Here is a 56,939-nt window from a genome sequence, read left to right as displayed (position 1 = left end):
CATACCAAAGTTACCCGTGATTTTGCCCGTAGTTTGAATGGTGATTTCACCGGTATTAACCTGTACACCACGATAGATGAACACCTGGCCAACATCTTCATAGACTTTAACCAAGGTCAGCGATTTACGGATACCACCACCAAAGCTTAACGAATTGGCCGCCCAATTATTGAAGGCCAGCACACTCAGGAATAAGTCAAAGGTACCAAGTGATAATTCAAATTCCAGCTGACCAGTCACCTCAGCTTCAGTAACAGATGCACCCTGACGGAAACGTGAATCCACAACCTCATTGCTTTGTTCTGTAGATACGTTTTCTGATAATCCATCGGATACACGGCGAACGGTGTACCAGACCGGATTTGCTGGAGTTGTACCGAGCACTGCCTCTTCACAAGCATATAATCGGATTTTTGCGCCTGAACTCATTTATTGTTCTCCAAATTTTAGGCATTAAAAAACCCGCTGTTTAGGCGGGCTATTAAAGTGATTCGTTTGTCTGCTCTTCATTGATTTCGGGAGGTTCCATTCCTGTCATGGCATCAGCCACTGCCTTAGCCAGATTGGTTGGCTGGAACTCAACTGGTGTTTCAGGAAATGGCTCATCCGGTTCCAGTTCAGGCTCAGGCAAACTATTAAGTCGAATACTAATAAACCGACTTTCTGGAATATCCATCGGATTATCCAGATCAGAAACAATAGATGCTGATTCAAAATCGAATTTTTTCTTATAGGTCTTAATGGAAATATCACCATTTTCTAAAGTCTGATATTCGACACTGACAAGAATATTTCCTTTGGCATCTTTTGGCATCTCGATGTACCAACCTTGTTCTGCAAAGCCTGTAGAACCTTGTAAAAGATAACATCCTACGTCATTCCGGAAGAACTTAATTTCTTGTTCCTCAGCCTCACCGTTTGGTTCGATTCGATCAGCATAAAGATTGACTACTGGAGAAGCGGCCTTAATAAAACCATTTGAATCTGTTTGCGTATTACTCTCATCCAGAATTTTAAAATAACGCTTAACCTTCATTGATCCAGAGTTAACCGTCATAGTCCCATGATATAAACTATGGCGTACATTCATCGGGTACATCATGGTATGTGCATTTGCCACTCCCACAGTAAAGTACTGAGCGGCAAATGTCCCTGCAGGTAAACCAATTGCATCACCTACTCCTTCGCCATGTCCCGTAGAGTCTCCACCAGTACATCGAATTACCTGGCCATTATTGTATTCAGCAATGTTGAGAGGCACCCGACCATAATCTGGAGTATTAGTACCTAAACCAAAAGCTCCAACAGCCATTAGATCACCCGAATTCACCCCGACGTTATATGATGCCGCCGAACCTAAACTGGTTGGTGAGAGTGATGTCACAGCATATCGCCAAGGTGTGTAATTACCATCTGAACCAGCTGTTCGTAATGCAAAATCAGATTCCAATCCATAGGAATAAGCTAGTTGTAACTTGCCTGCATTGGTTGTATATGTGCCCTTTGTCTCTACATAAAACAAACGGGATTTTAAACCTATAGGTCTGTTCGCCATTTCTCCATCTGATCGGGCAAGCAATAATCTGGTACCCGTGGGTGCCTCGTTAAGATCAGCAAATGGGGGTGGTGGTGGATTTGCTCCGTTCCCAGACCAGTAAATATCTACGCCATTGGAGTAAGCTGCTTTAAAAGTATCTCTGGCAACAGGAATATTATAACCATCAGCTCCAATATTTGCTTTTGCTGCTGCTCCCGCACCTTGGACTTGGGAAATATCCGGTGTCAAATTTGGAATACCTGAGGCAAAAGGCAACATAAACTGTAACTTACCAGGTGCGGAATTATAAGGATAAGGTCGATGCTCCCAATTGAACTTAAAAACAAGATTGGCCATTATGCTGTTACTCCATCAGCTACCAGAAACATCAAAGTTTCAGAATGTTGAGTTACACCACCACCCACAGCTTTAAGATCCATCTGGACTAGTCCCAGAGGCCACGCTGAAGTACTTGCCCCAGACGTCACCTTTAACCAGCCTTTCTGTGTAGCCTGATTTAATACAGTACAGGTTAAAGTTGCAACGGCAGCACCGGTATGCAGCTCTTTTACTTGAGATGTAAATACATAACCTGTCAGGTTAATCGCACGGCGGACATCATCAGGCGGGAATTGCAGAGCCTCGCTCATATCGACAAGCTGCAAATCCAAATTAAAGGTGTCACCGCGCTTAAAAACAAAATTGCTCATAAGTGATTCCTATAGACATAAAAAAACCACCGATGAGGTGGTAGTTAAAATAAAAAATCGCCCTTAGGCGACCATTCAATAAATCTTATTCTGTTTTGCTCAATTTACTTTATAGCCGATCGTTACGTTGTACTGGATAAAATCGCTATCTTTGCCTGCATTGATGGCTTGCCCCTGCAGACATTCCAAATGCTCAATATTGAAATACTCGAAATGAGACAGTAATGCATCACTGAGCTCAGTAATCGCTTTCTCTCCAGTATGCAGCCGGTCGAAGCATTGAATCATGATATTGCCGGTTCGTCGCGTACATGGCTTGTCAGCTATACCTGAAATAAAGCTTGATCCTCCCGCTATCGTTAAACGACACCACAGGCCAATTTTAGGCACTTTAAATTCTGGTGCATTCGGATACTGGATTCGCGCTTGATCGATGCCAGTGAAGGCCTGCATACGTGCAATGATGGATTGTCTTGCCTGCTCTAATGTCATTGCCATGTCAGCCACCGTACTTTTGAGTGATAAAGTTAAATGTGGTGCTATAGATGCCCTGTGGTGCCTGATCTGACCAGCCATTTTCCAGACGTCCAGCATAAGGCTGATTGTTCTGGATATAGACCAGATTTCCCAGCTTGATTTTAACTGCCTGGACTGCAGCATCCTGATTGGCATTTACCTCAGGTTCACGTACACCCATATCAGCAGATCCGATAGAAACAATGTGTGAAGCACGATATGCACCAGTGTCGACTGGACTGGAAACAACCAAGGATTGAACCGTATCCATCACAATATTTTTAATATTTTGTTCTGAATCGCTTACGATCTGCACGGCGAATTCAGTTGGCTTTTTGCCCTTCCACCCCATCCTTCACCTCACTTGCCTGATACATCTCGAAAAGGTCCTGAGCGATCGCTTGAATTGAATAAGCTTCAAATTCAGTACTAGGTTCACGCTCACCCATAAGTGTTTTAACCCGCTGCCAGACGTGCACCGCTTCATGCAGAAGCAGCCCATACACTTCAATGAGATCTCGCCCTGAAGTATCGCCAAGTTGAACGACTGCATAAGTCCCTTCCTGGTAATAATCAACTTGAGCTGCAGCGCCATCAATTGAAAGGAATTGATCAGCCTCTTGCATGTCATCAAATAACAGATCCATGTGAAGCTGATTGCGGGCCAGCGTATATTGCATGTGCTGAAATGGTGACATATACCATTCAGGTATATAGTTTGTATTTACCATGGGTTCTCCTATATTTCAGGCAATAAAAAACCCACCGAAGTGGGCAATAGTTTAAATATTTCAATGTAAAATTAGTTCTTCCAATAATTCATTTATTTCACTAGAGCAACATTCTAATTTATTTGTAAATTCGAGATATGATTCAGTTAGTCCCATTAGTGCCTTCTCATCAACTTTATAAGTCTTAATTTGACTAGAATCTGCCCTTACATAAGCTTCTTTTATTTCATTTTCTTGAAATTTATACATTCTAATCACATTTTCTAAGTCAACTGTTAAATTTATAAAGTCCTGTAGCTTATCAATTAAATTTCTCCTCACTAGCGAATAGGTCTTTAATTCCAATAAGTCATTCATCAAACTTAAACGCATATCTAGAATAGAGCCCTTAACTGGATGTTTGATGAGCTCAACGACATAAGTTTTTTTATTGATTTCAACAGCGTTTAAGAAGTGCGCCCTTGTAAAGTGAATTTTAAGATCATTTATATCTACTTTGATTTTTCTACCAATTGAATCTAAGATTTTTGCTACATGCTCTTGTCTCCAGTCAGTAAAAAGAACAAAAGCAGCGACCGGCGCCAAAAAAGAAGCCGTAATTGTTAAGCCATCTTTTAAGATTTCATAAAATCTTTTCAATTCGATTGTGTTGGTTAACCAGTTAGTTTCCAGTAGGAATCCAATAATTCCATAAATAATAAAAAAGACTACGGTACCAAAAATAGTATCCTGAATCTTATTTTCTAGAGTTTTTTTAATCATATATCCCCCTAATTTAGAAGGATATTAGATCAAGTAATCAAACCTTTCTCAACTGACATTTCCAGATTGTTTCAGCTGGATCTTGTTGAATATGCATGACTCGAAAATTGCCAAGGGATGTAAACCACTCATCATCAATTTTCGGTACCATGGTTACTTCATTCTGCAGAACAACCGCCTTTTTATCGGTGGCCAAGACACCAAGCGTCTGGATCTCGTATTGATTGTATGAACCAAACAAAACCCCACGACCAGAATAGTTCTCTTTAATCGTCTTATGCGTTTCAGTCAGAGGATCCCAATCTTTTTTAATGATCCGCTCACACGAAAAGGATAGAACGGCATCTGTCAAATCTTCATTAAATGCCCCGGTAATATCTGCCTGCAGTTCATCACGTAAGCCCATTAGATTCTCCGGATAAAGAATACTGAAGAGCGCTTGGTGAATGGCTTAATCAGATCCAGAATGTATTGCTCAGTGGCATTCAGCTTTACTGATCCATCCTGGTATTCCTTTTCTGACTCCATCGTATCGGCCTTAACCTTTTTACGTTTTAAGGCCTGCTCCTGCCCTTGGTAGAGCTCACCCTTCATAATGCCCTTAATGATCTCGTATGAGGCTGTTTTTAATGCCTTAGGCACTTGTGTCACATCATCATAAGGTTTCACGTTTCGGGCGATTAGATAGGCTTCGGCCTTTTGTAAATAATCAGCCTTATCACTGGCAGATAAAGCATCAAAGCCTTGTACATGTTGAATCGCTTCTTGTTCAGTGATAAAGCTCATGGATTATTCCTTTGGCTCTTGAGGGATAAGTGCAAGCAAATCTTCTTTACGGGTAACGCCGTCAAATGAAATGCCTTTTTCGGTCAATACAGCTTTGATTTCGTCAACCTTCAGAGATGAATAATCAACAGGCATATCCTGTTCCTGATTATTACCTGCACCGGCTTCCAGCTCAGCAATACGCGCTTTCATTGCATCAGGATCATTTTTGAATGCAATAAACTCACCTTTTACGCCTGCTAGTTGCTCTTCAAGTTCATTCACTTTTTCTTGTGTCATTTGTCGTTCCCGTGCTCGGTTAAATGATGAAAGTCCCATGTGAGGATCTCCAAATAATTATTAAAGTTGCCTTCCTGTAATTACCGAAAGGCAAAAATACTAAAGGCGGGATTACCCGCCTTTTCGTTATTTGATCTTGTGCTTGAATGCCACGATCCGGATCTGTTTAGGATCGTATACACGCTCCCAGTTTGCGCCCTGGGCGAGACCAGCATTATTCGGTGCAATACCTGTTGCACCTGCCCATTTAATGCCACGTGGATGTAATACAAAGTGACGGCGGTTAATCAGAATGTCGGTACCGGCCAAGCTATCACGATCTGTTTCCACGCCAACCGGTGCACCGATATCCTGGAAGCCGATCGCCCCTTGGCCAAATAGGAATGAGGTGAATACATCACCTTCTACTGGCATGCCATCATCAACAATGACACGGCGGTCCATAAAAGTTTTATAGAGCAATACGCCGTCAGCATCACGGACCGTTTCAATCAGTCCTTGTTTAGATAATGCAGCCATAGTGAATGAATGCATGGAGATCGCCGTTAACTTATCGACTGCATCACCAAGCTTGTATGACGCATCAACAAAAGAATGCCCATCAATGACTGCAGCTGCGCCTGCGCCCGCTGAAATGTCATGGACGTTACTTTCCATACTGTCAGCGCTAAATACACCTTTAAGTGTATTTACAGTGAAGCCTTGGAATTCTCGCGCCCAGTAATCTGCTACAAGATCACCTACAGCACCCAATGGGTCATCACCCGATAAAGCTTTAGCCAGGTCATTGGCTCCCCATGCCTTACCACGTGCATGAAGGATTGCAATATCCTGACCTGATGTGATGTTGTTTACAGAAAGTGCTTTAGAATCTGATAGCACTTCTGACTCACCACTTAAATCATTCCAGAAAGGAATATTGACAGTGGTTCCCCCTTTGGTCCCAAATGCCACCTCCACGTCAGGCACACCCACAATGCCGGATTGCCATAATGCAGATTTCTCTGCAGTTTTATTTAAAACGTATGGGGTGAATAATTCAGGGACGATTACATCAGCAATTTTTGTTTCAGCCATTTGGCCTTCTCCTTAATTAAAGTTTAATACCGTGTTTTGCAGCCAACTCTTTAGCCAGCTGCGGATTGTCATTTCGTAATTGCGCAAGTTTGGTGAGATTCACCGAGCCATCTGCTTTGAGGATGTCGACCTGACCTTTGGTATTGGTACTACCTGGTGCACCAGTTCCGTTTGCTTTTGGCCAGAAGTACGGCTTTTGCTCGCGTAGAGATTCAACCCACTCTTTTGGGGTTTGTGGTGTTTGGCCATCTTTGCCAATAATCACTTCACCGTTTTCATCAACAGCAACCGCTTTGCCGCTTTCATCTAATGCAAATTTAGTTTTAGCTAAGAACGCAATATCACCAGTTGCTTCAGGTAGTGCCTCAAGCTCTACAGCTGCTTGAATGATTTGCCCTTGAATTACTGAATCCTTAAACTTATTGGCATAAGCTTCAGCATTATTTGCTCGCGTTGTTTCGGCATTGAGCAAACGAGCATGTTCTTCACGCATCTTCTCGGTACGCTTCTGAATCACTTCGTTTACCTTACCTTCAGCAATGAGCTTGGCTTCTTCGTCTTGGTCGAGTTGAGCAAACACCTTTTTCACAATTTCCGGATCGATACCTTCAAACTGTTTCTGTAGGCGTTGTAGTTCGCGTTGGGCAGTCTTAGCAGCATCACGCTCGCTTTGTAGTGCAGACTTCAATCCCTTCGGATCTTCATAGCCTTCTAGGTCAAGGCGGAACTTCCCGTTCTCCTCAACATATAAAGCACGATGTTCTTCTTTGATCTGGTCCAGTGAATCCACAATAAATGGCAATGACATGTTCAAACCTCTCGTTTGATTAAGTTGGGCCTTATCTCAAGGCATAAAAAAAGCCCCATCATTGATAGGGCTTTTAAAGATTTGCAAAATTCAAAGAGTTAATTGTTTCAACTCTCTATTAGGTTTCGTATACATTTTCTTTTTGAGCGCTACTAGTACTGCAGAATTGAAAATTGATAATACACCGTAGTAGATAAAGGCGATCAAAATTGAAGCAAAACCTTCTTCTAATAAATAAAGAGTTGTAAACGCCAGTAGTATCCCTCCAGCTAGTCGAAAAAGAGAAATACAAGGATCTATACAACCTTCGGATATCTCTCTTAGTGATTGTTTATATCTAAAATTAAAGAAGTAATAGAGTATCCATAAAATAATTCCGATCGATGAAACAACAAGGGTCGCACTAATACCGACTCCATCATACTGATCATTTAATGAATTTATTAAATTCTCTACTCCTTTAACTCCCTTAATAGAATACGTAAATCCCATAATGATTAAGTTAATAATCATTACAATCCAGAACTCAACATGAAGGAATCCAATAAATTTTCTTGTTGAAGAAACAATGGTTTTTACAATTTGCATTTAAATATACCCTCTTTATTATTAGGTATATTTAAAGTATTACTTTTTCGAATTAAGCTGCAAGACTTTTACCCACTCAGGCTTTTTCGATCCAAATCTTGAAGCTCATCCAGAGAATACATGCGCCCTTCTGGATCAAAGAACTTGTCAAAATCAAACTTTCCCTCTTTGTAGAGCTTGTACCGTTTTGGACCTAACCATTCCTTTTGAAAGAAATCGTCTGTTTTCTTAAAAAACTCTTTGAAAGTCGTGTTCGCATCAATCTGGCCAATCAACTGATCCCGCTCGTCTTTTGGAATATCCTTAACTTTGCGTTCATCCATTACAAAAGGACGCTCACCTACTAACAGGCCATCTTTATCAACTGGCACAAGAATCGATCTACAGTTTGGATGAAGTGGCGGTACACGTCTGGCGGGGTCGTTGATCTCCCAAACTGAGCCATCCAATGAAGCGCAGAGTTTTGATGTTCTCCCATCCAATGTCGCAATAAATCTTTCGTATTTAAAACCGAGCTGGACAAAACTTTCATGGTAAGCCTGATTAGCGACGTGGCTGCGTACAGTTCTCACCGTACGCTCGATGTCAGACTTGCTGGTATTTAGAATCCCATCCTCATAATTCTGGCGTTTGGTACCACGGATCCGCTGGATGATTTCCTGATTGGTCTTGCCGCTGCTGATCCCGTCCCGAATCGCATACTCAACTTTCTGCCGAGCATTTACAGCAATATTGGAAAGTAATTCATCAACCAATGCACCGCCTACCAGTGGGGTTTTCTTGGCTGAAGAATAAAGCTTATTTCCGTTAGGCTTCTTGATCTGGCCGCCGTATAGTCTGGCAGTGTAATTCGCCTCATATACAGCCAATGCCGTAGCAGAAACAGCAAATGCTTCAGGAATGGAAGTACTTAAACTGATAAACCACTGAGATATAAGATCTCGGATCTCTTTAAGATTAGTTGTGGTGTATTGGCCGGCAGCTAAAGCTACCTTCTCTGCATCATTCAACTCATCCAGCAGATCCCGAAGCTTTGAAAGCATCGTATATGATTCTGAATTAAATAACCTGGTTAATTCATTCACCGATTGGGATGATGCTCGATATAAATAAGCTTGGTGCTGAGTGAGTACCTCAATCAGATTTTTTTGATCATTTGAAGCCATTTAGCCCTCTTACAACGGCAAACTATCCCGCTCTTCTTCAACACGAAGTAACTCATCCTGATAATCATGTGACGGCAATTTACCGGTAGCAATATATTCCCAATATGTCCTGAATGAGTTTTTACCCTGCAGTGCACCTTCATAAAGTTGCTTGGCCAGATTGATGTCGTATTGCTGAACAATGAACTCAGGCTTCACCGTAAATGCGTATTTGGAAGGATCCAGCTTTAACCACTGAGCCGCATATTTAATAGCTTGCTCGATGGCTTCAGCAGCACACATCACAATACTGTGTAAGCTGGCATGCTGATCATCCTGGCGTGCACGGCGGGCTTCACCAGATTCCTGGCTATTGGTATCAATAACCTTGGCACCGGCTTCAAGTGCTGAGTTTTTCTGGGCATCCATTTCCTTCTTGGTCATATCGATGCCATCACCCGAAATCTCTAAATAACCGCAGCTTGAATCCTTAGGTAGATCCCAAACGGCCATCACCCCAGTCACGCTGATATCGGTTCCTTCATCCAGACCGCTGATCCATGGTTGCGGATGCGCCGTGTGATGCAATGACTGGAAATAATCAGCACTTAACTGGTAGTACTTCAGCGCAGCTTTGGCCATGGTTAATAGCGGTACCGTGCCAACATCCGGTGAGTTATCCGTGGTACCGCAGAATACAAACGGCGTAAAGGAAAGCTGATTACCACCTAGATCTGGTGTTTTATCTTCAGGTAAGGCCCCATCAAATAACCGAACCGTTAAAGCACCATCTTGCATAGATAAAACACGGTGCACGGTTTTGGTATCGTGGCCAAACTCATCTTCGCTATTATCAAACTGCTCCTCGAGCACCAACAGCTTGAGATCCTTACGTCCACCAATACTGTTTTCTTTCCAGTTGATAATGGAAAGCGCGTCATACATGGCAAAGTAAGGTATACCGTCCCCATCTACGTCCACCAGCAAACCACAGCGACCACACTCCAGCAGTTCAACACATACACGGATAAATAGCTGCTTTAACCCAAAACCGTCATTGGTCGCATTATTGATCAGCCCCTTAAGCAAAGAACTCTCAATCACGATATCAGGCTCAAGTTTCGAGACCAGACCGATCATGGTCCGTAATGAATCCTGAACCCATAATGGATACTGAGCACGGTTCACATATGCCTTATAGATCTCGCCTGTAGTATCTCCCTGCTTCTCTGCTTCGATCATGCCTGCAGATTTGGAGAGATACTTCGTTGTGGCTTGCTTAATCTGCTCTTCGCCAGCAACAGCATCACGCATCATCTGCCAGCTTTTTTGTGCAGCAATATACTGCGGATGTTGATCAGTAACTGCCATAAAAACACCATAAAAAAAGCACCTGTTTAAGGTGCGTTGATTAATAAGACATACCGCCAATACGACGCCGTTTAAATATTTTCTGGATAATGATCGGAAATCGCTTCGCCAGCGGGTATCCACCTGCATCACCTACGTGATCCAGACCCGCGCTTTTATCCGGCATTCCGAATGAGTCGTAAATCTGCTGCTCTAAAGTCGCGGTGAAGTTTGGACATTTATTGGTATTTACTTTTAAAGTACGTTCACCCTCTGCATTCAGGATCTGGGCATTCACCGCATTGATTCGGTCTTTAATACCAGGGTTAACGCCGTTCACTTCCACCTTAAAACCATTCTTCTTCAGGATTGCATGATCTGACTCACTAAAGCCTTTTGAAGAAGTCGCTTGACCTGAGGCATCTGGTATCACCGTAATGTCATGCTCTGGAAAACGCTCCTTGATCAGATAACACATGGTCGGTGTGTCTCTCACTCCCACCAGTTCATCTAATGCACGAGGATGACCTTCTCTAATGACATAAACCACGGCGGCCATCTTCAGTACGTTAAAGTCCATCCCGATCAGTAAAGGTTCATTCGGATTAATTTCCTCGTCCGTATGATTTAGAACCCGATCAAAGTCTGGATATACAGCACCACTGGTTAAGTTAACGAATTGTCCTTTCAGATAAGCTGAAATCAATTGCGGTGGATAAGACTCGTACAACGATGAAATATAGTCATCTGGCAGATTGGCTTCATTGTCATAGGTTGAAGCCTGGATCATTCCATACAGTGCCCGTTTAGCTGGTGTTGAATTAGCTTCTTTTACAAATTGCTCATAAGTGAACTTAAAGCCTTCAGGTGTGGTAGCAACATCAATACCATTCAGCAAACCTGCTTGTTTATATCGCATACGTGCAATGATCTTACGCCACGACTGCTGTGCCTTCAGCATCGCCATTACATCGAGCTCATCAATCAGCGCATGGCCAATCTTGAAGCCGACAATGGTTGCCGGCTTTTCCATAGATCGGCATATGATTGTGGTCCGATATTGGCGACCATAATAAATATCCACTTCCTTGTTGGTTTCATAAACCTTGGTTTTAAGTCCCCAGTCGAAAGCAACCTCATCAATTGTGGGAAAGAAGATATCTCGGATCTGAGGATATGTCGGTGCAAAGTAACCTAAAGGAACCTTAGGAAACTCCCAGGCTTTATTACATAAGCTTGAGCAGCCCACCCAGGTCTTCCCCGATCCAAACCCAGCGACAAAAGCCCGGAATTTCTTTTCCATCTGTAAAAAATTAGCCTGAGGTACATTCAGTGTCGGATTGATATTCGGCATCTTTTTTACTCGCATCTACAACCTGGATGGTTACTTTTACTGGTGTTGGATCGTCAGCACCTTCGCCGTCACCATTCCTGATTTTTTCGATCTCAAGCTGTTTCAATTCTAGATCCAGCAAGTGCGCTGAATGGCCATGCATTTCATCCTTAACTTGTTTAATGATGTTCTGCTTAGTGACCTTGTTCTTGGTTGTGTCATACATTTTTTGCAGTTCATTAATACGAAATGACTTATTGGCCAGTGGAATATCAAAAACATTGTTCCTGAAATCTTCACGTGTTTTTTCAAATAAGGCTTTCAGTTTCTTACTTAGATTTTTTCCTGTGGCCTTTGTTGGATCGTAGAGAGCTACCTGTTGTCGCTCAATTTCAATATTAAATTCTTGCTTTACAGCATCCGCTACCTGTTGAGGTGTTTCCATGCAAGCAAGCGACTGAACTATAAAGATTTTAACAGGCTCTTTAAGTGCAGCCATACCTACCTCTTCGTAAAGCTACGTAAAGCAAAATAGATAAAAAAAATGAGCCAAACGGCTCAACTGATAATGCAAGTACCACAGCACCTGGAAATATTTACATCATTTACAAACGGCGCTTGCTTCGCTACTTCAACGAGTCGCTTCACGTCTTCGCTTGCTCCCCAGCGTTTTACAACACCCACAAACTCTTCAATATCATGGCCAGCAAGATAATGTTTCGGAAGCCCAGTCATATCGCTATAGATCGGCTCACCGTCTTCCGGATCTCGCTCAACTCCAATGTGATACAGCTCATGCTCGATCAATGCACAAAAGTCACGATCCGTAGCTTGTTCGCAAAAACTGGCATCAATGGTGATGAGATAAACCGGCACATAACCAAACCAGTCTCGCATCTGTTGCTCTTGTCGGGCTTTACGCCATCCGCCCTGGTTAAACATCACCTTTTCGCATTGGCCGAGCACCATGCGCTTTTTAGCTACACATGCTGATGATGCCCAGGCAAACGCCAAAAATTCTTCACTGTCATGGATGAGCTCAGCAATATGGTCATGGTCGGGATTGTGTAGTGGTCCACCAATCGTTAAGAAATTATCAACTACCCACTGCATAAGATCTGGTGCAGGTGCAAGGCGTATTGCTTCCTCGTTGTCTGCCTGGTCGATCAAGTCAGTCGGTGGAAATGGTCTGATCTGGCTCATGCTCTAAACTCTCCAATTCGCTTTTAATCCAGTGGATGACATAACCCGATAAAATTGAATCCGGATGAAACCGCTCAATCTTGTATCCCATCTCTTCAACCTGGTAATACCGGTCTATACTCCAAGCTTTAAATGCCAATTTGCCAAGGCGACCGCCGGACCATGGCCCACCCTCAATTTCGATAAGTAATCGCAATTTCACAATATGGAAATCGAAACGCCAGTGCTTTGTGCTGATCGGCTGGAATTTACTTTCAAAACCTATTGCATGATCTTTTAATTCTTCAAGTAGAGTTGCCTCTGCCTCTAAGTAGGCTTGTTTTGCTTTCGGCAGCGGCCTAATTTTAGGTTTGGTTTTGGGTGGATGCTTTCTGGTGAGTTGGAAATATTTTTGGTTATCCATAAATTTTGCTCATAAAAAAAGAGCACCTAGGTGCTCTCTTACTCTTACTGATTTTTGTATAAGGCAAAATTTATTGCCCTTTCATATGCTTCTTCTTTCAGTTCTGTGTATACAAAGAAATACTGCTCTTGTTTGGTAGCAGGATTACTAAGCCTCATTGGTTCATAACTATGAGTATCTAAATCATCAGGATCAACATCAAATGCATCCTTCTGCTGATCGCGCCATTCTCCACTTAAAACACCACCTACACACAACCATTTAGTTGAGTTGTCAGACATATATCCCTCTTGCAATTAGTGGATACAATCTTATACCACAGAAAATCAAAAGCCCTGCTAACACATATTATTAACAGGGCTGCTTGGGACGACATACGCTCGGCTAGTTGATAGGCATTAACGCCGTACAATTAAGAAGACTATCTTTTGATAAGTTAAGTTTGATTAACTACGAAGATGACTTTCAACTTTAAATGTTAAAGAAATTTTCAATTCTTTATCCAAATAAATAATTCTATTTACTTTCATCCTTTTTTTAAGTCTCTCTAAGGCGGCATCAACTTTAGCGGTAATCAATGTCTCTTCTTCCTGATCAAGATCTGGAATATATTTAATCACTTATTTAGTCCCTTAACGCATATGCTCATTGGCATTGATAAAGCATATTTATAAAATATACAAGTTTATTAAGGTTTTTTTAACAATGTATGAATTCATGAAAAAAAAACCGCCGAAGCGGTTCTTTTCATTTTATATAGTAGCTACTACCATCTGAGCTATTAAAAACCCAATCTAATGTCGGGTAAATAATTTCACCTTTTATCAAAATATATTCAATTTTTGAACTTTGGACCCGTTTTCTTGAAAGTGTAATTTCAGTATTTTCCTCTAGATAGCATGCCTGTGCTCTTCTTTCGCTACCCTGATAATCAACAACTGTAATGTCTTTTAGCATCAATATGCTCCAGTTTAATCAATCATAGTATGCCTAGAAGTACATTTATACAAACTATAATTTTCTAACTATCAATTTTTATTATTTTGCAGAATTTTTAAAAGAATTCCTGAACAAAAATATATATGTGTGCTTTATGTACACCTAGTTGAAATTTATAGAGCATGTATCCGGCCTTTAACTGATAAGACTCAAGCAGTTATATATAATTGATTTTATTTGTGAAATATTTCATCGAGATAAATCTTATCTGTAGCACATATCAACACATATAGATCTTAAAACTACCGTAGTGTAACGACTTTTAAAGCGTAGTATAGGCTCTCCACAGTGAAGTAAAGAAGATTAAAATGTCTGATTTTAAAGATTTTTCTAAAAAAGCTACAAAAGATAATGAAGCAAACCAGCAAGTTCAAGCAAATGAACATACCGAAGTTACCACCCCTAACAAACCACAACCAGATACAACTGCCACCCCCGCTTCCGATCAAAACGATAAAGGGGTGCAACCTAATCACAATACATCTACACCGAGCTAAAAATCTAACTTAAAAATAAAGCCTTACAGTATTTTGTAAGGCTTTTTATTGTTATTTTATAAATTAATTTTTTAAAAACACCTTCATCATAACTTGCAAGTTCGTCTACACCAAAATCTTGGCAAATCCAAAACTATCTTAATACTCTCATAATGCGCTAATCATGTTATTACTATGAAAATAGAGCCAAATATATTTTTACAATACAAAAGACTTAGCGGATTATGATTCCAATCAAACTAACAACCTTACTTATCATGTAGATATTTTTCAATTCGCTCATATACATACTTTCGATCCAGGCTCTCAGGTATCCAAAAAATATGTTTAAGATGATGCTTCTCAAATACATTTCGGATATATTCTGTAGATTCCAACGTATCTATATTGGTAATTGTAAAACTATCCGATTTGTATTCTTCTATCGGTAGAATTTGGCCATCCAAAACACCAGAAATAAAAATATTCATTCTGTTGCACTCTGACAAAAAATCACTATAGCATGTAAAAAACCAAATATTTCATATCTAGATTTTACTTACATTTCAAATAATGTGATGTCTATGAAGATGTGCGATTTTCTATCTTTCAAATTTATAAATTTAATTTTTTAATTACTTAAAGTATAACAATTGGATCGTATGAATTTCATTTCTAAAGAGTTATAAAAAAAATCTAAAAAATATCATTTTTTCGAAAATCCACTTTTTTTTTCGCTGATTATTTTTAAGTTTTTTGGTATTTGCTATAGCTGCTCTCTGCCTTTTTTTCATCTTTTCTAAAGCAGATTCGGTTATGGCGATCATCAAGGATTGAAATTCTTGGTCTTCATTTGGAATATATTCAACCATACAACTCCTCCTTAAGATAAAAGCAACCTATCTATAAAGAAAAATATTTCTGCTTAAGAAAAATCACACCTTATTCAATTTTATCAATAATATACTGCCTACCTATAAATCTTTTAAGCTGTTGTTGATTTAAAATATCATGAAACTCTATATCAACATCAATTTGAGTATCTTCATATAACCACCTAATCTTATGTATTATTTGATTATTTCCTTCCTTAATAGCATTAATAATAGGTTCAATGATTGACTGAACACGGAATTTCTCACCTGTTTCAATGTTTTTTAATGTGATAATTGTCATTTTTATCTCCTTATGGAGACTCTTTATACTATATATTTGAGTAAATGTTAGTAAAGTTATTAAAGATTGGTGCAGTTAATATAGTTATTGGGTAATCACACCCTCTTAAAAATCTATGAATTAAATTTTAATATCCTTAATAATTATAGCTTTGCTTTATACTGAAATACTCTCTGTTAGTGGACTGGCCTCGCCCTAGTGGGATTAAGGGTTAAAATAAAAAAAGCCCACCAATGGTAGGGGCTAAATTTAAATTAGTAATTCAAATTACATAAATATCTGTTTCCACTTGATCCCACAATGCCAATATCTGATCACGATGAACAATTGGTTCTTCTGTCTCAAGTATATAAAATGATTTTACTGTTCCTTGGAAGCTTATTTGCCTACGGGCATAGACACAAACAGGCCTAGCTATTCCAGTGTATGGGCTATAAGGTTTAAGTATTTGAGCTTTATCCATTTCCTCTGTTTCAACTAAGGAACCAGACATATGACCACCAATGTAAAAAGTCATAACGACACCCTTCATTGATTAAATATAGATCAATTTTATTATAAATTAAATAAAAGCAAAGGAAGTATATTTAATATAAACAATTATTTTCAATGAACATAAATCTAAAAAAACCAGCTAGTTGCGGCACAAAAAAGGAAACCTCCCGAAGAAGGTTTTTTTAGAGTTAGTCTGATTTAATCGAAGTATGTCTCAATATTAAAATACTTTTTAATGTATGCATTTGCCTTTAAAGCTTCATCAAACTTAATCGCGATTGACTCTTTATTAAGGCTGTTATGAGGCTTAAAATTTATATTGACGACATAAGCCTCTGATTGTTTTGAAAAAGCCGCACTTAGGACTTCACTAGCATTAATACAAGATCCATTTTTTAAATCTATAAACATTCTTCCCTCCTCTTTTTTCCTTTGTTTGTGAGTGATGATTAATTATGTTGATCTCTATAATCCTGACTATTAAAGTAAGTAGCGATATCTTCAGTAGACTTGGATTTAGAATAACTCCAAAGCAATTTCCTGAGCTTTGAATCAAAATCGATATCAGATCCTATATCAACAAAATACCTTGGTTTTCTTTTAATCTTACTTTCAGTGACATTTTCAACCAAACTTGCCAACCAAAGCTTATACTCATCTTTATGTTTATGGTGAGGTATTATGCTGATATCTAGATTTATTTTTCTGTCAGTACAGATCTTAAAAGAGTCTTCAACATCCACGTCATGACACCGAAGCTTCAGTCCTGTATCTTTAAGTTCTTTCCTAAGCTGTAAAAATATCAAATCCAATAATTCTTGTGGGTCTGTTGAAAATTTGTTTTCCACTTCAAGTTTTGAATATATTTTTTCAGCAATTTTTAAGTATTGAGGCATTTCCTCGCCCTCTAGAATAATTGTTGATGTAACAACAACCCATCTAAAGTAAACCTAACACCAGTCAAAAAGTGTAATTTTTAAACACTAACTTGTAATATCTACAATACATTTGTATCAAAAATAAAAAAAGCTCGCTAAATGCGAGCTTTCAATATTGGCCTTAAGTAGAACTTTGCCAACGTGACATAAATATGCCATAACTTGTGTACACAAGCAAGTACCTACCCTACCTGAAACTTGCATCAGGATTTTGGTTATAAAAAATTGCCGTCATCTCATGAGTCAAATAATCTAAGAAAGCAAACTTTTCAGTTGGTTCCGGTGTTTCTACAAGCCAAAGTGAGTACTTCACGTCATTAAGCCAGTAAATTACGGTTTGATTCTTATGAAGAATTCTACCTTCTTCCATCTTTAATTCATTTATTACCTTTAAGCACTCAACCAAAAACTTTGCTTTTTCTAATGGCTGATCTATTTGGTAAAAATTACTTCTAGAAATCTTATATACAGCATTACTAAAATCATAAATAGCTTGATCCGGAGTGGATTTCATAATGGTCACAGCAGAACCTAAGTCAGTTAAGCGAGTCTATAGAACTTTCAATTTTTTAGTATCTTTTATTGCAGTAAATCCGATTTTAAATTTGGATATCTACCTGAGATGAATGCCAACCCACATTTCATGTCTTGGCGAATCTGAATAGTAGAAGTCTCAAAAATTTCTGCTGCTTTCCTTAACTTTGTGTTATTGACACAGACACACCAGAGAACATCTAACCACTCTTGCAGAACCTCGCTTTCATGCTGTCTTAAGTCTAAAATTATGCGCTGAAATGCTCTCGCTTCATTATCAGTGATCTGACAAGTAACCCCTTTATGATAGCTAGGCTCCTTAAAACTTTCATCACTCATATATTGTGCAAATAGCTCATCTCGCTGCTTTTTGCTTAATTTCTTTTTAGGTAGGCATTTATAAAATTTCTGTCTATTTTCACTGTCTCCATTAATCCATGCTCCAAATTGACGAAACCAGTCCTCAGTACTGTATTTTGTCCAATCTGTTGTTTGCATGATTGTTAATTTTGCGTTCATATTTTAAACCTCACGTACATCAATATTTAGAACCGTTTTCATCAAATGCTTTTTATTTCTATAGCTGTCTTTCTTTCTGGTAGCAGCTGACTTCACATCTTCAACGACATACTCACCAACAGTGTTGTAATAGGTGAAATCAGCAAAATAACGCAATGCCGGCTTGGCTCGTTTTTCCCCTTCAAGTTTGATTTTTGGTGCCAGCTCAAACTGAGTATGGTGTTGTAACCCAGTAATCTCACCCCGCTGTTGCATCGCTTTGAGCTCGATATACCGCTTGTGCTCTTTTTTGCTATCGAAGGTCATACCATCGCATTCGACCTTACTGGCATTGAACTTGTTGCGCTTAGCAGCCTTAGGTTGATGAGACAGCTTAAGGATTTCTTCACGGTACTGGGTGAGGCTCATGCTACTCATCAGGCTGCATCCCCCTTATGCTCATTGCTGATGTTGATCAGGTACTCAGCCCACTTCTTGAGGTTACTAGGATCTTTGAGCATTGATTCCAAACGTTTCGCCAATTGCTCATAGCTTTCGTTACCATGTGAATATTTAGCGAACTCAGGTAAACGGGATAACTTGCTTGCAAAAAAATATCTCTGTTTTTCAGTCAAGGTATCCTTGGATTTTGCTGGTTGCTTCTGGTTTGGATGAGAAGAGTTTTTCAAACGGTCCTGTTTTGCTTTCGCTTCAAGTAACCAGTTTGCAAAGTGGTAAATCATGAGTTCATCACACAGGTTCTTTTCCGCATTGAATAATTCAAATGCTCTTAGCTCACGGTTGAACCAGGTTGATGAGATGATTTCGTTTGTATCGATCTCAGGATTTGCTTGAGCAATTTCCAAACTCAATTTTTTTGAACAAAGCCAGTGGTTTTTATTTTTAGATTCTACTGATAGATTCTTTGATAGATTCCGTGTACCAATATTGGTACTGTTTAATGGAAATGTTGGTACTCTTTCATGGAAATGTTGGAACTGTTCCAATGTTGGTACTGTTTCAAAATCCGAGCCTTGGCTATCAAGGCTTTCATCATCTAAGTGTTCCAACGTTGGTACTGTTTGTTCACGACCCTGTACACCAATTAATCGGTACACAATTACCTGCTTGGTTCTACCTTTTCTCTCACCGGTATCAAAAATAACACCTTCTTCAATCAGCTCTTCCAATATCTTAAAAAGTGTCTTTTTATTGATTTGGCAGTCCTCAGCTAATCGACCTGTACTCGGATAACAGCAATGTTGCTCATCCGCTCGATCAGCCATGGATAGCAAGACTAATTTCTTCAACGCTGGGGATGATCCACCTTTCACTTGGGTGAATTGCTTTTTCCAAGCCCAGACAGTTGCATCTAAACTCATAATTCATTCACCTTAGGTCTTAAATATCCGCCCATGTATTCAATCTTTTGGGCTTTATACAAACTCGTTTCAATTTCTCCGGCCAAATGCAATGTAATACGACCACGGCGTGCGAGTTGTTGTCTAAACTCTTCACGGGTTATTGCAGCATTCTCTTCGTTGTAGCCGCGCTTACGGAGATTGGCTTTGTTACGCTCAAGCAAGTCATTCAAAAGTTTCAATGCAGGTTCATACCAGGATTGGATCGCCTGAAGTTGTTTGTAATCTGGAAGTTTTGTATTCATGAAACCTCCGCTAGCACTTGCTCAATTGCAGTTAATCGACGTCTGGCATTCAACTCAGCAATTGAGGCATGGCGCAGTTCAGATTCTGCAGCTGTAACACGTTGGCCATTCACCAAAATGGTGACTCCACTACTTTGGAGCCCGCAAATATCCTGAACTGTAAAAAGCTCATCTGAGTCAAAAGTTCTGTTGATGAACTCAAGTGGTGTTTTAATTACAACTGTATCCCCCGCAATGAAATCACTGTTGTGGGTTGATACTTCGTTTGATATATTGATCATGTTCTAAATCTCTCCAGATGGATGAACGTGACCGCTAAACCTGTTCGAGCAGGAAAGCGGTTTTTTTATTGGTCCTGAATGCAGGCATTAATTTGTTGCTCCAGCGTGGCAAGCAGTACATGCATGTCGTGTATGACCTTGGCCATGTCGATTGCCTCGCCTTTTGTTATTCGCCCATCAGCAAGCATTTCTCTAAACTGCTTGCTTACGTTGCCTTTCTTGATACCGATGTTGAGAAAGGTATCCATCAGGCAACTGTCTCTATGGCTTTCAGGTATATCTGGCAAGTCGATGGCTGCTTTGCCATGTTCTGCACAGATCGCCTGAAGTATTCGGAAATCCCCTGTTATGCCCATCAGCTTTGTCGCTTCGAGCAAAGTCAGGTGATGTGTTTCCGTGTTTGGGTTGACCTTGCTGTTGAGCACCGCCGGGCTTTTGATGCCCATGCGTGATGCAAGCGCATTTGCCCCGCCTTTAAAGTCGTGAACCGTGTGGTAAGCCGCATCTAATATGTTCATTGCGAGTCCTTTTGAACGTGTTTATTAGATGGCTACTTCATTACCATTTTGGTTTGGTACTGGTTGAACTGGATATAACCCAAAATGTTGCAAGACTTCCTGTTCCGAGACTTGCCCATTACTTGCATCAACTAATGCTGTACGGAGCTTTCTACGTGGTTCTTTATATCCATATAAAAGATGTGTCTTTAGATAACCACTTGTTGTACCAGCAGCTTTTGCATACTTTTCCAATTGCTCAGGAGTCATTTTTAAAATGAAGTCTCTAAATCGCATAGATTGATCCTCTCTAACCAATCCAAATATTACCTTTTAGGTAATACAAATACAACCTTTTTTCTTGTTTACCTTTTTGGTGATAAAACTACAATTGACATATGTGACTAGTCACAGAGCATTTAGGATAAATATGGACAGCAAATCAATTAGATACAAAAATACTCGTTTACTTGTTGATCAAGTTGGTGGTGTATCCAGTTTTGCTGACAAAATTGGGAAAGGACAATCGCAAGCGAGCCAATTTGCTGGAACTAATCCAATTAAAGGAATTGGTAATAAGGTTGCTCGTGAAATCGAGAGCGCTTTTGATAAACCTCATGGATGGTTGGACCTACCCCATGATGATGAATTTAAGCCTTCAGATTTCAATGTTTCTATACCAATACCTTTGACTGGCAAATTGATCCCTGTAATTTCTTGGGTACAAGCTGGTACATGGACTTCAACAGAAGCCATACCATCAGGAACACAATTTGAAGAGTGGTTACCTCCTAATCCTAAATGTGGTAAACACGGCTATGGCTTAGAGGTTGTTGGTGAATCCATGCTTCCAGACTTTCGCCCTGGTGATAAAATATATGTAAATCCTGACTTTCAAATAAGTGATTTAAAAACAGGTGATTTGGTTATCGTTGCATGCGACGGGGAAACAGAAGCAACGTTCAAGAAATTGATCGTAGAAAGCAACGGTATGTATTTAGAACCCTTAAATCCAAAATGGCTAGAAAAAATCATGGAGCTTCGAGAAGGATGCAAATTGGTTGGTAAAGTTGTTGGTTTATATAGGGATGTATAACTTTTAATTCATGGAGTCAATGTGTCTATTAAACTTCAGTCACTTAAAATTGGTGACAATAAATTTAGAAAATTGCGAAAACTTGAAATTCAGTTCTCTGACAGAATAACGGTTATTGGTGGTCTAAATGGAATTGGAAAATCTACTATATTAGGCTTAATAGCAAATTCTAGTGGAATTCGGGCAGCTTCGTACAAAAGTTATTTTGACAGTGTTTTCCAATCAAATTTCCAAGAGTTATTTCATTTAGATGAGAATGATGACTACCAGAATGATACGGATAGCAAATCATATGTTGACATTACGTATGCAATTAACGATAGCGTACTTACTAAACGTTGTAGTGTTTCTCGCCATAATGAATCACATGAAGATGGAACAACTAGTACAAGACTAAAAATAGTTCCAAGAACCCTAGAAAGAGAATTAGGGGCTGAATTAAATGTAGGCGATTCAGCTAAGATACAACTTCCTACTCTTTATTTAGGCATGAGTAGAATGACACCAATCGGTGAGTATGAAAAAGATCGAGTCAAACAAACAAAGATTAGGTCTGTTGAATCGATAGATAAAGAATATATAATTCAACTTTTTAGATCCGTAGTTAATTTTGACATCAGCTCTCAAGCGGCTGTTGATCCAATAATTGATCATGATTTTAAGGGTTCTAAAAAGAGATCAAAACTACCTAGTTTAAAACATAATACACTGTCCATTTCTCTTGGACAGGATTCTTTGAGTAGTATATTTACAGCACTCGCATCATTTAAAAAAATTAAAAGAGAAATGGGAGTTGACTATCCTGGTGGATTATTAATTATTGATGAACTTGATGCGGGTTTACATCATGTTGCACAAATAAAATTAATAGAACTATTGAAAAGAGAAGCACGTGCTTTAAATCTACAAATTGTTTTCACAACTCACTCATTAACTATATTCAAGAATATTTTAAATATTCCAGAAAGACAAAGAACAGAAGGTGAAATCTTAGATACAGTTATCTATTTACACAATACTCCAGCACCAAAAGTCACATCAAACCCGACTTATGCATGGATAAAAAACAACCAACTCTCACAAGTATCACTTCCAACAAATGCTCCAGAAGTTCAAATAATCAAAGTTTATCTAGAAGATGAAGAAGCTCTGTTCTTTCTTAATAAAATACTAAGTTATAAAAACATAACCGACACTTCTCAAACTTTCGGTGTTAACCTGCAGTTAATTCCTCTTAAAGTCAGTTGTAATGGCTTAATCAATTTATTCTTAGCAGACGATTATTTCAAAAAAGTGGTAATTGTTCCTGATAATGATATTCTTTCTGAAGAATCAAATAGAACAATAGTCAATGAGAACCGACAATTTTCACCGTTACCTAGTGATAGGTCCTTTACTCCTAATACACCAAGTACTGACAGAAATCCCGAAAAAATTGTTTATAATTTTATTAAAGATAAAATTGTAAATTATGACGCAGATGATACATTCTGGGAAAATATCTTGAGTATCAATTATGGATCTTATGACTATGATTATATTCAAAATACTGTTTTACCTATATCGCCAAGAGATGAAAATGGACATCAGTTCAGAAAAGAGCGAGATAAGATGAAATATTGGTTTAAACAGCATAAAAGTTTCTTAGAAAATGGTAAAATCATTGAACTTTGGTGCGCTGACAATGATGAAACCGTTTCGCAGTTTGTTGAAGCTTTTGGACAAAGTGTGGCTTTTGTTAGCCAAAATTAACCACTAATTGAAAAGGTAATTTTGTGCCAAATTTTTTTACTCCTCTACGTTATCCTGGTGGTAAAGGGAAATTTGCTAAATTCGTAAAAAATTTATTTGAAGCAAATAACCTTTCTGGAGATTATCTCGAACCTTATGCTGGAGGAGCTGGAGTTGCTTTAGACCTTTTGTTTAGTAATTCATGTAACAACATTCACATAAATGATTTTGATATCGCCGTATACAACTTCTGGAAAATAGTTACAGAAGATACTGAAAATTTCCTCAAACTTTTGTGTGATATAGAAGTTACAATTGATGAATGGCATAGGCAAAAATATATTCTTTCCACACCAGAACTGCATACGCAACTTGAGCATGGCTTTGCTACCTTCTTTTTGAATCGAACTAACCGATCAGGAATATTGAAAGGAGGAGTTATAGGTGGAAAGAATCAAGATGGAAACTATAAGTTAGATGCTCGTTTTCATAAAGAAAATTTATCTAAACGAATTGAAAAAATTGGACAGTTTAGTAATCGCATTAAAATCTATAATTTAGATGCGCTGGAATTACTAAAAAAAGTTGATGATTTCTTACCAGATGAATCTCTTATCTATCTAGATCCTCCTTATTATGTTAAAGGACAAGGCCTTTATCGAAATTTTTACATTCATGAAGATCATTTAAAGATTCGTGAAGCTTTAGATAGAGTAAATACAAAATGGATTGTTTCATATGATAATTGCGATCCAATCAAAGAAATTTATTCTGGATATGCTAAAGATGAATATGTTCTTAACTATAGTGCACACAGTACATCTAAAGGTAATGAAATCATGTTTTTCTGTGATTCAATCATTCCAGTTGATCTCCCCAATAAACTTAAACAAGCTGAGCTAGATTTAAATTAGTTGTTTATTACTCTTATGGTTACTTAAAACTCACCTTAATGGTGGGTTTTTTGTTGAAACAATAAAAAAGGTAATTTTATCTTGCATTAAATTACCTTTTTGGTAATATTTATCTCACAGACAACAAAAAAGCACCCCTGCCTTCGAACTCATGGGTGCTTTACAGTAACCTGCGAGATAAGTATGAAACAAAAACCTACACCTAGTCAAACGTCCCAACGTTTACACCAGCACCCTACTTCCGCTGATTATCAGGTCAGAACACTCGACTTCATCAAAGCCAATCTAAAAGATGCGCTTAAGCTCTTCCCTATCATTTTGGTCGTTTTCCTGCTCTGGCTGGTCCTTACCGCTGTCGTTTACGGCATTTTTGGAGCATAAGTCATGGCACATTTACATACAGCTTCTAGCCCAAAAACCAAACCATTTAACGGCTCATTACCGAACAAAATACAACCGACAAGCTATGACGCACAGCGACTTGAAAGCCCTGTAAATACTGGGCATTCAGCATCATATACACAGGGTAAGACCAGTAATATGGAGCCTGTCATGCAAAAGAAACGCTATACCACACCATTCGCAGAATTCATCTGTAAAGACGTGAATGGCCACTACAACGTACGCCTTGGCCCAAAAATTTATCTGGTCAAAGTATCGTTAAATTACACCCCTGATTTTGATACAGAATTCTTTGGTGGCATTCAGGCTGCTGCTTTTGACTGGCATTCGATCCTCGTTAAGGAAACGCCAGATAGCGAGCCTCGCCCGATCAATGAGGAAGAATTATCTGTGTATTGGCTAAAAGTTAATATCAAGAAGCTGGTAAATTACCAACGCGCCATAGAACGCAGAGCTAGAAGCCAAACCCCACGCTATAGCAAAGAACAACGGATTGATTACCGCAACGCGCAATATAACGGTGCCTAAGGAGATTTATGATGAATGCAGCCGTGAATCAACAAATGGCATCAACCAGTACACTAGATGCCTTACAACTTATTCAGCTTGAGTTAAAAGCACCAAAGAGCAAATACAACAAATTTGGTAAATTTCACTACCGCAGCCTGGAAGACATCCTTGAAGGTGTAAAGCCACTCTTACATAAATACGGCGCTACTCTTGTGGTGACTGATGAAGTACAAGAGATCGGCCCGGTTGTGGTGATCACGGCCAAAGCAGTCTTTACCGATGCCCAAGGAAAACAAACCATGACCACCGCACATGCTGGTGTGGAGATCGATAAAAAAGGAATGGATGTGGCCCAGACTTTTGGCTCATCCAGTTCCTATGCGCGTAAATACGCATTGAATGGCCTTTTCCTGATTGATGATACCCAAGATGCTGATACCGATGCTTTCCACCAGCAGACCAATGCCCCGGCCCGGAACAACCAACAGAATGCCCCTGCTCAAAACCAGCAGCGCAATCAGAACCAGCCACCGGCTCAGCAACAACGACAGCCGCAGCCACAAAACCAGATGCCCCCTGCAAATCCAGCTCAGCAATTGACTCAGGATTTTCAGCAAGCTTTAAACGCGATCCATCATGCGGATAAAGAAGCAGATCTGGGTCCGATCTATAAACAGTTTAAAGGCACCCGCTATGAAGCCCAGATCGTGCAGGCCTGCAAGGCAAAAAAGGACATGGAGGGTTGGAGTGCGTAAAAACCTACATCTTTAAGTATGTAGCCAAGCTTCACGGCAAAGGCAGCTTACGAGGACGAGTAGAGGCTACGACAGCTCTCCAGGCAAAACAACAGGTCCTGCAAGGTAATGAAATGATCAAGGATGTCTCGGTCTCCTTGTTAACCAATCAGAAGGCTGCCCGCACGCAGTCTTTTGAAAAGTTAAATAATTAAAAGTTTTTGCAGGTGGAAGTATGAAGAATTTCATAATTCCTATTAAACCTAAAATTTAAAAAACACACTTCTAAACAATAGAGCATTCTTAGCAATGTTCTCCAGAAGCGATCGTATTGTTGACCCATGCGATTGTTTCTGGAGTACATTGCATAACAGGTAGAAGCATGAGCATTATGCAAAAATATATAATTGTTGTTGAATCAGAAAAACCACCAAGAGTGTGTTTACAGGATGTGATACCACAAGTGGGCAAAGTATTAGAACTTAAGTCTGAGCAATTGCCCCATAGAGTAGATACAAAATGGGTTATGGAACGCTATGAGATGTCGCGCACCACGGTAATTGAATTCTTGAAACCATTCAATAAAGGTACTGGAGGCAAGTATTCCTATGATCCTTTGGAAATTATTCCAGTATTGGATAACCGGGATAAACTAAAGCGTGGAGCAAAACGAAAAAGTTAAAAAGGGGCTTAGTCCCCTTTTTTATCTGTAATCATCTCAATAATTACAAGATGCAAATCACTGCTAAGATTAATTTTATAATCAATAATTTTATTAGATGCAATTCTACTATTTATAAAATCTTTTAAAAGTTTTACATATTTTTCATTACCATCTTTTACAACAGAGGGTGTAGATAAGCCTTCTGTAATTTCACCTAAACCATTAATCATCTCACTTGGTGGAAATATTTCTTCATTTTGATCCAAGTTGAATTCATAATAAAGTTTCTCATAAAAATCTAACTCATCTTCAATATTTTCTATCATTGTACAAACTTTATCTACTTTACCCATTATTTCTAAAATCACGTCAATATCATTGAAATCTCGACCTTTTTCAATAAGAAGAACTTCCAAATCCTCATATTCTTCTTCCAATTTAATTAATAAAGTGCTAAACCTATCTTTTAATCTTTCAAATAACTCTGTTCTATATTGAATGCGCCAATCATTAAATAGCTTGTAGGCTACTACTCCAGCAAAAAAAGTAGCGGATGCAGAAAGAAAGTCTGTATCGATATCAAAAAATCTATTTGCAGCAAATGAAATGATAAAACAACCTATTACAATGATTAGACCAATTGATATTAATTCATTTAAGTTAATTTTTTTCATAAAAAAAAGCCCCATTAAATGGGGCACATTTTAAGCAGCATTCAACATTTTGGCAATTTCTGATGCACTTGGATTGTAATACGTATTTACCAATACATTAATAGTTTTATGGCCTGTGATTTTAGCGAGGATCTCTACAGGAATTTTCTGAATATTGACCAGACGTGTAATTGCTTCATGGCGCGTATCATGGAACGTAACAACCCCATTCAAGCCCACTTTGGCTAAATTCCTTTGCCAGATGAGTCTAAATGAATTGCTGTTATGTTTTAACAGCTTCCCTTTCCGACCTTTTAATAGATCCAGCAATTTACGTCCACGTGTTGTTAGAGGGACATCCCGAGCACTGCCATTTTTGGTATCTGGTAAATGCACATAATCGCCAAAATCATGGATGTCATGAATACTAAGGATCTCACCTCTACGCATAGAGGACTCCATAGCAAACAGAAATGCCCAGGCTACCTCTTGAGCTGGTGTAACCGGCTCTTTTTCTTCATTGTAGTTATCTAAACCAGCCAAGATGATTTTTACATGCTCATCTGTGATTCGTTGATTTCTGGGCGGCGGTAGAGATGGCTTCTTGATGACTTGAACGGGGTTATTTTTTAATAAGAATAATTCACTAACAGCATAAGTGAATACAGCTGAACATAGACTTAGTTCTCGGCTGACCGTACTTGATTTAACAACCTTTAAGCGACGATCTCTAAGGGCAACCATATCTTGTGGAGTGATATCGTAAATCGAAGTATTTGCTAGATAACCGCAATAATAGTTGAGACGTTTAAGATAGTTCTTTATGTATGAGCTGCTTTTTTTATGTTTCCCTACATTTTCGTAATATCGGGTGAATAGTTCAGAAAAAGGGATATCTGGTTGTTCGAGTTTTTTTAATTCTTCTTGGTATTGTAGTTGGAGTTCCATCAGTCGACGTGCTGCCCAATCTATACACTCTTTTGCGGTGTCTCTTGTAGCTGCGTCACGGAGATGTTTGTATTTTACTTGGATGCGATAAGAATTACCGCGCTTGACTGGCTTTTGCATATTAACCTCTAAATATTTGTGCTTAAATCAAGCGCAACAAAGAGGAACGAAAAAGTTCGCCCGTTGGCGCCCGATCCGAGAGCCATACTTCGACATTAGATGCAGAAAATGGCGCCCAAAAGCGGAATATAAAGTAGTTTTTATGCCTTTTTTGAACTTTTTGAAGGTTCAAATTTGACCCGAAGGACAATAAAAACAAGGCCGAATTCGTTAAAATTCGGCCTTAAAACGCTGAAAAATAACAGCTTTTATCTTGGTAGGTATATCCAGACTCGAACTGGAGACCTCTACGATGTCAACGTAGCGCTCTAACCAACTGAGCTATACACCTAGAATGAGAAGCATGATATTCATTTTTTTGTCGCTTCACAAGTTTTTTTGCGACTGTTTGATGACAATCGCACAGTCTTTAAGCAACCGCTTAAATTCTTGGATATTGAGCTGGTCATTTTGCTCTAAAAATACGATTTTTTGATATAACACAGTCACTTGTTCGAATGGCGTCTGCTCCTCAACCAACACAGCGATACGTTGTATCCAGCTATGAAAGGTTTCCGCTGGATATTTATGCAAATGCTTGGGCAACTGTTTCTCAAATTGAATAATCAAGCGTTGATATTGTTCCTGCTTGCCTCGTTGTCCCCACCAGTACCAGCCACCGTAGATCAACAAAATACTGCCTATACCAACGACTAAAATAATCACATAGCCATAGCTTGAATCCAGACCTAATCGGGATAACCAGTTTTTCTGCTTTTCTGCATCATAACCGACCACTTTGCTTTGCCATTGATAGCTGAGATAGTCACTCCAGATGCGCATATTTTTGAGGAATTTAAACTGCTGTAAACGCCAAGCTTGCGTTTGCCCTTCGCCCCAGACATTTTGGTCTTGCGCCAGATAATCTTGCATACCGGTATCAATTCGTTGTGGTGCAATCATGGCGGTAGGATCAACTCTTTGCCATTTCCCATCCAGATAAACTTCACTCCATGCATGTGCATCCAGCTGGCGGACTTCCCAACTTTGTCCGTCTGGTGCCCATTGTCCGCCTTGATAGCCTGTTACTATGCGTGCGGGAATTCCCACATAACGCATCATCATCACAAAGCTCGAAGCATAATGTTCACAAAAACCTTTGCGACTAGAAAACAGGAATTGATCAATCCGGTCGCCACTCAAAGTGCCCGGCATTAATGTATAGCTAAAGCCATTTTTTCTATACCAGGACAGCACCGATTGTAGGTATTTTTCAGGTTGTCTCTGGTTCTGTTCAAATAACGCCTGCGCCAATTGTTGTGCTTTTCTATCTCGCCCCTGCTCAAATCGAGTATTCAGTTCAAGTTGACGCGATGATAAGTAGACTGGCACCGTTGCTGTTTGTCCTAACCAAAGCAGGTGTATCGGTTGATTGCGTTTAACCAGTTTGGAAGGACGAATACTATCGTCTTGATACAACTGTAAATAACGCTCTTGGGGAATCGAATATTCCAGTCCCATGATCCAGTTGGCCTGCTCATCGGCAGGTAAATATTGATAGCTCACACGGCGTGTGGAGACAGGAATGCGCTTGAGCTGCTGATTATCAAAACTACTGCTCCAGGTGCTGCCATCATATTGGTCCAGAACCAGTGCTCGCCAGTATAGCTCTGGCCGACCGGGCAAATCATACATCGGTGCGATGACACGGAAAGCCAAGGCGGAAGATTGAGATAGTTGTGCAATATCCCCCGGTGACATCCGGTCACTGATGCCTGTGGTCGCATGGTTCTGTTGAATCGGAATCGCCCACAGCGGTGGTAACCGTGGAAAGAACATAAACAGCAGTATAAAGAATGGTGTGGCAATCCCGACAAACTTCAGGATTTGCCTTATATCTTGTTTTAACTGATTTCTAGTCTGATTCTTCTGTTTAAATAAATCAGTTTGAATCCGATAGAGGCCCATGAGGCACATCAGCAATGCCCCAAACACGATCATGGCCATCCAGAATGCCTGGCTATATAACAGTAAACTGGCACTGACAAATAAGGCAAAGTTAAAGACAATCAGCAAATCACGGGTATTTTTGGACTCCAGACTCTTGGCAAATAAACAGGTGGTTAGAAATGCAACTCCCGCCTCTACGCCGAGTAAGCTTTGGTATTGAATATAAATCAACGCAACCGACACTAAGGTAAATGCCACCAAAAGCAGTTTAGGCATTGGCGTAATTTTTTGTTTGTGATAGCGCCATACCAAAGTTAGCCAGACAATGCCCCACAATCCACTGAGTGTGACTGGAATAAAGCTCACTTGACCGATCAGGATCAATCCTAAGGCAGCTAAAATACAAAAATAGATGGCTTTGGTCATGTTTAAGCCTGCGCAAGTAAAAGTCTGGCTTTGCTTAATTGGCGTTGGCCTTGTCCACTTTCCAGTCTGGCGTGCGGCAAAATCACAGCATAGTCATTCCCGGATTGTTCACATTGTTCAATCAACCCCATCATCAAGCTTAGCTTCTGTTCATGGCCCAGCGCTGGAATGAGCTGATAATCGATGTCCAGGTGTTGATGACTGGTCTGCGCTTCAAACATCTTGATCAAAAAACCCTGCCCACGTGCAACCTGTTTCCATGCTACATTCTGATAAGAATCCCCATGCTGGAAAGTTCTGAGCTCTTTAAATTCATCCAGACTGTCCTGCGCCGAAGTCGGCTGAAGTTTATGTTCTTTTTGCCAGTCAGTGGCCTTTGGTGCGATCCAGACCTCTTGTTGTGGATATAGATAGGTCCATGCTCGGACCAATCCTAAAGGATAGGTCGCATAAATTTTCAAGGTATCCAGTTCATATCTACCACGTTGTTCCGGTAAAACGGCTAGCTCCAGACTTTGCTGAGTCTGGTCCAGATACAGGAAATGTTCTTGTTCTTGCCAATTTAGACGCAAATATCGAACTGTTTGGGCGGATTGTTTTAATAAAATTTTCAAGATCAGCGGCTGATCTACTTGCCCCACCTCCGCAGCGACCACTTCAATCTGCAGGCCATGCAACTGCTTAAAGGTCAGATAAAAGCTGATACAAAGAATGGCACTGATTAAAAAGCAAAAACCGAGAATCAGGTTATTGGCATAGTTAATGCCTGCAATAAATGTAATGACAATCAGCACCAGATATAAAAAACCTTGCTTATAAATAAACACCAGTACATCTTTCTGCAATAAGATTTTGCTGCCTTCGACCTGAAAGCGCTTTGCAATCCATTGTTGTAGCTGTCGCTTGAGTCCATTTTGCATAGGTCAATCTCAACTATAAGACATCAACTGATTGCAAAATCTGCCCAACTTCAAGCTCACTCAAACTTAAGCGATGTGCGGCCACCGCAACAAAAACAGCTTGTACATCGTCTGTCATTACAAAACCACGCCCCTCAACCAAGGCATAGGCTTGTGCCGCAGCCTTCAACGCCAATACCCCACGTGTGGACAGTCCATGACGTAACTTCCGAGTTTCAGCGGCCAGATCCAGAATATAATTCAGTACGGCCTCGCTGAGGAAAACCTGCTTTGCCAGCTCCCGTAAATGTAAAATATCAGCTTGATTAAACACGGCATCCAGTTGATGGATCAATACCTGTCGCGAACGCTGTTGTAATAACAACTTTTCCGCTTGTCGAGAAGGATATCCTAGTGATAAACGCATCAAGAAACGGTCGAGTTGTGATTCAGGTAATGCATAGGTGCCACTTTGAAATAACGGATTTTGTGTGGCGAGGACCCAGAACGGTTGCGGTAATTCATAATGCACGCCATCGACGGTGACCGCCCCTTCTTCCATTGCTTCTAGTAGTGCACTTTGCGTTTTGGGACTACAGCGGTTAATTTCATCGGCCAACAAAATCTGGGTAAAAACTGGCCCCTGCTTGAATTCAAACAGATGTTCTTTCTGATTAAAGATATTGATGCCAATCACATCACTGGCCAGCATATCGTTGGTGAATTGAATGCGCTGAAAATGTAATCCTGCCAGACGTGCCAAAGCACTGGCCAATGTGGTTTTCCCTAGCCCAGGTAAATCTTCAAACAATACATGACCCCCCGCCAGCAAACAGGTCAGCGCCAATCTGGTTTGTTGCGGTTTATCTAAAATCAGTTGGTTTACTTCAATTAAGAATTGCTCAATCTTTTGTGTAAAGCTTTGAATATCTTGTTCTAATGCCTGATTCTGCTTAGTTTTCTCTTGAGCCGATGACTTTTCCATGCCCCACATTATTCTATCCCCCAAAATAAAACAGTGTATGTTCAACATACACTGTTTTGGTTTTTTTTCAAAGAAATCAAATAATTTCTAGCAAGGACACTTCTTCATATTGCCCCCCGCCGAAGGATAACGTGCATCGATACAATGACGATAAAACGTCTTGGCATCCATCGGGGTTAAATCTGGATGATGTGCTTTCATATGCGCTAGATAAGTTTCATAATCAGGCACACCGACCATCAACCGGAAACTCTGCTGCAAACGTTGCCATAAAACAGCGATACGCGACCAATTCTTCGGTGACAAGAGTAAATGTTTTTGCGACATGATGGTGAATTTAATAATCTTCACAATCACTGCACTGCCTTGCCGGGCAATTTTAAAATCCATCGTTACTCTCCTTTGATGCTATTCGCAGTCATCGGTGTGTCTGAATAAACGGCTGGTGCTTCATTCACGGTTGGTGTTGGACTTGCCAAAGCACGGCGTACAATGCCAATTGACGCAATCACCATCACAATCGCAACAATCATAAAGAAGCCACAAAGTGCCGCATTGATCTGATTTGACATCACAATGGTCTGCATTTCAGCAACGGTTTTGGCGGGTGCAAGCACTTCACCACGCGCAATCGCATCCGAGAAACGATTGGCTTGTGCAAGGAAACCAATCTTCGGATTTTCATGGAAGATCTTTTGCCAGCCTGCGGTCATAGAGGTAATGAACAAGAAAATCGTTGGGACAATCGTCACCCAAACATATTTCTCTTTCTTCATTTTGAATAAAATGACGGTACCTAAAATCAGTGCCATCGAGGCAAGAATCTGGTTACCAATACCAAACAGTGGCCACAACGAGTTAATCCCGCCGAGAGGATCAACCACCCCTTGGTAAACGAAGAAACCCCAACCTGCGACCGCAACAAAGGTTCCGACCATATTGCCAAAGAATGAACTTGATTGCTTGATTGCCGGAACCACAATTCCCACAGTATCCTGCACCATGAAACGACATGCACGTGTTCCTGCATCTACCGCAGTCAGAATGAATAAGGCTTCAAACAGAATCGCAAAGTGATACCAGAACGCCATCATTGAGCGGTTATTGAAAATCTCTGAAATGATATGCGCCATACCAATTGCAAATGTCGGTGCGCCACCGGTACGAGACAAGATTGAACTCTCACCGACTTCCTGCGCCAATAAACTCAACATTTCTGGACTAACCACAAAGCCCAGATTACGCACCGCTTCCGCTGCAGTCTCTACTGAAGTGCCTAAAACTGCTGCTGGCGCATTAATGGCAAAATAAATACCCGGATCAAGTACTGTCGCACAGATCATGGCCATGATGCCGACGAATGATTCCATCAACATACCGCCATAACCGATCATACGAATATTGACTTCATTATCGACCAGTTTAGGCGTTGTCCCTGAAGCAACCAGGGCATGGAAACCTGAAATCGCACCGCAGGCAATGGTGATAAACAGGAAAGGAAATAAACTACCCGCAAATACAGGGCCTGTACCATCCACAAAGTGCGTGACTGCTGGCATTTTCAGGTCAGGCATCGCAAAGATAATCCCGACCGCTAAACCTGCAATTACACCAATTTTCAAGAAAGTTGATAAATAATCACGTGGCGCTAATAGCAACCAGACCGGTAGTACCGAAGCGATAAAACCATAAATAATCAGTGCCCATGTCAATTGGGTGCCACTGAGGGTAAATAACTGTCCCCAATAGGGATCTTTCGCCACATCACCCCCGTAGACAATCGCCGCCATCATCAGCACAAAACCGATAATCGATACTTCGGCAATTTTCCCTGGGCGTATATACCGCATGTAGATACCCATGAATAATGCAATCGGAATCGTCGCAGCGATACTGAACACCCCCCACGGGCTATGCGCCAGTGCTTTAACCACCACCAGTGCCAGTACTGCCAGGATAATGATCATTACGCCAAGCGTACCCAGCATCACAATCACACCTGCGAAAGTACCAAGCTCCTGTTTCGCCATTTCGCCCAATGATCGACCATCGCGTCGTGTGGAGATAAATAGCACCAGAAAATCCTGGACTGCACCGGCAAGCACAACCCCGACCAATAGCCAGATGGTCCCCGGTAAATAGCCCATTTGTGCGGCAAGAATCGGCCCGACCAAAGGTCCTGCTCCTGCAATGGCTGCGAAGTGATGTCCAAATAAAACAAATTTATTGGTCGGAACATAATCCAGACCATCGGCAAGGCGATGCGCTGGGGTTAACCGTCTCGGATTTAATTCAAAAACTTTGTTTGCAATAAATAAACTGTAGAACCGATATGCAATGCTATATACACAGACCGCAGCAAGAACCAACCAGACCGCATTGACATGCTCACCACGACTAACCGCCAATATCCCAAATGAAATTGCCCCAACAATGGCAACCAAACTCCATAGGAGCTTTGAGGAAAGTGTTGACTTTGCTTGTGTTGTCTCCATTCAAAACCTCTCAATTACATAACGCGTGGTTAGGGTCTGTTGACATTTCACAGATGCGTGCGACAAAGGACATTTTTAGAGGACACAAAGCATGTCTTATGCAATTTAGCTATTCTAAATAATGAGCAGCGATTACAGCTGTACAAGATAATGCAATGGCAGTAAAAAATGTCAGCAAACCCTCTTAGCTTTCCCTTTCTATATTTTCTGTAGAAGAAATATCTTTGTAAGTTTACCTTCTGACTACAATTATTTATCTAATACTTTGGCATAAAAAAAGGGATGATTGTTCATCATCCCCTTCGATAATTGTATATCTTGCGTAGCTCAGCTACACAGGCACAATTATGCACGCTCTAGGTAGTCACCAGTACGGGTATCTACACGAACGCTTTCTTCTTGCTGTACGAATAATGGAACACGTACCACAGCACCTGTTTCAAGTTTCGCAGGCTTACCGCCACCGCCAGAAGTATCACCACGTACACCTGGATCAGTTTCAACGATTTTGAGTACAACGAAGTTCGGTGGGCTTACCGTCAAAGGTACGCCATTGAACAACATAATGGTACATTTTTCATTTGAATCGTCTTTTAACCATTTCGCAGCATCACCCATTGCGGTTTTATCAGCAGCGATTTGCTCGAAAGATACAGGATCCATGAAGTTCCACATTTCACCATCGTTGTAGAGGTAGTCCATTTCAACTTCTACAATATCAGCTGCTTCTAAAGAATCACCTGATTTGAATGTTTTTTCTAATACTTTACCAGAGCGAAGGTTACGTAATTTCACACGGTTAAATGCTTGACCTTTACCTGGTTTTACATATTCATTTTCCATGATTGAACATGGGTTACCATCAAGCATAACCTTAAGGCCAGCTTTAAAATCATTTGTAGAATAATAGGCCATGAAAGGCGCACTCCAAACTTAAAACTCAAATCTATTAATGTTAGACTACACGCACTGGTGTAACACTAACACTATTTTTAACGTATGGCATGATAAACTATTTACATCAAGAGCAAAACTGGCAATCGCAACTCAGTGACCTAATTACTGATCCTTTAGAGCTGTTAAATCTGCTTGAGTTATCTACCGACCAACTATTATCAGGGGCAATCCTGGCCTCTGAACAGTTTAAATTGCGCGTCCCGCGTGCATTCGTCGGAAAAATGAACATTGGCGATCCGCTTGATCCCCTGCTGCTTCAAGTATTGCCACATCATCTGGAACTGGAAGAACATCCTGAGTTCGTGACCGATCCGCTTGGTGAGGAAGCCGCCAATCAAATGGCCGGGGTTCTGCATAAATATCAATCACGTTTTTTACTTACGCTGACTGGTGCCTGTGCCATCCACTGTCGCTATTGTTTTCGTCGCCATTTTCCTTATCAGGAAAACCTGCCTAAAAATGACGACTGGATCAATATCAAAGCCTATATTGAACAAAATCCACAGATCAATGAAGTGATTTTAAGTGGTGGCGATCCACTGACATTAAGTAACCGAAAAATTGCGTTGTGGCTAGAACGTCTAGCATCTCTCCCTCAGCTCAAGATATTGAGAATTCATTCACGCGTTCCGATTGTGATCCCCAACCGTATTGATGATGAGCTGATTTCTATATTAAAAAACAGTAGGCTACGCATTGTAGTAGTGGTACACTCAAATCACGCAGCTGAGCTTGATGATTTCACCTGCTCGAAGTTATTACAGTTATCACTCCACCATATTACTGTGCTTAATCAGGCGGTTTTACTTAAAGGTGTGAATGATGCTGCAGAAACTTTAAATGCATTGAGTAGCCGTTTATTTGAAGCACGAGTAATGCCCTATTACCTTCATGTTTTAGATAAAGTCAAAGGGGCTCAGCATTTTGATTTAAGATCTTCAGAGATAGATCAAATATATACTGATGTATTAGCAAGTTTGCCAGGCTATCTGGTACCAAAACTTGTCAGGGAAATTGCGGGCGAAAAAAATAAAACACCGCTTTTTGGGGTTCAAACGTTCTGAGATTGATAACACAATGATGAATAATGCTTTTTCGGATATTTTTCAAATTCCAACTGTCTTGAGACGAGACAAACTTAGCTTTTGCGATACCAATTCGAAAAGTCTAAATGAATGGATTTCCAACTTGTCCATCATGCAGTTGGGCGATACCTCTAAAGCATTATTCGCCGCCTTACTTGAACTGAGTGAACTTGAGTGCCCTGAAACCTTGCGTTTCGATCTGGTGCAGGTGCTGCACCCCACTATTGAAAATGTGTTAGGAAGTCTGGAAAAGAACTTTTTCAATCAGGGCGTGATCAGTTCAGACCGTAATGAACACATTATTGAACTGGCCATGCTACTGCGTTGTTACTTCGCAGCAATCTATATCAATATTGTGCGTCGTAGTAACGATCAGCTCGATCAGCAGAAATTCTCCATTTTCGCCTTAAATCAAAAGAAAAATCTGCAAACCGCACGTACACTCGCCACTTTTCAGTCCTTGCAACAACTGACCCAACTGCTCTATCAACAACATATGTTGTATAGCGAACCTGTGGCGGGACAATGGCTCATTGCCCATCAGCTTTATGATGCCGCCGTAACCCATAAATATCAGCATACCAATCTGGATCAGATACAAGGTAAACCGAATGCCTTAAGTAATATCTCGCAAGCCTATGCGCAATTGATTTTGATGGATATTTTTAATACCAATCAAATCCGTCAATCCGAGATTCAGGCTTTATTCCAGTGTAGTTTTGACTGGGCAAAAATGGTTCAGATCCTGACTAAAGAAACAGACCTGACCAAATATGTGGTCGATACGACTAAAGACCATCCTCCAATTTATAATAAAAAACAAAGCTCTGGCTTTAATCCCAATATTTTTATCAGCACGCATAGTCTGCTGGACCATGTCACCGCGACCTTACATAAAAATGCAGAATATGTGTCCAAGAATGAGAAAATCTATTTAACCCCTGCATTAAAATTCCATGTGCAAACCATTCTTGGCACCACAGCAGAGCGCCGACATGAACGTTATGAATATTCAGCGCAATTGCATATCTGTTTCGGCTTACTTACGGCCCACTTCTATCTGTCTAAAGCCAAGAATTTTTCAGAAACCCTCTTATTAGACCACAGTTACGGTCTACAAAATGAATCAAAGTTTATGTCGGCATGGGACAAAAAAAGTTCAACTGACAATCAGGAATCGGCAATTCAACGTTTAAGCCGTGAAAGTAAAGCCGTTTACCAAGCCGATATATTAGATATTAGTGTGAACGGTTATCGTATTAAATGGTCTGGGGAGGCACCAAAAAACTTAAGAACAGGAGAATACATTTTAGTTAAAGAAACATCGCATGGGCATTGGCGTGGCGGTGTGATTCGTTGGCTCAAACAATCGACCGAGAAAAGTCTGGAACTCGGTTTGGAAGTACTGGCACAGGAAATTTTCCCTTGTGCGGTACGGGTTCAGGCAGATCGCCATATCAGCAATTATCATCCGACACTTTTATTAAAAAACCAGAATTTGGATGAAACCAAAACAACTTTAATTTTACCAGGTTCACAAATTTTTCGAGAACACCAGGCTGTTTATTTAAGATTGGGGAAAGAGGAAGTAAAAGTGTATTTATTAAACGCACAATTAATAACCCAGAGTTTTGTTCAATTTGATTTTGAACTGCTGAATGATGAGGAACAACCGATCCTTCAGCGATATATGGCACAAAAGAATATGGACACCATTGATCAAGATTTATGGGAAGCTTTAAAGTGAGAAATTCTTTACTCTCTAAAAAATTAAAACGCACTGAAACACGTTTATTGATTATTGATGACAACCAGCTTCGTTATAATCAGATTTCAGCTTTATTTACGGCTCAAGACCATCAAATTAAAGCTACTTTACTCGATGATCTGAAAACCTTCGAGAAACAGCTGAATTTACCTTGGGATATTGTGATTTTTGGTCGGGCTTACGATTTAAAAATCGAACAGACCCTCTCCCTGATTCAAGCCTCAGCACAACCCAATTTGCCTGTTCTCCTGCTTGAACCTGAGGATTATAAAGCCGATCAATATCAGGCCTACATTCATAAAGGCATTTATGACATCCTGAATCTGAAATCACCAGAAAAATTCTATATCAGTATCATTCGTGCGCTTTCTTATAGTCGTTTGGTGCAAGCAGAACATCGTTTGCTGAATGAACTGGAAGCCGCACAAACGCAAGCACAATCACTGGTTGCAGAAAGCCATAAAGCGGTTGCCATTTTGCAAGAAGGTATTCACATGCATGTGAATGCCGAATACGCCAATCTATTTGGTTTTGCCAATCCAGAAGAATTAATTGGCTTGCCGATTCTGGATGTGTTGCAGCCAGAGGATTTAAGCCAGTTTAAACTGCGTTTTAAAAAGATATCTCAAGGACAGTTTGAACAAGGCCGCTTTGAACTTCGTACACAAAACGCGACAGTGAAGCAGAATCCCCTTCAACTGGAATTCTTACCTTCAGGCAATGAAGATGAAATCCAGCTCAATATTGAATGTGGCACTTCATCTCAAGCGGCAGCCACACCTTCAACAGCCGCACCTGCTGAGAAAGTATCCAGTCTAAGTAGCGCTTTACAACACATTAACCGCCAGCTTAGCAATCATCCGGCCAATGCCAATGCGCTGGTTTTATTCAGCTTAAGCAATTGTCCGAGTGAAGTTTTCCAAACCGATTGGCGTGGCACTCGTGCATATTTTGCCAATATTCCTCACTTCATTAAAGAACAGGTGAATGTCCCGGTCTGTCAGGTGGAACATGGTTTATATGTCTCGTTATTTCAGGCCGAATCAAAGAGTGTGCTCAATTCCCTGCTGATGGGTTTGAATGGCTTACAAAAACCGCAATTGGTAGTGACCGATCACTACACCTTCCCTCTGCATTTAAAATTAGGCTATTGCGAAATTACCCAACCTATTGCAGATGAAGTCCGTTTTGAACAGGTGTTAACCAAGGCTTTCCTGGTTCCTCTACCGGTGTTCAATAGTCCGAAAATTGATGCAGATATTGGCCTGACCACAGAACATATTCCTGTTGCTGTACAGTTAACCCTGTTACAAGAGCTGAAAAAGAAACTGGATGCGGGCGATATCCACCTGAAATATCAGCAGCTCTATGACAAACAGGATCAACACACGCATACTTATGAAGTATCCGGTGGGTTTATCTATAATAATCAGTGGCAGGATTTAAGTGATCTTGGCGACCTGAAAGATGATCCTGAATTATCGATTCAACTGGATCGCTGGATTCTTGTTGAAGCCTGTAAGCAGTTACACAACTTTATTACCCAATATCCAAAGGCGAAATTGATTGTAAACCTCAATCATCAAGTCTTGCTAAATGATAAAAAGCTACCAGAACTGGTGGCGAAACTATTAACCATTATTGGCAGCAAACAGGCTCATCCTTTAATTTTGCAGTTCTCTGAACAAGCACTACAACAAAATCTGTCACAGGCACAGCCACAAATCGCGCTATTGCGTCAGCACGGTGCCGAGATTTCCATCCGTGGTTTTGGTGATTCACTCTATAGCGATTCGATGTTGCAGCAAATCGATGTTCAATATCTGAGCTTGCACAGCAAACTTACTCAAATGCTGAGTGCTGAAAAAGAAATGGCCGCTCTACAAGAGAAAATCTTGCACTTTATCGGGCAAAAGCCTGTCGAAATTTTCTTAACCGAACTCAACGACATGAACCTGTTTGCCAATGCATGGAATGTCGAAGCACGCTTCTTGCAAGGCAATTATTTCCAGAAAAAACTGGACCGTCTTACTGACGTACAGGATCAATAAAAAATCCTCCCCAACCCTCCTTTTGAAAAGGAGGGTGAATTAAAGGGCATAAAAAAACGGGCATATTGCCCGTTTTTTCTTTCTTGATATTAACGTTTGATAGAACGTGACATACCAGAGAAACGTTGTTTGAATTTGTCGATACGGCCGCCTGTATCCACATTCTTTTGTTTACCAGTGTAGAATGGGTGGCAAGCTGAACATACGTCAAGGTAAATTGTTTCTTTACCAAGCGCAGATTTAGTTTCGATAACGTTACCACATGAACAAGTAGCAACTAATTTTTCGTATTTAGGGTGAATATCGGCGCGCATGGTCGATGCTCCTATTAAGTAAGAAAGGCTTAAGCTGTTATCGCAATTGATCACTCTCAACATGAGGAAAAAAGCAACGTGTTCGCACACGTGCAGATCAACACCACAACAGACCATTTCTTTTGACTCACCGAGACTCTAAAGGTCAGAGCAAAGCCAACAAGTGGCGAGCATTATACGCCAATAAATTAAATTTTGCGAACTATTCTTGATTCGATTTTGACCAGTGATTCGCAATAATGCCACAGACCATGAGCTGGATTTGATGAAAAATCATAATCGGCAGCACAATCATCCCCAAAGGCTGTCCGATAAACAGGATCTGGGCCATCGGTACGCCACTCGCCAGCGTTTTCTTGGAGCCACAAAAGAAAATCGTCACCTGGTCTGCTCGGCTAAAGCCCAGCCATTTTGGCACATATAACGCCAGCAACATCACGATGGTTAACAGGAGCGAACATGCCAGGATTAAATAAAACAGTGTCAGGCCATTCACCTGTTGCCATAAACCGGCAATTACCGCACTACTAAACGCGCCATACACCACCATCAGAATCGATCCCTGATCGAAAGCCTTGACCAGACTTGGCATTTTAACCATATAAGGAAAAATATAAGGGCGTAACAACTGACCCAACACAAACGGGACCAGTAATAACAACGTAATCTGCAGAATCGATTCGGTTGGATCAAAGTCATGCTGACTTTGGCCTAAAATAAAATAGCTGACTAAAATCGGGGTAATCATCATGCCGACAATATTAGAGAAAGACGCGCTGCACACTGCCCCAGCCACATTGCCTTTGGCCATCGAGGTAAATGCAATGGAGGATTGCACCGTGGATGGCAAGAAACACATGAACAGGAAGCCCCAATACAGTTGCTGACCGAGTAAGGGCTCTAACACCGGCTTTGCCAATAAGCCGATCGCTGGAAAGACCAAGAAAGTAAAAGCAAACACTAAAGCATGCATTTTCCAGTGCAACATGCCTTCAACTACAGCTTCACGCGAAAGTTTCGCCCCATGCAGGAAAAAAAGTACGGCAATTGCAACAGTCGTCAGAATATTAAAATAATGTGCAACCTGACCTGAAACTGGAAAAAACGTTGCCAGTATCACCATCACAACCAATAAAATTGTAAAGCGGTCCAATGCCAATAATTTCAACATAACTATCCCTATCCACACTAATAATGAAAAAGCCCAATATGGCGAATAATTCAACCATTCGATCAAATTACTCATCATACTGGGCTATTTCAATAAAGCTAGCGTTTTAGCTCAAAAATCTTCAACCAATCAGGCCAGAATCAGTTGTTATAGGCATCCTGATCTTGCTGAATCAATTCAACTTTATAGCCATCCGGATCTTCAACAAAGGCAATCACGGTAACACCACCTTTCATCGGACCCGCTTCACGCACCACTTTACCGCCACGCGCCTTGATTTCTTCACAGGCTTTATAAGCATCATCTACGCCAATGGCAATGTGACCATAAGCATTACCCAAGTCATAACTAGAGGTATCCCAGTTATGTGTGAGCTCAAGTACGGTATTGTCTTTTTCATCACCATAACCCACAAATGCTAACGTAAAACGCCCTTCTTCATAGTCACGTTGGCGTAGCAATTTCATACCAAGTACCTCAGTGTAGAACTTTAAAGACTGTTCTAAATTACCTACTCGTAGCATCGTATGTAACATGCGCATATATATCTCCTAGAAAGTGCTTATTCTGATGATTGTTTGCTTAACAATTTACCAACCCATATCACGAGAATTAAGATTGGCAATCCCATCAAAAATGTAACCGTAAAAAAGCCTGAATAGCCAATATGATTCACTATTGTACCCGAGTATCCACCAATCGTTTTAGGCAAGAGCAGCATTAATGAACTAAAAATAGCGTATTGCATAGCTGTAAATGACACACTGGTCAAACTAGAAAGGAATGCGATAAAAACTGCCCCAGCTAAACCAGAAGCTAAATTATCAAAAATGATTCCCATAACCAGCCAAGCTTTACTATAAGGTACGACTACTTTTCCTTTTAATTCGATATCTATATTTTTATCGATAGGTATAGCTGGAATATCAGATAAGTTCATACGATAACGTGGCTGACTTTCTGAAAGTTGTTTTTGATAACGATGAGTCTGGGTTAAAGTCTGTACATGTTGGTTAGTCTCATAACTTGCCTCAACTCGTATTTCATTGAGTTTAGCTAATTCACTTCCCGGAATAACCACACTCCAATCTGCATTTTTAATCTTAGCTTCCACTCGATTTTCCGGATTTAGTAAAATGCTGACTGATTTTAGCTGTCCATTTTCAGGCAAATTTAATAAAGCCCCGTGAATAATGATATCTTTCGCCAATTCATCTTTATATAAAAGATTATCCCCACCAATTGCTTGGGTATAAATATCTGGTTGAGATCCAGATTTAAAGACTTTGAGTGGAAGAGATATTTGTAAAGGCTCATCATACCCTTTCGGCTGTGAAACAACTGATATTTCATTTTGCTCCATTACGGTATTGCTAGGAAATTTTAACAACCAATTTCCAACTTCATCAGGCGTTGCAGTGTAGACTTGATTACCAACACTCACTTGAACATCCTGCATGGTAGCGCCAGACTTCACCAAACCAACAAAAATCAAATTGGTCGTGCTTGCTAGAATTGCGCCTAACAACATCATTTTCATAACATTATAACGTTGGGCCAACATCCCACCGAGAAAGCCCCCCAAAATAACAAAGAAAATTGCAAAAAATTTATTAAACCAAGCAATTTCTTCTTTATCAAAATTTAGGTCTAGATAGAACAAGTTCGCCATTACACCAGCAACGACATCAGAAATGCGATAGAAACCAATTAACAGTAAAATTGCTAAAGCTACTTTTATTCCATATCGTTTAAAAAAGTCTAATAACGGTGCTAACCATGTTTCAACCACAATTCTCTTATTAATTAAACCAAGCTTAATTAGGCCTAAAATTGCTGCAACAGCAATTGAAATACTAATTAAAAACTTAATCACTAAAAAGATAAAACTCAAGAAAGCATCTTGAATAGAAAATGAATCAAAGATCAGACCAATTTGATAAAAGCTAGTTGCAAAGACAATCGTAGAAATAACAAAGACTGAAAACAACTGGAGGTAATCTTTAGCGTGATAATGATGTTGAATACGCTTAACTTGAGGCTCATGGATCAATAGCGTTGTAATGATACCAATGACCATTAAACCTGCCATCAAAAGATATGTAGTTCGCCATGCTTCATAGATATAATTACCAACTGCTGTTCCTAAAGAAGCTGCAAATAATAATGCACCCAACTGAGTAATAATTGTGGCAGTTCGATAACCCGCATTATAAGTTGAAGCCAAAACTGTTTGTATATTGGGATCTTCTGTTAACTCAATACGATAAGCATCCACAATAATATCTTGTGTTGCAGATGAAAAACCAAGGAAAATGGCAGCACCCGCCATAATCGTTAGATTTGAAAAGGAACCAAAGTCAGTTGTATTGGGTAATGGATTGGTCATTGCCATCATACAAATCGCACAAATGACTAAAAGCTGGGACACCAACAGCCAACTACGTCTTAACCCCATTTTTTTGGTTAAATACGGAAGCGGCAATTTGTCTATTAAAGGTGCCCATATGAACTTAAATGAATAAGCCAAAGCTGCCCAAGAAAACATTGTAATCGTACTTCGGTTAATTCCAGCTTCTGTCAACCAAAAAGATAGGGTTGAAAAAATCAGAAAAATTGGGATTCCCGATGAAAAGCCTAAAAACAACATTATTATTGCACGGCGGTCTAGAAAAGCCATAAAGGAGCTTTTCCACCCTTTCGATTCAACACTCATTGGTTATTATTTTCCAATAATCTATAAATGTGCTTATTCAATCGTTTCTTGCTCCTGCTTGCAAGTTGCTTTATGCAATCATTCTTTTGTTTTGTCGATAAAAAACACAAGTTCGCTTGATCTTTAGGTCTAAAACTGTATACCTTTAATTACTCAACTTACGTTTATTTGTTGGATAGCAACAGTGACCCAAAAACTTGATCAAATGACTGCAACAACTTTATCTTTAACACCAACAAACACGATTACAGCGAAGATCAATTCATTTCCAAGCGCTTTTGAACAGACGGACATACAACCTACACTGCTTAAAACAGCACTACGTGCAGACCAACTTACCCATATTCCAGATTTAGCGGAAATACCAAGTTCAACCAAACGAATCAAGCCGCTCAATAACTTCTTAGGACAAGACCGCGCACGCGCTTCCGTTGAGGCGGGTATCGCACTGCCTTATTCGGGCTACAATATTTTTGCTGTGGGGACAGCAGGCCTGGGTAAACGCACCATGATCAAGCGTTTACTGCAACAACACGCCAAAACCATGCCAACCCCAGACGACTGGGTCTATCTCAATAATTTTAAAAATCCGCGTCAACCGATTGCTTTACGCTTCCCGGCAGGACAAGGGGTTAAATTCCAAAATACCTTACAGCAAACATGGCAGATTATTCTTAAACAATTAGAACGCCGTTTTAGTGCTGAAAGCTATCACAACCGCATCGAGCGTATTCGTCAGGATACCGGTGATGTGCAACAGCAGGCGCTGGTTGAACTGACCAAAGAAGGTGAAGAACTCGATTTAAAACTGATTTCACGTAATGACAAACATGTCTTTGTTCCCATGCAACTCAAGGACAATGAATATCATGAGTTGACGCAGACTGACCTGAATACCCTGAATAGCAAAGAGCGTGCAGAAATTACCTCCAATATTCGCTATATGGAGAAGAAACTCGAACGCCTCGGATTACATCTCGGTGATCTGGAAGATGATGCCCGTGATCAGGTTTCAAGTCTAAATCGCGATATCGCAACGCAAGTGGTTACCCCACGGGTAGAATCCATCCTAAATAAAAATAAAGACGTCAAAGGTCTGGAGCTATATTTAAAACATTATGCAGAAGACATTATTGATAATGTTGAGCTGATTCTTGAACAAGAAGAGGATGACTTTACCCCTGCTTTATTCAACCGTGTTCCATCACGCTACCAAGCCAATGTCATTGTATCGAACAAACCGAACAGCGGTGCACCCGTCATTTTTGAAGACTTTCCGACGCACTACAACCTGTTGGGCCATGTTGAGCAACTGACCCATAACGGTACCATTACCACTGACTTTACCTTGATTCGTCCTGGTTCCTTACATCAAGCCAATGGCGGATTTTTAATGCTGGAAGCAGAGCAACTGCTAGAGCAACCTTATGCATGGCAGGGATTGAAACGTGCATTAAAATCGGGTCAGCTCAAGCTATCTTCGCTAGAGCATATGTTGACCCTCACAGGTAGCATTTCCATAGAGCCGGCTTCCGTTCCGCTTGAAATAAAAGTAGTTTTATTGGCAGAACCTGAAATTTATTATGAAATTTTAGAGGTTGAGCCTGAACTCGGCAGTGTGTTTAAGATCCGTGCTGACTTTACAGATACATTACAACGTAATGACAGTAATGAGCAGGCCTATATGCAGCTGATAGCGGATTATGTACAAGCTGACAAGCTATTGCCTTTTGACCGCTCTGCACTTGCAGCCTTGCTGACGGATTCAAGTCGTCAGGCTGAAGATCAAAGCTCATTATCACTCCATGCATCTACCTTAGGCGATTTAATTCGTGAAGCGCACCATCATGCCTTTAAGGCAGGCGACAAGATCGTGACCGACGAGCATGTCAATCAGGCCCTGCATCACCGTCAATATCGCTTAGGCTATTTACGTGAACTGTACTGGCAGGATCTGTCTCGTGGCACCCAATTGATTGAAACCTCTGGGCATCGTCTAGGTCAAATCAATGCCCTCTCCGTGATTCATTATGCTGACGTCGAGTTTGGCCTACCTTCTCGCCTCACCGCATCTGTGTATCAAGGTGGCGGGGATATTCTGGATATTGAGCGCAGTGTCGAACTGGGCGGCTCTCTGCATGCCAAGGGTGTGTTGTTGATGTCGAGCTTCCTAAAAGCACACTTTGGTCGTGAACAGATTCTGCACTTCTCTGCCGCACTGGCTTTTGAACAAAGCTATGGTCAGGTCGATGGTGATAGTGCAACGGTTGCGGAACTGTCTGCCTTGATCTCTGCAATCTGCCAGATCCCGATTGACCAATCGTGGGCAATTACCGGTTCAATGAACCAGTTGGGTCAGGTGCAGCCGATTGGCGGTGTCAATGCCAAAATTGAAGGCTTCTATGATGCCTGCAAATTGCAAGGCTTGACTGGCAAACAAGGTGTGATTATCCCGCGTCAAAACATGCAGCATCTGATGTTACGTCAGGACGTGAGTGAAGCGGTCAAAGCGGGACTCTTCCATGTGCACGCGATTGACACCATTGACCAGGCCTTGGAAATTCTAATGGCACGTCCAGTGGGTACACTGGATAAAAAGGGTCGCTACAGCAAAAATTCGATTTATGCTGCAGTCATGGAACAACTTGAATACTGGCAAGCCATCGAAGACGGTGAAGCGGTGGAAGAGGACGAACCAAAGAAAAAGAAAAAGCGTAAAAAAACCAAGAAAGATGAGGTAGAAGCAAAAGCCAAAGCAAGTGAAGAAAACACTGCTGAGGCAAAAACGCTAAAATCAATGCGTAAAAAGAAAAGCAGATAAACAAAAAGGCCATGTTCCGAGGAACATGGCCTTTTGACTTAGGCAACACCCTGTAACGAGCGTCCGCCAGGTAACTGGGCAAAATATTGCTTCAAGGCATCAATACAGCGATGCACCTTCATTGGATATTGTTCGCGTTTAGAGGTTAAGGCATGCAAGGTATAAGATGGTAGTTGCCAATCTGGCAGAACCTCAACCAACGATCCATTGATCAGTTCTTTCTGAATATCCATATACAGGATACGTGCTATGCCATGCCCTTGTTGACATAAGGCCTTGGCTACAAAAACATTATTGGTACCTAAACGTGTTTTCATATCCACATTCACCACATCGCCACTGATGCCGTGACGGAAGGTAAAATGTTGATAGTTTTGCATGAGGGTTATCGGCAGTAATTCATGGTTACGCAAGTCTTCAGGACGGGTGATGGGTTGCGCCTGATTTAGATAACTTGGCGATGCAACCAGAACCTGATCTACCCGCGCTAAAGGCACAGCAGATAATTGCTGATCTTCCATCTTCAAGCTCATGCGTATCGCAATATCAATGCGTTCTTCGATCAGGTCAATATAACGATGGTCTGCTTCAAAATGAATCGCCAGCCCTTTATGCGCCGACATCCAGTGCGACAATGCAGGAATAACATGCAAGGCACCGAGTTCAGGAGTGGTGGCAATACGCAAATCGCCTACCAGATCATCACGTAATTCATTAATGCGGATTTTGCCTCGCTCAGCTGCGGCCAACATTTCCTGACAACTGAGGAAAAATGCCTGTCCAGCCTCAGTGAGACTGAGTTTTCGGGTAGAACGATGAAGTAAGGTGACATCCATTTCTTGTTCTAAAGAACGGATTTGTTGACTGACCGCACTGGTGGTAATTCCAAGTTCTCTTGCTGCACCACTGAAAGAACTTTTTTCGACGACACAAGCAAAGACCCCCATTGCACGCAATTGATCTAGCATAGACTTCCCTCTCAACTTAATTTATTAATATGCTTATTGTTCTAATGAAAGCAATCAAATTAAGTATACAAGGAAGTCTATTTATAGACTAGGGGAATTATTAATAAATTATTGAAAGTTTATTAATAATCTTTAGTTAATTTGGTAAAACTGTGCTCGGGTTCACAGGTTTGCCATCTAAACGAACCTGGAATTCCAGCATGACTTGCGACGCGCCAGAAGAACCCATTTCTGCAATTTTCTGTCCTGCTGTCACATTATCACCGCTTTTCACCAGCATCTTGCTGTTATGGGCATAGGCTGTGATGTAGCCATCAATATGTTTAACCAACACCAGGTTGCCATATTCTTTCAAGCCATCCGCCGCATAGACCACCTGCCCGTTTGCAGCTGCAAAAATCGGATCGCCCACATTTCCACCATAGCGTGTACCTTTGACATTACTCGCCAGATTAAAGGTTTGAATGACGGCGCCATTTGATGGTTTCACCCAACGCAGGCTTGAAGCCACAGTCGAAGATGACGGATTAACCGGTACGGTCGGCACTACCGGACGTGGTACCACTGGTTGTGGTTTTGGTGCGACGGGCTGCTGGCTTGGTAAATTAATACTTTGGCGCTGGATTGGTGCAGTTTGTGCCATGGCTTGCGTCGATGTTGTACGCTGGGCAGCGGAGCCTTTTAAACGCAATGACTGATTGACATAAATACGATAAGGCGGTGCGATATCATTCAGTGCAGCCACATTCAGATAGTTCAAACCATAACGATTTGAGATCCCGCTTAGGGTATCGCCTGAACGCACCGTGTAATAGTTTGGTGCTGGCAGCGTATGACGTGCTCCACCATTGACTTGCGGTTTTGATGCACCCCCTGTCATAACTGCCACTGTCGCAACCGCCATAGACAAAACGATTGTTTTAATCATTTTCTGTGATAGAAAAACCGAGACATGGTTTAAGTGCATCTTCGCCCTCATCGAAAAAACCTCAATTTATTTGCGCTAAGAGTATCAAAAAAGTGAGAAAAAACGAGTTCTCACTTTCTTTATTCACAAAGTTATAACATTCATACCCTTAACCATTTACATGCGCATGTAAATTTTCCAATACGGTATAGTTGGTCGCATCCATCTGAATCGGGGTAATACTGACATAACCATTTGAGACTGCAAAAAAATCTGACTGGACATAATCCGAGACAGGTTGCGGATCGGTAACGGCTTCACCCGCCAATCCAATCCAGTACACCTGACGTCCACGTGGGTCAACATGACTGCTGATCGGTTTGGATTGTGCCCGACGGCCTTGGTAGGTCACTTGAGCCCCTCGAATTTGCTCAACATCCGGAATATTAATATTAAAGATATGTCGCGGCGGTAAAACCGGCAAACCTTTGGCAATGAAGTCATGAACCCATTGCGCTGCTTTGGCATAATGTTCAGGATGCTCGTAGGCTCGTACATTGGCGCCCGCCAGTGAAACGGCAATCGCAGGGTGCTTCATTAGCCGCCCTTCAAAAGCAGCACCAACCGTACCAGAATATAAAACATCATCGCCCAGATTCGCGCCACTATTGATTCCGCTGACCACCAGATCAAATTCAAAATCAAATAAGCCATTCATGGACAAATAGACACAATCTGCTGGCGTACCATTGACTGCCCAGACATCTTCAGCGATCTGTACAGGACGTAAAGGACGGTCCAGCGTTAATGCACTTGAATAACCACTACGTTCACTTTCAGGCGCAACCACAACCACACGACCTAAAGGTTTTAATGCTTGAGCCAAAGCTTGTAGACCGGGTGCGAACACACCATCATCGTTTGCTATTAAAATATTCACTAAAATCAATTCTCTTCAATGTTACTAAGCAGTTTTTTCAATTGAATTATTCCTTGAATTATATATATTTATGGCTTCTTAGTATTAAAAATTTACGTAGCCATGAGACATTTATCTAATTTTATTAAAGTTTTTGGGGTTAGTTTCACGCTTTTTACAGCACCTGTTGTCTTTGCAGATGAAACGGTTTCAGTGAAAGAAGCAGATGCCCTCATTAAAGATGATATTGCCAATGCACAGGTACTGATTGAGATGTGTCCAGCTCTGATTGGGAAAAATGCCAAATTTGATCAGAACATCAAAAAAATGGTCGGAACTTATTTAAGTAACTATTCTGACAAATCAGCTTCGCTTGAAAGTCTGCAAAAAGATGCTGAATTTAAAAGCCTGTTAAAAGATGCCCATGAAGCAGCGGCTGAAGTGGACAAGGCAGAGCAGAAAGCGGTATGTGAAGAAGTCTTGAATTTCGAAGGCTAATCTGGCTTTAAAATATCGGTGTGGTTTTAAATTAAGATGGATAAAACCACACCTCTTCCATCTCATCATCCATACAAGCGGTTCTTATCTGATCAACACTATTACCATGCATCTGGTTCACGCACCATATGGATAATATTTGCAGGGCTAGTAATCCATCCTCCTTTAAAACCTTCGGGCAAAGGCTCAATTGCATCACAACGCACCACGCCTGCTTTATTTAGATAGTGAGCTGCCTCAGTAAAATCATCGGTAAAGAGCTCAAGCCAAAGTTCTGCCTGACTCATCTCTGGCACGGCTGCGATCCAGAGCTTGATTGGGCCCAATTCAAAACCGACATCAGGTTCTTTTTCTGTAATTTGTTTAAGACCAATCACATCACGATAAAATGCAATGGTTGCTTCATATTGATGAGGTGGAAGTTTGAGTGCAATATCAACACCACCCTTGAATCGATTCATGCCCTTACTCCTTTTTTTCCTTTCCAGTTCTTTTTTAATTATCCTGATTTTCAATCCCACGCATTGCTGGCTATTTTTTAATCTTGTTGATCTTAATCTCGGATGTCAAGTTAAGTTACACTCCTCTACCAATAGCTAAACCGCCCTATCCACGATAGAAAACGCCTTAGAAGTTGTAAGAAATTTAAGATTCTGAAAATTTAAACCCACACTTTCTCCACGTTTCCTACAGCAAACATACATTTTTTTACCGGCTTCTATGCTATAAGTTATTCAAATTCTTTAAGTCTTGTTCTGAGTTTGATTTATTATGAAGAAAAATGTTTTTAAAACACTAGGTTTATCATTTCTCATCGCTTCTAGCGCTCTAGCTCCTACGGCATTTGCGGCAGATAAAAAATCTACAGAAGCAGAAAAGATTGAAGTGACCCCAACTTCAGATAGCGTTACCAAGCAAGAGCTTGCCGCGATCTATGTGCTTTCTGAAATTTGTCCAAGCCTGATTGGCAAAGATCTAAAATTTAATAAAGCTTATGACAACCTGGTTAAAGCCTATTTGAATAACGATGCCAACGCAGTTGAAAGCTTGAATAAACGCGTAAAAGGTAAAGATTTTAAAGAAGCTTTAAAAGAAGCACGTAATGATGCAAAAGCAGCTTCTGACAGTGATAACCGTCAAATTTGCGATGACGTTCGTAATTATTATTCCAAATAAGATGAACAATTAAGGTTCAGGTTACAATACTGTATGAAAAAGCCGATTTCCCCCGTAGAAGTCGGCTTTGCTTTATCCTAAAATGCTAGGCTCGTCTGCTTCATACAAGATATTGGAACCACCTAGAATGACTCACAAAAGCGCTCTTGCTGCATTATTACTTTTGCCAAGCTTTTCATATGCAGCAACTGTCCTATCCGCTCCACCAGAATTAAATAATAAATCCTATGTATTAATGGATTACGAGACCGGACAGATTCTCGCTGCCAAAAACGAAAATGAAAAACTGGCACCTGCTTCAATGACAAAAATGATGACAAGCTACATCATTGAGCAGAAACTTTTAAAGGGTGAATTGACTGAAAACGAACAGGTACGCATGAATGAATCTGCGTGGTGTCGTGGTAGCAGCTCTGAATCATGTATGTATGTTCCACTGAATGGTACTGCAACAGTTTTAGAAATGTTGCGTGGTATTATTATCCAGTCAGGAAACGATGCTTCTAAAGCAATGGCTGAACATATCGCGGGCAATGAAGGGACCTTTGCCCATATGATGAACCAGGAAGCAAAACGTGTTGGTATGGTGAACACTCACTTTATCAACTCAACCGGTATGCCAGCTGAAGGTCATTATTCAACTGCCAAAGATATGGCCATCCTTGCTCAACACATCATTAAAGACAGTTCTAAATACTATCCGATTTATTCAGAAAAAGAATTTGCTTTTAATGGCATCAAACAAGGCAACCGTAATGCCCTGCTTTATACCGATCCAAGTGTAGATGGTTTAAAAACAGGTCATACCAATGAAGCGGGTTTCTGCTTAACCACGTCAAGTAAACGCGGCCCAATGCGTTTAATTTCAGTGATTTTCGGAACACCAAGCATGAATGAACGTGCCGATCAGACACGTACGCTTTTAGCTTGGGGCTTTTCAAACTTTGAAACTGCTAATGTTCAACCAGCCAACCAGGTTCTTGCCAAGGCTAAAGTTTGGTTCGGTAAACAAGATGATGTTCAAATTGGCTTAGCAGAAAACTTCAATGTGACCATGCCTAAAGGCCAGGCAGACAAAATCAAAACTCAGCTTGTGGTTCAGCCTAAACTCAATGCACCTTTAGCTAAAGGTCAAGTGGTGGGTAAACTGGTTGCAAGTCTGGATGGTAAAGTGATTGCAGAAAAACCATTGGTCGCATTGAAACCTGTTGAAGAAGCTGGCTTCTTTGCACGTATGATTGACCATATCAAAATGTTCTTCAGTAACTTGTTCTAAACTTTAGAATCGTTAAATTAAGCATTCATGCCCTTGGGTATGAATGCTTTTTTATTTTATAATTTCTTAAATTTTCAAGCGAACGCTGCTATGCAAAAGAATATTCGTCCCTATCTCGACCAGAAACCAGATATTCATTCAAGTTGTTATATCGATGATATGTCGGTTGTTGTAGGTGATGTTAAACTTGCTGAAAATGTGTCGGTCTGGCCTTTTGCCGTGATTCGCGGTGATGTAAATTCAATTCAGATTGGCAAAAACAGTAACGTACAGGATCATTGTATGTTGCATGTCAGCCATAAGAATCAATCTAAACCGAATGGTTCTCCGCTGGTGATTGGAGAAGATGTAACGGTTGGGCATCATGTAACTTTACATGGCTGCACCATTGGTAATCGCGTCTTGATCGGGATTAATACCGTCGTGTTAGATGACGTCATCATTAAAGATGATGTAATGATCGGTGCCGGTAGTCTGGTGCCGCCACGTAAAGTATTAAAAAGCGGTTATCTCTATGTCGGCAGTCCCGTCCAACAAGTGCGTGCACTGACTGAAAAAGAAATGGAGTTTTTACCTTACTCGGCACGTCACTATGTGAAAGTGAAGGATAATTATAAGAATAGCGAAGCTTAACTTCGCTTTTTCCTCTTCCATCCTTTATACATAATTAAAAATAATAAACTTTTAGAGATATCTAATGAGTACTAATCATCCACATAATTGCCCCACTCCAGATAAACTCATGAATACAACTAAACTCAATATTGAGAAATATGGACTGCAAGTTGTAGGGATTAGTGCGACAGACTATTTACCTTCTTTTAGTTATAGTGTCGGTCTGTATGAAAGCTATCAGCATCCTGAAATTATATGCTTCGGCTTACCAACTGACTTAGCCCATTTGATTATCAATGATGTAGCAGATCTAATCAAAAACGGCGAAAAAATAAAATCTTATAATCATTATGAAAACATCTTTAAAAATAGTCGTGCTGAGTTTTTACCAGTAGATTTTAGAAATATTGAAGATTATCTTGGTGCTGCTTTAAATTATTACCAACACAACAACTTTTCCGCTTTGCAATTAGTCTGGACAGATCGCAATGATAAATTTCCTTGGGAAGATGGGTTTGAGGAAAGATTTATCCATGATCAACCACTCTTAGACCGAAATGCTGATTTTAAATTTAGAGAGGCTAAAAATTTAGGCGTTTTTACGACTAGACAATGGTTAGAACATAACCAACCTATTTTAAGAGTTGTTCATGATAGTGATGGTGACTGGCAATTTTTAACAGGCGATCAAGAACAAGAAGATATCCGTCTTGTTGCTTTGGAACAAATGGTATTAAGAGATCCAACTCTGAATGAGGTGTTTGATCTGGACTACAATCAAGCTGCTGAAAGAAATTTCATCGGTGATGCATGGAAAAGATTAGATCTTGATGAATTTCAAGAAGAATAATACGATCCCTAAAGACAGATTATCAAGCTTATATGCATGCCACCCTAGTACAATAAAATGTACAGAATGGCACATCAACATTACTTTCAAAGTGAAGTATCAAACCTCACATAAAGAACAATTCACACCTCGGCAATTATGCAGCACAGATGTCCGGGCACTTTTTTTATGGGTACCCGGTCCTCCAACCAAAGGGCCTGCAAGTTGCTCTGCACTTGATGATGGCCTCCATTTGTCTTTAACCGTTATCTTTTGATGTCCCGTTATCATCGGCCTTAATAACATGGCGTGCTGGCAATATGGGCAGGACGTATGATCTCTTGCAATACTAGCCATCGGGACATTCTTCTCAAAAATCCCTTCACAATGTTCACATCTAAAATCATATAATGGCATCTTAAAATCCTTATTGAACGATTAACTCTACACTCCTCTAGAACTAACGATGTCCCCAGAACTTGTTTTCGTTTAAGGCGCCCTGCGGCAAAATATTTTTCTCAAAAATAGACGTTGGCAAAGAAATGGTACATGCACAGTTTGGAATATCCACAATGCCACCGATACGCCCTTCAACAGGTGCAGCAGTCAGTAACATATACGCTTGGGATCCGGTGAATCCAAAATTCTCAAGATATTTAATCGCTTTTAAACAGGCCTGACGATAGGCAACAGTGGCATCCAGATAATGATTTACCCCGTTTTCAACACTAATCCCTTCAAATGTTAACCACTGATCATAATTAGGTCTGACATTACTTGGGACAAAAATAGGCGAATCAATATTATATTTTTGCATCCCCCCTTTGATCAGATCGAAACCAACACGAGTTACCCCATCCATTTCAATCGCTCCACAGAATCCGATTTCTCCATCACCTTGTGAGAAATGTAGATCACCCATCGAGAAACCAGCACCTTTCTGGTAGACAGGGAAATAAATACGACTGCCTGCTGCAAGATCTTTAATATCGGTATTCCCCCCATGTTCACGTGGGGGTACTGTACGTGCGGCCTCTACCGCCATGCGGTCAAACTCGGCACCGGTCACACCGCGTAACACAGCTGTTCTTGGATCAGGTGGATTTGCCTGTCCTTTCGCGACCAATAATGCTTCTCTACGATTCCATTCTTTGAGCAGCTCATGCGAAGGAAGTGTCCCCATCAAACCCGGATGTTTTAAACCTGCAATACGAACACCAGGAATATGACGTGACGTTGCAAATAATCCCTTTAAATCCCAGATTGCCTTATCCGCTTCAGGAAAATAATCTGCTAAAAAACCACCACCATTTTCTTTCGCAAAAACACCAGAAAAACCAACGGCTGAAATCGGCTGAATATCGAGAAGATCAATCACCAGTAAGTCGCCTGGTTCAGCGCCTTCCACATAAAATGGTCCTGTAAGTGGATGTGCTCGAGTGAGATCCACATTTTTCACATCGGAGACATCATCGGTATCTTTGATTTGAGCATCTAAAAAATCCAGACTTTCAATCAGAATCTCTTCGCCTGGTTTTACCGATGTTAAAAATGGAATATCTGGATGCCAACGG

The 56,939-nt window shown here is 40.6% G+C and carries 70 protein-coding genes and 1 tRNA gene (2 of these 71 running past the window's edge); 17 read left to right on the top strand and 54 right to left on the bottom strand.

Annotated features, from left to right (window positions below):
• The 22 genes from J699_RS13550 to J699_RS0218540 form a co-directional block, all read right to left on the bottom strand.
• Positions 1-429, bottom strand: partial view of a phage tail tube protein gene (locus J699_RS13550; RefSeq protein ID WP_032866686.1) — the 5' end (the start) only. The gene continues 489 nt to the left of window position 1, outside the view; only the first 429 of its 918 coding nucleotides appear in the window; the start codon lies at positions 427-429; its stop codon lies off the left edge, out of view.
• A 52-nt stretch (positions 430-481) separates the two neighbouring features.
• Entirely contained in the window at positions 482-1,894 is a 1,413-nt protein-coding gene (locus J699_RS19750) for a hypothetical protein (protein ID WP_032866683.1), read from the bottom strand.
• Positions 1,894-2,247 carry a hypothetical protein gene (locus tag J699_RS13560; protein WP_032866680.1) on the bottom strand — a complete coding sequence of 118 codons (354 nt, stop codon included), beginning with the start codon at positions 2,245-2,247 and terminating at the stop codon, positions 1,894-1,896. Before J699_RS13560 ends, J699_RS19750 begins: the two co-directional genes overlap by 1 nt.
• A 99-nt stretch (positions 2,248-2,346) precedes the next feature.
• Positions 2,347-2,745, bottom strand: coding sequence for a hypothetical protein (locus J699_RS13565; RefSeq protein ID WP_032866677.1), 399 nt, complete (start codon positions 2,743-2,745; stop codon positions 2,347-2,349).
• Position 2,746: 1 nt separating this feature from the next.
• Positions 2,747-3,115, bottom strand: coding sequence for a hypothetical protein (locus J699_RS13570; protein ID WP_032866674.1), 369 nt, complete (start codon positions 3,113-3,115; stop codon positions 2,747-2,749).
• Positions 3,087-3,494, bottom strand: coding sequence for a hypothetical protein (locus J699_RS13575; RefSeq protein WP_032866671.1), 408 nt, complete (start codon positions 3,492-3,494; stop codon positions 3,087-3,089). The genes J699_RS13570 and J699_RS13575 overlap by 29 nt, the downstream gene beginning before the upstream one ends.
• 60 nt (positions 3,495-3,554) lie before the next feature.
• Positions 3,555-4,256, bottom strand: coding sequence for a hypothetical protein (locus tag J699_RS18980; RefSeq protein WP_050441669.1), 702 nt, complete (start codon positions 4,254-4,256; stop codon positions 3,555-3,557).
• 37 nt (positions 4,257-4,293) lie between these two features.
• Complete coding sequence (locus J699_RS13580) at positions 4,294-4,662, bottom strand: hypothetical protein (RefSeq protein WP_032866669.1); 369 nt, start codon at positions 4,660-4,662, stop codon at positions 4,294-4,296.
• Positions 4,662-5,042, bottom strand: a complete 381-nt coding sequence (locus J699_RS13585) for a hypothetical protein (RefSeq protein WP_032866667.1) — start codon at positions 5,040-5,042, stop codon at positions 4,662-4,664. Before J699_RS13585 ends, J699_RS13580 begins: the two co-directional genes overlap by 1 nt.
• Positions 5,043-5,045: 3 nt before the next feature.
• The gene (locus J699_RS13590; RefSeq protein ID WP_032866665.1) at positions 5,046-5,360 is read right to left on the bottom strand and encodes a HeH/LEM domain-containing protein; all 315 of its coding nucleotides are present in this window, start codon (positions 5,358-5,360) and stop codon (positions 5,046-5,048) included.
• Positions 5,361-5,447: 87 nt separating this feature from the next.
• The gene (locus J699_RS13595; protein WP_032866663.1) at positions 5,448-6,398 is read right to left on the bottom strand and encodes a major capsid protein; all 951 of its coding nucleotides are present in this window, start codon (positions 6,396-6,398) and stop codon (positions 5,448-5,450) included.
• 16 nt (positions 6,399-6,414) lie between these two features.
• A complete protein-coding gene (locus J699_RS13600) occupies positions 6,415-7,206 on the bottom strand; it encodes a hypothetical protein (protein ID WP_032866661.1) in 792 nt (263 codons plus the stop codon).
• Between the two features lie 90 nt (positions 7,207-7,296).
• Positions 7,297-7,794, bottom strand: coding sequence for a hypothetical protein (locus J699_RS0218550; protein WP_032866658.1), 498 nt, complete (start codon positions 7,792-7,794; stop codon positions 7,297-7,299).
• A 68-nt stretch (positions 7,795-7,862) separates the two neighbouring features.
• Positions 7,863-8,960 (bottom strand): minor capsid protein, encoded by a 1,098-nt coding sequence (locus tag J699_RS13605; RefSeq protein ID WP_032866655.1) that lies wholly within the window; start codon positions 8,958-8,960, stop codon positions 7,863-7,865.
• Between the two features lie 9 nt (positions 8,961-8,969).
• The gene (locus tag J699_RS13610) at positions 8,970-10,310 is read right to left on the bottom strand and encodes a DUF4055 domain-containing protein (protein WP_032866652.1); all 1,341 of its coding nucleotides are present in this window, start codon (positions 10,308-10,310) and stop codon (positions 8,970-8,972) included.
• Positions 10,311-10,350: 40 nt separating this feature from the next.
• Positions 10,351-11,643, bottom strand: a complete 1,293-nt coding sequence (locus J699_RS0218545; RefSeq protein WP_032866650.1) for a terminase large subunit domain-containing protein — start codon at positions 11,641-11,643, stop codon at positions 10,351-10,353.
• Complete coding sequence (locus tag J699_RS13615; RefSeq protein WP_032866648.1) at positions 11,603-12,121, bottom strand: DUF2280 domain-containing protein; 519 nt, start codon at positions 12,119-12,121, stop codon at positions 11,603-11,605. The genes J699_RS0218545 and J699_RS13615 overlap by 41 nt, the downstream gene beginning before the upstream one ends.
• A gap of 59 nt (positions 12,122-12,180) precedes the next feature.
• On the bottom strand, positions 12,181-12,825 hold the full coding sequence (locus tag J699_RS13620; protein WP_032866646.1) for a putative metallopeptidase: 645 nt from the start codon (positions 12,823-12,825) through the stop codon (positions 12,181-12,183).
• Entirely contained in the window at positions 12,794-13,228 is a 435-nt protein-coding gene (locus tag J699_RS13625) for a hypothetical protein (protein WP_032866644.1), read from the bottom strand. The genes J699_RS13620 and J699_RS13625 overlap by 32 nt, the downstream gene beginning before the upstream one ends.
• A 44-nt stretch (positions 13,229-13,272) precedes the next feature.
• Positions 13,273-13,509 (bottom strand): hypothetical protein, encoded by a 237-nt coding sequence (locus tag J699_RS13630; RefSeq protein WP_032866642.1) that lies wholly within the window; start codon positions 13,507-13,509, stop codon positions 13,273-13,275.
• Between the two features lie 165 nt (positions 13,510-13,674).
• Positions 13,675-13,848, bottom strand: a complete 174-nt coding sequence (locus J699_RS19475) for a hypothetical protein (RefSeq protein WP_165569285.1) — start codon at positions 13,846-13,848, stop codon at positions 13,675-13,677.
• A 127-nt stretch (positions 13,849-13,975) separates the two neighbouring features.
• Positions 13,976-14,185, bottom strand: a complete 210-nt coding sequence (locus tag J699_RS0218540; RefSeq protein WP_032866640.1) for a hypothetical protein — start codon at positions 14,183-14,185, stop codon at positions 13,976-13,978.
• A gap of 350 nt (positions 14,186-14,535) precedes the next feature.
• Between J699_RS0218540 and J699_RS13635 the strand changes: the two genes are divergently transcribed.
• Complete coding sequence (locus J699_RS13635; RefSeq protein WP_032866638.1) at positions 14,536-14,724, top strand: hypothetical protein; 189 nt, start codon at positions 14,536-14,538, stop codon at positions 14,722-14,724.
• A gap of 662 nt (positions 14,725-15,386) precedes the next feature.
• On the opposite strand, the gene J699_RS13640 is transcribed toward J699_RS13635, so the two are convergent.
• The 13 genes from J699_RS13640 to J699_RS13675 form a co-directional block, all read right to left on the bottom strand.
• Positions 15,387-15,575 carry a hypothetical protein gene (locus J699_RS13640; RefSeq protein WP_032882755.1) on the bottom strand — a complete coding sequence of 63 codons (189 nt, stop codon included), beginning with the start codon at positions 15,573-15,575 and terminating at the stop codon, positions 15,387-15,389.
• 70 nt (positions 15,576-15,645) lie between these two features.
• The gene (locus J699_RS0218530; RefSeq protein WP_032866634.1) at positions 15,646-15,879 is read right to left on the bottom strand and encodes a hypothetical protein; all 234 of its coding nucleotides are present in this window, start codon (positions 15,877-15,879) and stop codon (positions 15,646-15,648) included.
• A 262-nt stretch (positions 15,880-16,141) separates the two neighbouring features.
• Positions 16,142-16,396 (bottom strand): hypothetical protein, encoded by a 255-nt coding sequence (locus J699_RS0218525; RefSeq protein ID WP_032868192.1) that lies wholly within the window; start codon positions 16,394-16,396, stop codon positions 16,142-16,144.
• Between the two features lie 176 nt (positions 16,397-16,572).
• Positions 16,573-16,785 (bottom strand): hypothetical protein, encoded by a 213-nt coding sequence (locus tag J699_RS0218520; RefSeq protein WP_032866632.1) that lies wholly within the window; start codon positions 16,783-16,785, stop codon positions 16,573-16,575.
• Positions 16,786-16,823: 38 nt separating this feature from the next.
• A complete protein-coding gene (locus J699_RS13645) occupies positions 16,824-17,270 on the bottom strand; it encodes a hypothetical protein (protein WP_032882754.1) in 447 nt (148 codons plus the stop codon).
• A gap of 229 nt (positions 17,271-17,499) precedes the next feature.
• A complete protein-coding gene (locus tag J699_RS0218515; protein WP_032882753.1) occupies positions 17,500-17,826 on the bottom strand; it encodes a hypothetical protein in 327 nt (108 codons plus the stop codon).
• A gap of 65 nt (positions 17,827-17,891) precedes the next feature.
• Positions 17,892-18,365, bottom strand: coding sequence for a hypothetical protein (locus J699_RS13650; protein WP_032882752.1), 474 nt, complete (start codon positions 18,363-18,365; stop codon positions 17,892-17,894).
• A 3-nt stretch (positions 18,366-18,368) separates the two neighbouring features.
• Positions 18,369-18,782 (bottom strand): DUF1064 domain-containing protein, encoded by a 414-nt coding sequence (locus tag J699_RS13655; RefSeq protein WP_032882750.1) that lies wholly within the window; start codon positions 18,780-18,782, stop codon positions 18,369-18,371.
• Positions 18,782-19,726: a helix-turn-helix domain-containing protein gene (locus tag J699_RS13660; protein WP_032882749.1), complete on the bottom strand. Its 945-nt coding sequence runs from the start codon at positions 19,724-19,726 to the stop codon at positions 18,782-18,784. Before J699_RS13660 ends, J699_RS13655 begins: the two co-directional genes overlap by 1 nt.
• Positions 19,723-20,010: a hypothetical protein gene (locus tag J699_RS13665; RefSeq protein ID WP_032882748.1), complete on the bottom strand. Its 288-nt coding sequence runs from the start codon at positions 20,008-20,010 to the stop codon at positions 19,723-19,725. Before J699_RS13665 ends, J699_RS13660 begins: the two co-directional genes overlap by 4 nt.
• Entirely contained in the window at positions 20,007-20,291 is a 285-nt protein-coding gene (locus tag J699_RS0218510; RefSeq protein WP_032882747.1) for a hypothetical protein, read from the bottom strand. Before J699_RS0218510 ends, J699_RS13665 begins: the two co-directional genes overlap by 4 nt.
• Before the next feature lie 65 nt (positions 20,292-20,356).
• Positions 20,357-20,809, bottom strand: a complete 453-nt coding sequence (locus J699_RS13670; RefSeq protein WP_032882746.1) for a phage regulatory CII family protein — start codon at positions 20,807-20,809, stop codon at positions 20,357-20,359.
• A gap of 24 nt (positions 20,810-20,833) precedes the next feature.
• Complete coding sequence (locus J699_RS13675; protein ID WP_032882745.1) at positions 20,834-21,085, bottom strand: hypothetical protein; 252 nt, start codon at positions 21,083-21,085, stop codon at positions 20,834-20,836.
• A 133-nt stretch (positions 21,086-21,218) separates the two neighbouring features.
• Between J699_RS13675 and J699_RS13680 the strand changes: the two genes are divergently transcribed.
• The 7 genes from J699_RS13680 to J699_RS0218500 all read left to right on the top strand — a co-directional run bounded on the left by J699_RS13680 (position 21,219) and on the right by J699_RS0218500 (position 26,857).
• Complete coding sequence (locus tag J699_RS13680; RefSeq protein ID WP_032882744.1) at positions 21,219-21,884, top strand: LexA family protein; 666 nt, start codon at positions 21,219-21,221, stop codon at positions 21,882-21,884.
• Positions 21,885-21,905: 21 nt separating this feature from the next.
• Positions 21,906-23,636: an AAA family ATPase gene (locus tag J699_RS13685; RefSeq protein ID WP_032882742.1), complete on the top strand. Its 1,731-nt coding sequence runs from the start codon at positions 21,906-21,908 to the stop codon at positions 23,634-23,636.
• 23 nt (positions 23,637-23,659) lie between these two features.
• Positions 23,660-24,529, top strand: coding sequence for a DNA adenine methylase (locus J699_RS13690; RefSeq protein ID WP_032882741.1), 870 nt, complete (start codon positions 23,660-23,662; stop codon positions 24,527-24,529).
• A 183-nt stretch (positions 24,530-24,712) separates the two neighbouring features.
• Positions 24,713-24,910 carry a hypothetical protein gene (locus tag J699_RS13695; protein ID WP_032882740.1) on the top strand — a complete coding sequence of 66 codons (198 nt, stop codon included), beginning with the start codon at positions 24,713-24,715 and terminating at the stop codon, positions 24,908-24,910.
• A 3-nt stretch (positions 24,911-24,913) separates the two neighbouring features.
• Positions 24,914-25,459, top strand: coding sequence for a hypothetical protein (locus J699_RS13700; RefSeq protein ID WP_032882738.1), 546 nt, complete (start codon positions 24,914-24,916; stop codon positions 25,457-25,459).
• A gap of 11 nt (positions 25,460-25,470) precedes the next feature.
• Entirely contained in the window at positions 25,471-26,196 is a 726-nt protein-coding gene (locus tag J699_RS13705) for an ERF family protein (RefSeq protein ID WP_032882736.1), read from the top strand.
• Between the two features lie 361 nt (positions 26,197-26,557).
• On the top strand, positions 26,558-26,857 hold the full coding sequence (locus tag J699_RS0218500; RefSeq protein ID WP_032882735.1) for a hypothetical protein: 300 nt from the start codon (positions 26,558-26,560) through the stop codon (positions 26,855-26,857).
• A gap of 8 nt (positions 26,858-26,865) precedes the next feature.
• On the opposite strand, the gene J699_RS18975 is transcribed toward J699_RS0218500, so the two are convergent.
• The 9 genes from J699_RS18975 to efp all read right to left on the bottom strand — a co-directional run bounded on the left by J699_RS18975 (position 26,866) and on the right by efp (position 36,209).
• Positions 26,866-27,513 carry a hypothetical protein gene (locus J699_RS18975; RefSeq protein ID WP_131224139.1) on the bottom strand — a complete coding sequence of 216 codons (648 nt, stop codon included), beginning with the start codon at positions 27,511-27,513 and terminating at the stop codon, positions 26,866-26,868.
• A gap of 30 nt (positions 27,514-27,543) precedes the next feature.
• Entirely contained in the window at positions 27,544-28,560 is a 1,017-nt protein-coding gene (locus J699_RS13710) for a tyrosine-type recombinase/integrase (protein WP_032882734.1), read from the bottom strand.
• Between the two features lie 254 nt (positions 28,561-28,814).
• Positions 28,815-28,891: transfer RNA gene (locus J699_RS13715), tRNA-Val, on the bottom strand.
• 35 nt (positions 28,892-28,926) lie between these two features.
• Positions 28,927-30,915: a transglutaminaseTgpA domain-containing protein gene (locus J699_RS13720; protein WP_032866588.1), complete on the bottom strand. Its 1,989-nt coding sequence runs from the start codon at positions 30,913-30,915 to the stop codon at positions 28,927-28,929.
• 2 nt (positions 30,916-30,917) lie between these two features.
• A complete protein-coding gene (locus J699_RS13725) occupies positions 30,918-31,835 on the bottom strand; it encodes a DUF58 domain-containing protein (RefSeq protein WP_032866586.1) in 918 nt (305 codons plus the stop codon).
• 13 nt (positions 31,836-31,848) lie between these two features.
• Complete coding sequence (locus tag J699_RS13730) at positions 31,849-32,808, bottom strand: AAA family ATPase (protein ID WP_032866583.1); 960 nt, start codon at positions 32,806-32,808, stop codon at positions 31,849-31,851.
• A gap of 78 nt (positions 32,809-32,886) precedes the next feature.
• Positions 32,887-33,189, bottom strand: coding sequence for a YbdD/YjiX family protein (locus tag J699_RS13735; RefSeq protein ID WP_005231371.1), 303 nt, complete (start codon positions 33,187-33,189; stop codon positions 32,887-32,889).
• Positions 33,190-33,191: 2 nt separating this feature from the next.
• The gene (locus tag J699_RS13740) at positions 33,192-35,294 is read right to left on the bottom strand and encodes a carbon starvation CstA family protein (protein ID WP_009513360.1); all 2,103 of its coding nucleotides are present in this window, start codon (positions 35,292-35,294) and stop codon (positions 33,192-33,194) included.
• 345 nt (positions 35,295-35,639) lie between these two features.
• The gene (efp, locus tag J699_RS13745) at positions 35,640-36,209 is read right to left on the bottom strand and encodes an elongation factor P (RefSeq protein ID WP_004652839.1); all 570 of its coding nucleotides are present in this window, start codon (positions 36,207-36,209) and stop codon (positions 35,640-35,642) included.
• Positions 36,210-36,298: 89 nt separating this feature from the next.
• Between efp and epmB the strand changes: the two genes are divergently transcribed.
• The 3 genes from epmB to J699_RS13760 are packed head-to-tail and all read left to right on the top strand — an operon-like array spanning position 36,299 to position 41,155.
• Positions 36,299-37,315, top strand: coding sequence for an EF-P beta-lysylation protein EpmB (gene epmB / locus J699_RS13750; protein WP_005287251.1), 1,017 nt, complete (start codon positions 36,299-36,301; stop codon positions 37,313-37,315).
• Between the two features lie 13 nt (positions 37,316-37,328).
• The gene (locus J699_RS13755) at positions 37,329-39,083 is read left to right on the top strand and encodes a hypothetical protein (protein ID WP_005231375.1); all 1,755 of its coding nucleotides are present in this window, start codon (positions 37,329-37,331) and stop codon (positions 39,081-39,083) included.
• On the top strand, positions 39,065-41,155 hold the full coding sequence (locus tag J699_RS13760) for an EAL domain-containing protein (protein ID WP_032866577.1): 2,091 nt from the start codon (positions 39,065-39,067) through the stop codon (positions 41,153-41,155). The genes J699_RS13755 and J699_RS13760 overlap by 19 nt, the downstream gene beginning before the upstream one ends.
• Before the next feature lie 89 nt (positions 41,156-41,244).
• On the opposite strand, the gene rpmE is transcribed toward J699_RS13760, so the two are convergent.
• From rpmE to J699_RS13775, 4 genes are all read right to left on the bottom strand, one after another.
• Complete coding sequence (gene rpmE, locus J699_RS0218490; protein WP_005231378.1) at positions 41,245-41,469, bottom strand: 50S ribosomal protein L31; 225 nt, start codon at positions 41,467-41,469, stop codon at positions 41,245-41,247.
• 202 nt (positions 41,470-41,671) lie between these two features.
• Positions 41,672-42,646: a bile acid:sodium symporter family protein gene (locus J699_RS13765; protein WP_171070840.1), complete on the bottom strand. Its 975-nt coding sequence runs from the start codon at positions 42,644-42,646 to the stop codon at positions 41,672-41,674.
• A gap of 134 nt (positions 42,647-42,780) precedes the next feature.
• On the bottom strand, positions 42,781-43,182 hold the full coding sequence (gene gloA / locus J699_RS13770) for a lactoylglutathione lyase (protein WP_004770462.1): 402 nt from the start codon (positions 43,180-43,182) through the stop codon (positions 42,781-42,783).
• A 20-nt stretch (positions 43,183-43,202) separates the two neighbouring features.
• Positions 43,203-45,356, bottom strand: a complete 2,154-nt coding sequence (locus J699_RS13775; protein WP_032866573.1) for an AmpG family muropeptide MFS transporter — start codon at positions 45,354-45,356, stop codon at positions 43,203-43,205.
• A 184-nt stretch (positions 45,357-45,540) separates the two neighbouring features.
• On the opposite strand from J699_RS13775, the gene J699_RS13780 reads away from it, so the two are divergent.
• On the top strand, positions 45,541-48,177 hold the full coding sequence (locus tag J699_RS13780) for a Lon protease family protein (RefSeq protein WP_032866572.1): 2,637 nt from the start codon (positions 45,541-45,543) through the stop codon (positions 48,175-48,177).
• A 38-nt stretch (positions 48,178-48,215) separates the two neighbouring features.
• On the opposite strand, the gene J699_RS13785 is transcribed toward J699_RS13780, so the two are convergent.
• From J699_RS13785 to surE, 3 genes are all read right to left on the bottom strand, one after another.
• On the bottom strand, positions 48,216-49,145 hold the full coding sequence (locus J699_RS13785; protein WP_005287268.1) for a LysR family transcriptional regulator: 930 nt from the start codon (positions 49,143-49,145) through the stop codon (positions 48,216-48,218).
• Between the two features lie 136 nt (positions 49,146-49,281).
• Complete coding sequence (locus tag J699_RS13790) at positions 49,282-50,112, bottom strand: peptidoglycan DD-metalloendopeptidase family protein (RefSeq protein WP_032882732.1); 831 nt, start codon at positions 50,110-50,112, stop codon at positions 49,282-49,284.
• Between the two features lie 109 nt (positions 50,113-50,221).
• Positions 50,222-50,992 carry a 5'/3'-nucleotidase SurE gene (gene surE, locus J699_RS13795; protein WP_032866569.1) on the bottom strand — a complete coding sequence of 257 codons (771 nt, stop codon included), beginning with the start codon at positions 50,990-50,992 and terminating at the stop codon, positions 50,222-50,224.
• 102 nt (positions 50,993-51,094) lie between these two features.
• Here surE and J699_RS13800 point away from each other — a divergent pair, with 102 nt between their 5' ends.
• A complete protein-coding gene (locus tag J699_RS13800) occupies positions 51,095-51,469 on the top strand; it encodes an MCR_0457 family protein (protein WP_005287272.1) in 375 nt (124 codons plus the stop codon).
• A gap of 101 nt (positions 51,470-51,570) precedes the next feature.
• Here the strand turns inward: J699_RS13800 and J699_RS13805 are convergent, their stop codons facing one another.
• Positions 51,571-51,930 (bottom strand): VOC family protein, encoded by a 360-nt coding sequence (locus J699_RS13805; RefSeq protein WP_005287277.1) that lies wholly within the window; start codon positions 51,928-51,930, stop codon positions 51,571-51,573.
• Between the two features lie 310 nt (positions 51,931-52,240).
• Between J699_RS13805 and J699_RS13810 the strand changes: the two genes are divergently transcribed.
• From J699_RS13810 to J699_RS13825, 4 genes are all read left to right on the top strand, one after another.
• Positions 52,241-52,645, top strand: coding sequence for an MCR_0457 family protein (locus J699_RS13810; RefSeq protein WP_005231397.1), 405 nt, complete (start codon positions 52,241-52,243; stop codon positions 52,643-52,645).
• 127 nt (positions 52,646-52,772) lie between these two features.
• Positions 52,773-53,921, top strand: coding sequence for a D-alanyl-D-alanine carboxypeptidase PBP5/6 (gene dacC, locus J699_RS13815; protein WP_005231398.1), 1,149 nt, complete (start codon positions 52,773-52,775; stop codon positions 53,919-53,921).
• Positions 53,922-54,011: 90 nt separating this feature from the next.
• The gene (locus J699_RS13820) at positions 54,012-54,554 is read left to right on the top strand and encodes a gamma carbonic anhydrase family protein (protein WP_032868188.1); all 543 of its coding nucleotides are present in this window, start codon (positions 54,012-54,014) and stop codon (positions 54,552-54,554) included.
• Positions 54,555-54,618: 64 nt separating this feature from the next.
• On the top strand, positions 54,619-55,386 hold the full coding sequence (locus J699_RS13825; RefSeq protein ID WP_032866566.1) for a DUF4262 domain-containing protein: 768 nt from the start codon (positions 54,619-54,621) through the stop codon (positions 55,384-55,386).
• A gap of 99 nt (positions 55,387-55,485) precedes the next feature.
• On the opposite strand, the gene J699_RS19090 is transcribed toward J699_RS13825, so the two are convergent.
• Positions 55,486-55,782, bottom strand: a complete 297-nt coding sequence (locus J699_RS19090) for an FmdB family zinc ribbon protein (RefSeq protein ID WP_079281774.1) — start codon at positions 55,780-55,782, stop codon at positions 55,486-55,488.
• 43 nt (positions 55,783-55,825) lie between these two features.
• Positions 55,826-56,939, bottom strand: the 3' portion of a protein-coding gene (gene fmdA, locus J699_RS13830; RefSeq protein ID WP_005243017.1) for a formamidase. The gene runs 62 nt beyond the window's last position; only the last 1,114 of its 1,176 coding nucleotides appear in the window; the start codon falls outside the window, past its right edge — the gene reads right to left on this strand; the stop codon is at positions 55,826-55,828.

The organism is Acinetobacter sp. 1000160, assembly GCF_000588715.1.
GTDB classification, from domain to species: Bacteria; Pseudomonadota; Gammaproteobacteria; order Pseudomonadales; family Moraxellaceae; genus Acinetobacter; species Acinetobacter courvalinii.
This window is presented reverse-complemented; position numbering and strand designations above follow the sequence as displayed.

Coding starts and splice junctions, on each gene's coding strand:
- J699_RS13640 (WP_032882755.1), bottom strand. CDS start 15,575: ATGGTTGAATATATTCCAAATGAAGACCAAGAATTTCAATCCTTGATG.
- J699_RS0218545 (WP_032866650.1), bottom strand. CDS start 11,643: ATGCCGAATATCAATCCGACACTGAATGTACCTCAGGCTAATTTTTTA.
- J699_RS13590 (WP_032866665.1), bottom strand. CDS start 5,360: ATGGGACTTTCATCATTTAACCGAGCACGGGAACGACAAATGACACAA.
- J699_RS13790 (WP_032882732.1), bottom strand. CDS start 50,112: ATGCACTTAAACCATGTCTCGGTTTTTCTATCACAGAAAATGATTAAA.
- J699_RS13605 (WP_032866655.1), bottom strand. CDS start 8,960: ATGGCTTCAAATGATCAAAAAAATCTGATTGAGGTACTCACTCAGCAC.
- J699_RS13560 (WP_032866680.1), bottom strand. CDS start 2,247: ATGAGCAATTTTGTTTTTAAGCGCGGTGACACCTTTAATTTGGATTTG.
- J699_RS0218520 (WP_032866632.1), bottom strand. CDS start 16,785: ATGTTTATAGATTTAAAAAATGGATCTTGTATTAATGCTAGTGAAGTC.
- J699_RS0218530 (WP_032866634.1), bottom strand. CDS start 15,879: ATGACAATTATCACATTAAAAAACATTGAAACAGGTGAGAAATTCCGT.
- J699_RS13615 (WP_032866648.1), bottom strand. CDS start 12,121: ATGGCTGCACTTAAAGAGCCTGTTAAAATCTTTATAGTTCAGTCGCTT.
- J699_RS18975 (WP_131224139.1), bottom strand. CDS start 27,513: ATGAAAAAAATTAACTTAAATGAATTAATATCAATTGGTCTAATCATT.
- J699_RS13695 (WP_032882740.1), top strand. CDS start 24,713: ATGAAACAAAAACCTACACCTAGTCAAACGTCCCAACGTTTACACCAG.
- J699_RS13610 (WP_032866652.1), bottom strand. CDS start 10,310: ATGGCAGTTACTGATCAACATCCGCAGTATATTGCTGCACAAAAAAGC.
- efp (WP_004652839.1), bottom strand. CDS start 36,209: ATGGCCTATTATTCTACAAATGATTTTAAAGCTGGCCTTAAGGTTATG.
- J699_RS0218550 (WP_032866658.1), bottom strand. CDS start 7,794: ATGCAAATTGTAAAAACCATTGTTTCTTCAACAAGAAAATTTATTGGA.
- J699_RS0218540 (WP_032866640.1), bottom strand. CDS start 14,185: ATGCTAAAAGACATTACAGTTGTTGATTATCAGGGTAGCGAAAGAAGA.
- J699_RS19750 (WP_032866683.1), bottom strand. CDS start 1,894: ATGGCCAATCTTGTTTTTAAGTTCAATTGGGAGCATCGACCTTATCCT.
- J699_RS13630 (WP_032866642.1), bottom strand. CDS start 13,509: ATGTCTGACAACTCAACTAAATGGTTGTGTGTAGGTGGTGTTTTAAGT.
- dacC (WP_005231398.1), top strand. CDS start 52,773: ATGACTCACAAAAGCGCTCTTGCTGCATTATTACTTTTGCCAAGCTTT.
- J699_RS13680 (WP_032882744.1), top strand. CDS start 21,219: ATGGACAGCAAATCAATTAGATACAAAAATACTCGTTTACTTGTTGAT.
- J699_RS13665 (WP_032882748.1), bottom strand. CDS start 20,010: ATGAATACAAAACTTCCAGATTACAAACAACTTCAGGCGATCCAATCC.
- J699_RS13620 (WP_032866646.1), bottom strand. CDS start 12,825: ATGAGCCAGATCAGACCATTTCCACCGACTGACTTGATCGACCAGGCA.
- J699_RS13710 (WP_032882734.1), bottom strand. CDS start 28,560: ATGCAAAAGCCAGTCAAGCGCGGTAATTCTTATCGCATCCAAGTAAAA.
- J699_RS13660 (WP_032882749.1), bottom strand. CDS start 19,726: ATGAGTTTAGATGCAACTGTCTGGGCTTGGAAAAAGCAATTCACCCAA.
- J699_RS13565 (WP_032866677.1), bottom strand. CDS start 2,745: ATGGCAATGACATTAGAGCAGGCAAGACAATCCATCATTGCACGTATG.
- J699_RS0218525 (WP_032868192.1), bottom strand. CDS start 16,396: ATGACTTTTTACATTGGTGGTCATATGTCTGGTTCCTTAGTTGAAACA.
- J699_RS13655 (WP_032882750.1), bottom strand. CDS start 18,782: ATGAGTAGCATGAGCCTCACCCAGTACCGTGAAGAAATCCTTAAGCTG.
- J699_RS13755 (WP_005231375.1), top strand. CDS start 37,329: ATGATGAATAATGCTTTTTCGGATATTTTTCAAATTCCAACTGTCTTG.
- J699_RS0218510 (WP_032882747.1), bottom strand. CDS start 20,291: ATGATCAATATATCAAACGAAGTATCAACCCACAACAGTGATTTCATT.
- J699_RS13580 (WP_032866669.1), bottom strand. CDS start 4,662: ATGGGCTTACGTGATGAACTGCAGGCAGATATTACCGGGGCATTTAAT.
- J699_RS13725 (WP_032866586.1), bottom strand. CDS start 31,835: ATGCAAAATGGACTCAAGCGACAGCTACAACAATGGATTGCAAAGCGC.
- J699_RS13810 (WP_005231397.1), top strand. CDS start 52,241: ATGAAGAAAAATGTTTTTAAAACACTAGGTTTATCATTTCTCATCGCT.
- epmB (WP_005287251.1), top strand. CDS start 36,299: ATGATAAACTATTTACATCAAGAGCAAAACTGGCAATCGCAACTCAGT.
- J699_RS13740 (WP_009513360.1), bottom strand. CDS start 35,294: ATGGAGACAACACAAGCAAAGTCAACACTTTCCTCAAAGCTCCTATGG.
- J699_RS13670 (WP_032882746.1), bottom strand. CDS start 20,809: ATGAACATATTAGATGCGGCTTACCACACGGTTCACGACTTTAAAGGC.
- J699_RS13570 (WP_032866674.1), bottom strand. CDS start 3,115: ATGGGGTGGAAGGGCAAAAAGCCAACTGAATTCGCCGTGCAGATCGTA.
- J699_RS13700 (WP_032882738.1), top strand. CDS start 24,914: ATGGCACATTTACATACAGCTTCTAGCCCAAAAACCAAACCATTTAAC.
- J699_RS13625 (WP_032866644.1), bottom strand. CDS start 13,228: ATGGATAACCAAAAATATTTCCAACTCACCAGAAAGCATCCACCCAAA.
- gloA (WP_004770462.1), bottom strand. CDS start 43,182: ATGCGCATGTTACATACGATGCTACGAGTAGGTAATTTAGAACAGTCT.
- J699_RS13705 (WP_032882736.1), top strand. CDS start 25,471: ATGAATGCAGCCGTGAATCAACAAATGGCATCAACCAGTACACTAGAT.
- J699_RS18980 (WP_050441669.1), bottom strand. CDS start 4,256: ATGATTAAAAAAACTCTAGAAAATAAGATTCAGGATACTATTTTTGGT.
- J699_RS13825 (WP_032866566.1), top strand. CDS start 54,619: ATGAGTACTAATCATCCACATAATTGCCCCACTCCAGATAAACTCATG.
- J699_RS13820 (WP_032868188.1), top strand. CDS start 54,012: ATGCAAAAGAATATTCGTCCCTATCTCGACCAGAAACCAGATATTCAT.
- J699_RS13800 (WP_005287272.1), top strand. CDS start 51,095: ATGAGACATTTATCTAATTTTATTAAAGTTTTTGGGGTTAGTTTCACG.
- J699_RS13645 (WP_032882754.1), bottom strand. CDS start 17,270: ATGCCTCAATACTTAAAAATTGCTGAAAAAATATATTCAAAACTTGAA.
- J699_RS0218515 (WP_032882753.1), bottom strand. CDS start 17,826: ATGAAATCCACTCCGGATCAAGCTATTTATGATTTTAGTAATGCTGTA.
- J699_RS13575 (WP_032866671.1), bottom strand. CDS start 3,494: ATGGTAAATACAAACTATATACCTGAATGGTATATGTCACCATTTCAG.
- J699_RS13595 (WP_032866663.1), bottom strand. CDS start 6,398: ATGGCTGAAACAAAAATTGCTGATGTAATCGTCCCTGAATTATTCACC.
- J699_RS13650 (WP_032882752.1), bottom strand. CDS start 18,365: ATGAACGCAAAATTAACAATCATGCAAACAACAGATTGGACAAAATAC.
- J699_RS13735 (WP_005231371.1), bottom strand. CDS start 33,189: ATGGATTTTAAAATTGCCCGGCAAGGCAGTGCAGTGATTGTGAAGATT.
- J699_RS13775 (WP_032866573.1), bottom strand. CDS start 45,356: ATGAGTGTTGAATCGAAAGGGTGGAAAAGCTCCTTTATGGCTTTTCTA.
- J699_RS13600 (WP_032866661.1), bottom strand. CDS start 7,206: ATGTCATTGCCATTTATTGTGGATTCACTGGACCAGATCAAAGAAGAA.
- J699_RS13805 (WP_005287277.1), bottom strand. CDS start 51,930: ATGAATCGATTCAAGGGTGGTGTTGATATTGCACTCAAACTTCCACCT.
- rpmE (WP_005231378.1), bottom strand. CDS start 41,469: ATGCGCGCCGATATTCACCCTAAATACGAAAAATTAGTTGCTACTTGT.
- J699_RS13720 (WP_032866588.1), bottom strand. CDS start 30,915: ATGACCAAAGCCATCTATTTTTGTATTTTAGCTGCCTTAGGATTGATC.
- J699_RS0218500 (WP_032882735.1), top strand. CDS start 26,558: ATGAGCATTATGCAAAAATATATAATTGTTGTTGAATCAGAAAAACCA.
- J699_RS13785 (WP_005287268.1), bottom strand. CDS start 49,145: ATGCTAGATCAATTGCGTGCAATGGGGGTCTTTGCTTGTGTCGTCGAA.
- J699_RS13635 (WP_032866638.1), top strand. CDS start 14,536: ATGTCTGATTTTAAAGATTTTTCTAAAAAAGCTACAAAAGATAATGAA.
- J699_RS13730 (WP_032866583.1), bottom strand. CDS start 32,808: ATGTGGGGCATGGAAAAGTCATCGGCTCAAGAGAAAACTAAGCAGAAT.
- J699_RS19090 (WP_079281774.1), bottom strand. CDS start 55,782: ATGCCATTATATGATTTTAGATGTGAACATTGTGAAGGGATTTTTGAG.
- J699_RS13675 (WP_032882745.1), bottom strand. CDS start 21,085: ATGCGATTTAGAGACTTCATTTTAAAAATGACTCCTGAGCAATTGGAA.
- J699_RS13585 (WP_032866667.1), bottom strand. CDS start 5,042: ATGAGCTTTATCACTGAACAAGAAGCGATTCAACATGTACAAGGCTTT.
- J699_RS13760 (WP_032866577.1), top strand. CDS start 39,065: ATGGGAAGCTTTAAAGTGAGAAATTCTTTACTCTCTAAAAAATTAAAA.